This is a genomic window from Pseudomonas sp. GL-B-19 (genome assembly GCF_019956415.1).
Lineage (GTDB): Bacteria > Pseudomonadota > Gammaproteobacteria > Pseudomonadales > Pseudomonadaceae > Aquipseudomonas.
The window spans coordinates 115,069-159,383 of sequence record NZ_JAHBDK010000011.1 but is presented as its reverse complement, the minus strand read 5'-3'; the positions used below and the strand labels follow the sequence as shown (position 1 = coordinate 159,383).

General features: G+C 59.3%; 42 protein-coding genes (1 of these 42 running past the window's edge). 17 read left to right on the top strand and 25 right to left on the bottom strand.

Annotated features, from left to right (window positions below; all coding sequences use genetic code 11):
- Both KGB06_RS01640 and KGB06_RS01635 read right to left on the bottom strand, forming a co-directional pair.
- Positions 1-1,492, bottom strand: a 1,492-nt coding sequence (locus KGB06_RS01640; protein WP_223511438.1) for an ATP-binding protein, incomplete at its 3' end; no start/stop codon positions are given.
- The gene (locus tag KGB06_RS01635; protein WP_223511437.1) at positions 1,489-2,211 is read right to left on the bottom strand and encodes a response regulator; all 723 of its coding nucleotides are present in this window, start codon (positions 2,209-2,211) and stop codon (positions 1,489-1,491) included. The genes KGB06_RS01635 and KGB06_RS01640, both read right to left, overlap by 4 nt.
- 733 nt (positions 2,212-2,944) lie before the next feature.
- Between KGB06_RS01635 and KGB06_RS01630 the strand changes: the two genes are divergently transcribed.
- Positions 2,945-5,839 carry a ribonucleoside-diphosphate reductase subunit alpha gene (locus KGB06_RS01630; RefSeq protein WP_223511436.1) on the top strand — a complete coding sequence of 965 codons (2,895 nt, stop codon included), beginning with the start codon at positions 2,945-2,947 and terminating at the stop codon, positions 5,837-5,839.
- 416 nt (positions 5,840-6,255) lie between these two features.
- On the opposite strand, the gene KGB06_RS01625 is transcribed toward KGB06_RS01630, so the two are convergent.
- Entirely contained in the window at positions 6,256-7,194 is a 939-nt protein-coding gene (locus KGB06_RS01625) for an aspartyl/asparaginyl beta-hydroxylase domain-containing protein (RefSeq protein ID WP_223511435.1), read from the bottom strand.
- Between the two features lie 216 nt (positions 7,195-7,410).
- A complete protein-coding gene (cysK, locus tag KGB06_RS01620; RefSeq protein WP_223511434.1) occupies positions 7,411-8,385 on the bottom strand; it encodes a cysteine synthase A in 975 nt (324 codons plus the stop codon).
- Positions 8,386-8,514: 129 nt separating this feature from the next.
- On the opposite strand from cysK, the gene KGB06_RS01615 reads away from it, so the two are divergent.
- Positions 8,515-9,591 (top strand): DUF748 domain-containing protein, encoded by a 1,077-nt coding sequence (locus KGB06_RS01615; protein WP_223511433.1) that lies wholly within the window; start codon positions 8,515-8,517, stop codon positions 9,589-9,591.
- On the opposite strand, the gene KGB06_RS01610 is transcribed toward KGB06_RS01615, so the two are convergent.
- Entirely contained in the window at positions 9,588-10,091 is a 504-nt protein-coding gene (locus KGB06_RS01610) for a DUF2442 domain-containing protein (RefSeq protein ID WP_223511432.1), read from the bottom strand. The genes KGB06_RS01615 and KGB06_RS01610 overlap by 4 nt on opposite strands.
- Positions 10,079-10,309, bottom strand: a complete 231-nt coding sequence (locus KGB06_RS01605) for a DUF4160 domain-containing protein (RefSeq protein WP_223511430.1) — start codon at positions 10,307-10,309, stop codon at positions 10,079-10,081. Before KGB06_RS01605 ends, KGB06_RS01610 begins: the two co-directional genes overlap by 13 nt.
- 202 nt (positions 10,310-10,511) lie before the next feature.
- Between KGB06_RS01605 and KGB06_RS01600 the strand changes: the two genes are divergently transcribed.
- Entirely contained in the window at positions 10,512-11,357 is an 846-nt protein-coding gene (locus KGB06_RS01600) for an AAA family ATPase (RefSeq protein ID WP_008153159.1), read from the top strand.
- A 12-nt stretch (positions 11,358-11,369) separates the two neighbouring features.
- Positions 11,370-12,548, top strand: coding sequence for a vWA domain-containing protein (locus KGB06_RS01595; protein ID WP_007946791.1), 1,179 nt, complete (start codon positions 11,370-11,372; stop codon positions 12,546-12,548).
- 120 nt (positions 12,549-12,668) lie between these two features.
- Here the strand turns inward: KGB06_RS01595 and KGB06_RS01590 are convergent, their stop codons facing one another.
- The 4 genes from KGB06_RS01590 to KGB06_RS01575 are packed head-to-tail and all read right to left on the bottom strand — an operon-like array spanning position 12,669 to position 16,376.
- Positions 12,669-13,595 carry a biotin-dependent carboxyltransferase family protein gene (locus KGB06_RS01590; RefSeq protein ID WP_223511428.1) on the bottom strand — a complete coding sequence of 309 codons (927 nt, stop codon included), beginning with the start codon at positions 13,593-13,595 and terminating at the stop codon, positions 12,669-12,671.
- On the bottom strand, positions 13,592-14,296 hold the full coding sequence (locus KGB06_RS01585; RefSeq protein ID WP_223511427.1) for a 5-oxoprolinase subunit B family protein: 705 nt from the start codon (positions 14,294-14,296) through the stop codon (positions 13,592-13,594). The genes KGB06_RS01590 and KGB06_RS01585 overlap by 4 nt, the downstream gene beginning before the upstream one ends.
- A complete protein-coding gene (locus KGB06_RS01580) occupies positions 14,293-15,045 on the bottom strand; it encodes a 5-oxoprolinase subunit PxpA (RefSeq protein ID WP_223511426.1) in 753 nt (250 codons plus the stop codon). The genes KGB06_RS01585 and KGB06_RS01580 overlap by 4 nt, the downstream gene beginning before the upstream one ends.
- 44 nt (positions 15,046-15,089) lie before the next feature.
- A complete protein-coding gene (locus tag KGB06_RS01575) occupies positions 15,090-16,376 on the bottom strand; it encodes an MFS transporter (protein WP_223511425.1) in 1,287 nt (428 codons plus the stop codon).
- 148 nt (positions 16,377-16,524) lie between these two features.
- On the opposite strand from KGB06_RS01575, the gene KGB06_RS01570 reads away from it, so the two are divergent.
- The 4 genes from KGB06_RS01570 (at position 16,525) to KGB06_RS01555 (ending at position 22,815) form a co-directional block, all read left to right on the top strand.
- Positions 16,525-17,454, top strand: a complete 930-nt coding sequence (locus KGB06_RS01570) for a LysR family transcriptional regulator (RefSeq protein WP_223511424.1) — start codon at positions 16,525-16,527, stop codon at positions 17,452-17,454.
- Between the two features lie 111 nt (positions 17,455-17,565).
- Positions 17,566-19,488, top strand: a complete 1,923-nt coding sequence (locus KGB06_RS01565) for an IucA/IucC family protein (protein ID WP_223511423.1) — start codon at positions 17,566-17,568, stop codon at positions 19,486-19,488.
- Positions 19,478-20,707, top strand: coding sequence for an MFS transporter (locus KGB06_RS01560; protein ID WP_223511422.1), 1,230 nt, complete (start codon positions 19,478-19,480; stop codon positions 20,705-20,707). Before KGB06_RS01565 ends, KGB06_RS01560 begins: the two co-directional genes overlap by 11 nt.
- Entirely contained in the window at positions 20,704-22,815 is a 2,112-nt protein-coding gene (locus KGB06_RS01555) for a TonB-dependent receptor (protein ID WP_223511420.1), read from the top strand. The genes KGB06_RS01560 and KGB06_RS01555 overlap by 4 nt, the downstream gene beginning before the upstream one ends.
- Positions 22,816-22,893: 78 nt before the next feature.
- On the opposite strand, the gene KGB06_RS01550 is transcribed toward KGB06_RS01555, so the two are convergent.
- From KGB06_RS01550 to KGB06_RS01540, 3 genes are read right to left on the bottom strand one after another with little or no spacing between them, the layout of a single operon-like run.
- A complete protein-coding gene (locus tag KGB06_RS01550) occupies positions 22,894-23,436 on the bottom strand; it encodes a DUF2937 family protein (protein WP_223511419.1) in 543 nt (180 codons plus the stop codon).
- A 14-nt stretch (positions 23,437-23,450) separates the two neighbouring features.
- Entirely contained in the window at positions 23,451-24,227 is a 777-nt protein-coding gene (locus KGB06_RS01545; RefSeq protein WP_223511418.1) for a class II glutamine amidotransferase, read from the bottom strand.
- Between the two features lie 33 nt (positions 24,228-24,260).
- Positions 24,261-24,758 (bottom strand): MFS transporter, encoded by a 498-nt coding sequence (locus tag KGB06_RS01540; RefSeq protein ID WP_223511417.1) that lies wholly within the window; start codon positions 24,756-24,758, stop codon positions 24,261-24,263.
- Positions 24,759-25,004: 246 nt separating this feature from the next.
- Between KGB06_RS01540 and KGB06_RS01535 the strand changes: the two genes are divergently transcribed.
- Complete coding sequence (locus KGB06_RS01535; protein ID WP_223511416.1) at positions 25,005-27,059, top strand: S9 family peptidase; 2,055 nt, start codon at positions 25,005-25,007, stop codon at positions 27,057-27,059.
- Positions 27,060-27,282: 223 nt separating this feature from the next.
- Complete coding sequence (locus tag KGB06_RS01530; protein ID WP_223511415.1) at positions 27,283-27,756, top strand: cyclic nucleotide-binding domain-containing protein; 474 nt, start codon at positions 27,283-27,285, stop codon at positions 27,754-27,756.
- Here the strand turns inward: KGB06_RS01530 and KGB06_RS01525 are convergent.
- The gene (locus KGB06_RS01525; RefSeq protein WP_007944005.1) at positions 27,753-28,043 is read right to left on the bottom strand and encodes a hypothetical protein; all 291 of its coding nucleotides are present in this window, start codon (positions 28,041-28,043) and stop codon (positions 27,753-27,755) included. The genes KGB06_RS01530 and KGB06_RS01525 overlap by 4 nt on opposite strands.
- Before the next feature lie 95 nt (positions 28,044-28,138).
- On the opposite strand from KGB06_RS01525, the gene KGB06_RS01520 reads away from it, so the two are divergent.
- The 4 genes from KGB06_RS01520 (at position 28,139) to KGB06_RS01505 (ending at position 30,376) form a co-directional block, all read left to right on the top strand.
- Positions 28,139-28,825 (top strand): spermidine synthase, encoded by a 687-nt coding sequence (locus KGB06_RS01520; RefSeq protein ID WP_007898703.1) that lies wholly within the window; start codon positions 28,139-28,141, stop codon positions 28,823-28,825.
- Between the two features lie 49 nt (positions 28,826-28,874).
- A complete protein-coding gene (locus KGB06_RS01515; protein WP_007898702.1) occupies positions 28,875-29,246 on the top strand; it encodes a YajD family HNH nuclease in 372 nt (123 codons plus the stop codon).
- A 191-nt stretch (positions 29,247-29,437) separates the two neighbouring features.
- Positions 29,438-29,908, top strand: a complete 471-nt coding sequence (locus KGB06_RS01510; protein WP_008153126.1) for an RNA methyltransferase — start codon at positions 29,438-29,440, stop codon at positions 29,906-29,908.
- Between the two features lie 90 nt (positions 29,909-29,998).
- Positions 29,999-30,376: a DUF2892 domain-containing protein gene (locus KGB06_RS01505; protein WP_223511414.1), complete on the top strand. Its 378-nt coding sequence runs from the start codon at positions 29,999-30,001 to the stop codon at positions 30,374-30,376.
- 111 nt (positions 30,377-30,487) lie between these two features.
- Here KGB06_RS01505 and KGB06_RS01500 read toward each other — a convergent pair whose 3' ends face one another.
- Both KGB06_RS01500 and KGB06_RS01495 read right to left on the bottom strand, forming a co-directional pair.
- Positions 30,488-31,717 carry a hypothetical protein gene (locus KGB06_RS01500; protein WP_223511413.1) on the bottom strand — a complete coding sequence of 410 codons (1,230 nt, stop codon included), beginning with the start codon at positions 31,715-31,717 and terminating at the stop codon, positions 30,488-30,490.
- 34 nt (positions 31,718-31,751) lie between these two features.
- Positions 31,752-32,201 carry a YcgN family cysteine cluster protein gene (locus KGB06_RS01495; protein WP_007944020.1) on the bottom strand — a complete coding sequence of 150 codons (450 nt, stop codon included), beginning with the start codon at positions 32,199-32,201 and terminating at the stop codon, positions 31,752-31,754.
- 167 nt (positions 32,202-32,368) lie between these two features.
- Here KGB06_RS01495 and KGB06_RS01490 point away from each other — a divergent pair, with 167 nt between their 5' ends.
- The gene (locus KGB06_RS01490; protein WP_223511412.1) at positions 32,369-32,962 is read left to right on the top strand and encodes a nitroreductase family protein; all 594 of its coding nucleotides are present in this window, start codon (positions 32,369-32,371) and stop codon (positions 32,960-32,962) included.
- 143 nt (positions 32,963-33,105) lie between these two features.
- Here the strand turns inward: KGB06_RS01490 and KGB06_RS01485 are convergent, their stop codons facing one another.
- From KGB06_RS01485 to KGB06_RS01460, 6 genes are all read right to left on the bottom strand, one after another.
- A complete protein-coding gene (locus KGB06_RS01485) occupies positions 33,106-34,038 on the bottom strand; it encodes a D-2-hydroxyacid dehydrogenase (protein WP_223511410.1) in 933 nt (310 codons plus the stop codon).
- Between the two features lie 121 nt (positions 34,039-34,159).
- Positions 34,160-34,453, bottom strand: a complete 294-nt coding sequence (locus KGB06_RS01480; protein ID WP_007898694.1) for a YcgL domain-containing protein — start codon at positions 34,451-34,453, stop codon at positions 34,160-34,162.
- The gene (gene rnd / locus KGB06_RS01475) at positions 34,450-35,583 is read right to left on the bottom strand and encodes a ribonuclease D (protein WP_223511408.1); all 1,134 of its coding nucleotides are present in this window, start codon (positions 35,581-35,583) and stop codon (positions 34,450-34,452) included. The genes KGB06_RS01480 and rnd overlap by 4 nt, the downstream gene beginning before the upstream one ends.
- A 123-nt stretch (positions 35,584-35,706) precedes the next feature.
- Positions 35,707-36,369 carry a class I SAM-dependent methyltransferase gene (locus KGB06_RS01470; RefSeq protein WP_223511406.1) on the bottom strand — a complete coding sequence of 221 codons (663 nt, stop codon included), beginning with the start codon at positions 36,367-36,369 and terminating at the stop codon, positions 35,707-35,709.
- A 70-nt stretch (positions 36,370-36,439) separates the two neighbouring features.
- Positions 36,440-38,089 carry a phosphoethanolamine transferase gene (locus KGB06_RS01465; RefSeq protein ID WP_223511405.1) on the bottom strand — a complete coding sequence of 550 codons (1,650 nt, stop codon included), beginning with the start codon at positions 38,087-38,089 and terminating at the stop codon, positions 36,440-36,442.
- A 179-nt stretch (positions 38,090-38,268) separates the two neighbouring features.
- A complete protein-coding gene (locus KGB06_RS01460; protein ID WP_223511404.1) occupies positions 38,269-39,651 on the bottom strand; it encodes a glutamine synthetase family protein in 1,383 nt (460 codons plus the stop codon).
- 517 nt (positions 39,652-40,168) lie between these two features.
- Between KGB06_RS01460 and KGB06_RS01455 the strand changes: the two genes are divergently transcribed.
- Together KGB06_RS01455 and KGB06_RS01450 are read left to right on the top strand one after the other, a co-directional pair.
- The gene (locus KGB06_RS01455; protein ID WP_223511403.1) at positions 40,169-41,353 is read left to right on the top strand and encodes a cyanate transporter; all 1,185 of its coding nucleotides are present in this window, start codon (positions 40,169-40,171) and stop codon (positions 41,351-41,353) included.
- 109 nt (positions 41,354-41,462) lie between these two features.
- Complete coding sequence (locus KGB06_RS01450; protein ID WP_223511402.1) at positions 41,463-42,398, top strand: LysR family transcriptional regulator; 936 nt, start codon at positions 41,463-41,465, stop codon at positions 42,396-42,398.
- 3 nt (positions 42,399-42,401) lie between these two features.
- Here KGB06_RS01450 and KGB06_RS01445 read toward each other — a convergent pair whose 3' ends face one another.
- The 3 genes from KGB06_RS01445 to KGB06_RS01435 form a co-directional block, all read right to left on the bottom strand.
- Complete coding sequence (locus tag KGB06_RS01445) at positions 42,402-42,767, bottom strand: 5-carboxymethyl-2-hydroxymuconate Delta-isomerase (RefSeq protein ID WP_223511401.1); 366 nt, start codon at positions 42,765-42,767, stop codon at positions 42,402-42,404.
- A gap of 57 nt (positions 42,768-42,824) precedes the next feature.
- Entirely contained in the window at positions 42,825-43,751 is a 927-nt protein-coding gene (locus tag KGB06_RS01440; RefSeq protein ID WP_223511400.1) for a LysR substrate-binding domain-containing protein, read from the bottom strand.
- A 72-nt stretch (positions 43,752-43,823) separates the two neighbouring features.
- Positions 43,824-44,315: the final stretch of a DUF6311 domain-containing protein gene (locus tag KGB06_RS01435; protein WP_223511399.1), read on the bottom strand. Its footprint extends 1,635 nt past the window's final position; only the last 492 of its 2,127 coding nucleotides appear in the window; its start codon lies off the right edge, out of view; the stop codon is at positions 43,824-43,826.

Below are 44,315 nucleotides of genomic sequence, written 5' to 3'. Positions count from 1 at the left end.
GCCCCAACCCATGCCCGCCCGAAGCGCGGGTACGGCTGTCATCCAGGCGCAGGAACGGCGTGAAAATTCGTTCCCAGGCCAACTCCGGCACACCCGGCCCGTCATCCTCGACGTCCACCCGGCAGCGCTGCTGCCCCACCTGATAACTGACGGTCACCCGCGACGAGGCGTGGCGCATGGCGTTGCTGACCAGGTTCTGAAGGGCCCGATGCAAGTAACGCGGTTCGGCCTCGACCCAGGCGTCATCGCAATCAGCGGCCGACAAACACAAGCCGCGCTGCACCGTGACCTCGGCGCGCAATGGCGCCAGTTCCTCGATGACTTGATTGACCAGTGCGTCCAGATCGATCCGTTGGAAATTCAGCGCCGGCGAGCCCTGCTCCAGACGCGCATAGGTCAGCATCTCGTCGACCAGTTTGTCGAGGTCCTCGATGTCGTGGTCCATGCCCTCGCGGTATTTCTCCAGCTGCTGCGGCGTGGTGGCCGAGCCGATCATCTCCAGGCCGAAACGCAGGCGCGCCACCGGCGTGCGCAACTCGTGAGACACGGCGCGCACCAGTTCACGCTGGATCGCCAGCAATTGTTGCAAGTGCTCGGCCATGCCGTTGAACGCCGCGGCCAGTCGCCCCACCGAGTCGGCGCCGCGCGCCGGTACGCGGGTTTCCAGGCTGCCTTGGGCAATCCGCGTGGCGGCCGCTTCCAGACCGCGCAAACGGCGCTCCAGTTGCCGCACCAATAGGTAGACGATCAGACCGATCAGGCTCAAACCGAGGGCGGCGATCAACACCAGCCATTCGGGCGGATATGGATTCATCTGGTACAGCGGGCCGATCTCCAGCACCCACGGCGTACCGACCATGCCGGCAAACACCCGGATCGAGTCGCCGCCCTTGCCCAGCGCCATCACCGTATCACCCTCGGACACCCGACGGCTCTGGTCTTCGTCCATGTCCGCCTGCTCGACCTTGACCAGGCGCAAGTCGAAACCAAAGCTTTTCTCTTCTTTCAACAGCGCCAGCCGCTGGGGCTGCTCGGCCACCGGGTAGCGCACCAGTTCATCGGCCAGCAGATAAATAGTGGCGCGGGCCAGTTGCTCGCTGATCTGCTGCACCTCACCCGTCAGCACAAGCTGTTCCTTGTCGCTGACCAGCCGATAGACTTTCGCCGCGTGCGGGCCGGTCTGTTCCACCAGCGCCTGACCGCGCAGGACGCGGGTGCGCTGGGTGAGGTCGAGGTCGGTCTGGGCAAACGTGGTCAGCGCCAATGGAATCCCGAGCAAGCGCTCCCAAACCAGCAAGGCGCGATGACGCTCGGTTTCGTTCATCGGATTGAGGTTGTCGGCCATCAACGAAAACGTACCGTGCGCCAGGCGCTCGCGGTATTGCTCGCCGCGCACCTCGTTGAGCAAGTGCAACGCCAGCACGCCCAGCACCGCGACCAAAATCAGCGCCGCACACATGCCGCCATAAATGCGCAGGAAGATCGAATTCACAGCGACGGGTCTACGCAAGCTTCAGGAACAAACAGATAACCTTTGCTGCGGATGGTTTTGATCAGCCGCGGGTGCTCCGGGTCATCGCCGATTTTCGGGCGGATGCGCGAAATGCGCACATCAATGGACCGGTCCTGACCGTCGTACCCGATGCCGCGCAATGCGGTGAAAATCTCTTCACGGGACAGGATGCGCCCGGCGTTGGCCACCAGCAGCCAGAGCAGGTCGAACTCGGCGCTGGTCAGCTCAATGCCGTTGTCATGCAGCCAGGCTTCACGCAACGCGTTGTCCACCACCAACGGACCAAACTGCAAGCGCCGCTGTTTTCCCGGGAGGGCCTCCGGTGCTTCGCTGCGACGCAACAGGGCCTGAATGCGCGCCAGCAACAGGCGCGGGCGCACCGGTTTGCACACGTAGTCGTCGGCACCGAGGTCCAGGCCGAGGATCTGGTCGGTGTCGTCAGTGCGGGCGGTAAGCATCAGGATCGGGCCGTCATACTTGTCGCGAACCTTGCGGCAAATGCTCAAGCCGTCTTCGCCGGGCAGCATCAGGTCGAGGATCACCAGGTCCGGTTTCTCCTTGATGATGCGAGCCGCCGCCAGCGCCCCATTGCCCTCGATCGAGACGCGCAGGCCATTGGCTTCCAGGTAGTCGCGGGTCAGTTCGGCCAGACGCTGGTCGTCCTCCACAATCAATACCTGCCAGGCTTCTTGCTCCACGGTGACCTCTGCTTGCCAACTACACTAATAAGGAAGGATCCGCCCGTCTTTTTGTAATGATTGGGAGGATAAGAATGCGTAACCATGAGGCGATTGTATAAACGCCGCCCGTCGAGAACACAAGCCGGCAAATGCGTTCGGACATGTCGGTTTTTTGTGGTAGGGTTCGCGCCCTTAAAAATCCGGACGGCAGTTTTCAATCCTTGAAAATCGATGAAAAATGCCTCGGTCCCGCTAGGTCGCGGCCTACACGCCGGTTCCACCTTTCACACACAATTTACACACAGGTTTATCCACAGGCAGTACGTTGCAACACCTCCAAAAACGCACTATCTTGTACCCCGGCGCTAAAAAAACCCTACATGTAGGGTTTTAGCTTAAAAGCCCAACCACATTTCAGACCAGAAACTCAAGCGCTTTATTGCCTGTTTATGGTTGAACACAGCGTGATTTTACAAGACCAAACCGCACTGGCGGATGGCACCGTTTTTTCAGGCCCGAACAGCCAAAACGGTACGGGTGTTGCAGTCAGTACTGGCACCCCGAAAGGAATCCGGTTTCGAGCCCAGGCTCGCAACCAAAAAACTTCGGCAAGGACGCGGCCTCATTAGCCTTTTTCCTACTGTCCCGAAGTTGTTATGCCCGACGCCCGTCGGTTGTAGTGCTTTTGGACAGAACGGTGGGCACCGTGACGGTGCCCAAACAAACATAGAGAATGTGGAGACAACCCCCCATGCAAACCGACACAACTCGCGAGAACCCGCAGGGCACCTTGCCGCAGGCCGCTGATTCGACTTCGGATCTGTCCGCCACCGCGCCTGGTCAGCTGCGCGTGATCAAGCGTAACGGCACTGTCGTTCCTTACACCGACGACAAAATCACCGTCGCGATCACCAAAGCGTTTCTCGCAGTTGAGGGCGGCACCGCTGCCGCCTCGTCGCGAATCCATGACACCGTTGCCCGCCTGACCGAACAAGTCACCGCGACCTTCAAGCGTCGCATGCCATCAGGCGGCACTATCCACATCGAAGAAATCCAGGACCAGGTTGAACTGGCCCTGATGCGTGCCGGCGAGCAGAAAGTAGCCCGCGACTACGTGATCTACCGTGACGGCCGTTCGAAACAACGCGCCGCCCACGCTCCGGCCGAAGAAGCCGTCAACGCTCACCCATCGATCCGCATCACCCGCGCCGATGGCAGCTTTGCACCTCTGGATATGGGCCGCCTGAACACCATCGTCACCGAAGCGTGCGAAGGCCTGGAAGAAGTCGACGGCGACCTGATCCAGCGCGAAACCCTGAAAAACCTGTACGACGGCGTGGCCCTGACCGACGTCAACACCGCCCTGGTGATGACTGCCCGTACGTTGGTTGAGCGTGAGCCGAACTACTCGTTCGTCACCGCCCGCCTGCTGATGGACACCCTGCGTGCCGAAGGCCTGAGCTTCCTGAACGTTGCCGAAAGCGCGACCCACCACGAGATGGTCGACCTGTACGCCAAGGCGCTGCCTGCGTACATCGCCAAGGGTATCGAATTCGAATTGCTGAACCCGGTCCTGGCTACTTTTGACCTGGAAAAACTCGGCAAGGCGATCAACCACGAGCGCGATCAGCAGTTCACGTACCTGGGCCTGCAAACCCTGTACGACCGTTACTTCATCCACAAGGACGGTATCCGCTTCGAACTGCCGCAAATCTTCTTCATGCGCGTGGCCATGGGCCTGGCGATCGAAGAGAAGCAGAAAGAAGACCGTGCCATCGAGTTCTACAACCTGTTGTCGTCCTTCGACTACATGTCCTCGACTCCAACCCTGTTCAACGCCGGTACTCTGCGTCCACAGCTGTCGAGCTGCTACCTGACCACCGTGCCGGATGACCTGTCGGGCATTTACCACGCGATCCACGACAACGCCATGTTGTCGAAATTCGCCGGTGGCCTGGGCAACGACTGGACGCCGGTTCGGGCGCTCGGTTCGTACATCAAGGGCACCAACGGTAAATCCCAGGGTGTTGTACCGTTCCTCAAAGTAGTGAACGACACCGCCGTCGCCGTTAACCAGGGTGGCAAGCGCAAAGGCGCTGTGTGTGCCTACCTGGAAACCTGGCACATGGACATCGAGGAGTTCATCGAACTCCGTAAGAACACCGGTGATGACCGTCGTCGTACCCACGACATGAACACCGCCAACTGGATCCCTGACCTGTTCATGAAGCGTGTCTTCGATGACGGCAAGTGGACCCTGTTCTCGCCATCCGAAGTGCCGGACCTGCACGACCTGACCGGTAAAGCCTTCGAAGAGCGTTACGAGTACTACGAAGCCCTGACCGAATACCCAGGCAAGGTCAAACTGTTCAAAACCATCCAGGCCAAAGACCTGTGGCGCAAAATGCTGTCCATGCTGTTTGAAACCGGCCACCCATGGCTGACCTTCAAAGACCCGTGCAACCTGCGCAGCCCGCAGCAGCACGTCGGCGTGGTTCACAGTTCGAACCTGTGCACCGAGATCACCTTGAACACCAACAAGGACGAGATCGCCGTTTGCAACCTGGGCTCGATCAACCTGCCGAACCACATCGTCAACGGCAAGCTGGACACCGCCAAGCTGGAACGCACCGTGAACACCGCCGTTCGCATGCTCGATAACGTGATCGACATCAACTACTACTCGGTGCCGCAAGCGAAGAACTCCAACTTCAAGCACCGTCCGGTCGGTCTGGGCATCATGGGCTTCCAGGACGCTTTGTACCTGCAGCACATTCCTTACGGTTCCGACGCGGCCGTCGACTTCGCCGACAAGTCGATGGAAGCGGTCAGCTACTACGCGATCCAGGCTTCCTGCGATCTGGCCGACGAGCGCGGCGCTTACGAGACATTCCAGGGTTCGCTGTGGTCCAAAGGCATTCTGCCGCTGGATTCGCAACAGATCCTGATCGAGCAACGTGGCCAGAAGTACATCGACGTTGACCTGAACGAATCCCTGGACTGGGCACCGGTTCGCGCCCGTGTTCAGAAAGGCATTCGTAACTCCAACATCATGGCCATCGCACCGACCGCGACCATCGCCAACATCACTGGCGTCTCGCAGTCGATCGAACCGACCTACCAGAACCTCTACGTGAAATCGAACCTGTCGGGCGAATTCACCGTGATCAACCCGTACCTGGTTCGCGACCTGAAAGCTCGCGGTCTGTGGGACTCGGTCATGATCAACGACCTGAAGTACTACGACGGTTCGGTGCAGCAAATCGAACGCATCCCGCAAGAACTCAAAGAGCTCTACGCGACTGCTTTCGAAGTGGACACCAAGTGGATCGTTGACGCGGCAAGCCGTCGCCAGAAGTGGATCGACCAGGCTCAGTCGCTGAACCTGTACATCGCTGGAGCATCGGGCAAGAAGCTGGACGTGACCTACCGCATGGCCTGGTACCGTGGTCTGAAAACCACTTACTACCTCCGTGCCCTGGCCGCGACCAGCACCGAGAAGTCGACCATCAACACCGGCAAGCTGAACGCTGTTTCCAGCGGCGGCAACCACGGTGAAGATTCGGTCCTGGCAGCACCTGCCGGCCCTGCTCCAGTGCCAAAGGCGTGCGCCATCGACGAGCCGGATTGCGAAGCTTGCCAATAAGCTGAGCCGGTGGGCGCTGAAAGGCGCTTACTCAAAAACCCCCGATCAGTCCTCTGGATTGATCGGGGGTTTTCTTTTGCCTGATCCTGTAGGAGCAAAGCTTGCTCGCGATGAGCGGTGACGCGGTATTCCTGAAAATCGTGCCATCCCTATCGCGAGCAAGCTTTGCTCCTACAGGATCTATGTTGTTTTTGGCAATTGTGGATCAGTAGCTGTTGATGCCCATCCGACACGTAATCTCGAACGCCTGGCGAATCGGGCCGTTGCGCTTGAGCGCACTGACTGCCAGTCAGCGGCGTCTTTTACAAATACTTGTCACGGGCACCGAAGCCGAAGAACCTGGCCTGCTCGCCGGGCGCCCTTGAAACGCACAAAAAACCGCTCATAAGGAGCGGTTTCTGGTTTCACGACCAACATCAACCGAACAACCAATACCCCAACAACGCCAGCACCCCCGCCGCCACCACCGGCCGCATCACGCGGTAGGCCTTGGGATGACGACGCTTCCACTGCTTAACCACCCCGCTGACTTTGTCGCTGGAGTTCTTGCTCCAGGCGTACGCCCGGTTAATCCCGCCGACGCGTTCATCATCAAGGTTTTGAGGAGCGGTGGCGCGCCCGAGAAAACCGCTGATCCCCCGGTTGATACAGGTCATGACGCGGCTGCTCAATGGGCGCTCGATGTCACAAAACAGGATCACCCGGGTCTTCTCGGTTTCGTTTTTGACCCAGTGCACATAGGTTTCATCGAACATCACGTCTTCGCCATCGCGCCAGGCGTACACCTGGCCGTCAACAAAGATGCGGCAATCATCAGAGTTGGGGGTCGACAGCCCCAAGTGATAACGAAGAGAACCGGCAAACGGATCACGATGCGGATTGAGGTGGCTGCCACCTGGGAGCAGCGCGAACATCGCCCCTTTGACGTTGGGAATGCTGCTTACCAGCGCCACGGTCTTCGGGCACAGGGCTTCTGCCGAAGGCAGCGGCTTGTCGTACCACTTGAGGTAAAAGCGCTTCCAGCCCTTTTTGAAAAACGAACCGAAACCGGCGTCGTTGTTCCTCTCGGCAGCGCGGATATACCCCTCGTCGAACAAGTGCATGGCTTCGTCGCGGATGACTTCCCAGTTGTCCTTGAGCACGTCCAGTTCCGGAAACTTGCTGCGGTCCAGATAGGGTTTGGACGGCACACTGGAGAACAGGTACATCAAGGCGTTGTAGGGAGCGAACAACGCCGAATGATTGACGAATTGCCGTAAAACCGGCAATCGTGCCTGGCCACGCAAATGGACATAGAGCGTGCTGCCGAGAAACAGCAGCAACACCGACGCTTTCGCGGCAATGGAAAAGCTCATCTACGACTCCTTGAAAATAGACTTATCGCTCAACGCCCTTTACCCGGCGTGGCGCCCGGCCATCATAAACATTCCCTGATCCCGGGAAAAACCGCCTGAAGCAACATTCAGTAATAAATGCGCAACAAGCAATTCTTAGCATTAGGAAGCTGAACGAGGACTGACCTTAATCAATCCCGCCAACTCATCAATGGACGCTTAGCCCCCAAAGTGCGCTTATTGCTGATTCTCCTGTTCGGTAAACAGATCGCTGAACAGCATGCTCGAAAGATAGCGTTCGCCAGAGTCCGGCAGGATTACCACGATGGTCTTGCCTTGCATTTCCGGGGTTTCCGCCAGGCGAACAGCAACAGCCATGGCCGCGCCACACGAAATACCGCTCAAAATCCCTTCTTCCTGCATCAAGCGCAAGGCCATGGCCTTGGACTCCTCGTCGGTGACCAACTCAACCCGATCAACCATCGACAGGTCCAGATTCTTAGGCACAAAACCGGCACCGATGCCCTGAATCTTGTGCGGGCTCGGCTTGATCTCTTCGCCGGCGATGGCCTGGGTAATCACCGGAGAAGCCGCAGGCTCAACGGCCACCGAGATAATCGGTTTGCCCTGAGTATTCTTGATGTATCGCGAAACACCGGTAATGGTTCCACCCGTTCCGACCCCTGCCACCAACACATCGACCGCACCGTCGGTATCGTTCCAGATTTCCGGACCGGTGGTTTTTTCGTGGATGGCCGGGTTGGCCGGGTTGTCGAACTGGGCAGGCATGAAATATTTGGCTGGATCGCTGGCAACGATGTCGCCGGCTTTCTCAATCGCGCCCTTCATGCCCTTGGCCGGCTCGGTCAGCACCAGTTCCGCGCCCAGCGCCTTGAGTACTTTGCGTCGTTCGATACTCATGGATGCCGGCATGGTCAGCATCAACTTGTAGCCACGGGCAGCGGCGACAAACGCCAGGCCGATGCCGGTATTGCCCGAGGTCGGTTCGACGATGGTCATGCCAGGCTTGAGTTTGCCGCTGCTTTCGGCGTCCCAGATCATGTTTGCGCCGATCCGGCACTTGACTGAATAACCGGGGTTGCGCCCTTCGATCTTGGCCAGGATGGTCACGCCGCGCGGGGCAATGCGGTTGATCTGCACCAAGGGCGTATTGCCGATGGAGTGGGCGTTGTCAGCGAAGATACGGCTCATGTCCGGGTCCTTAACTACAGCATGGAATTAGCGCATCAAGGTAAGCCTCTTGCCCCTAGGCGTCCAGTCAGGTCGAACGTCCGGTGGTCAGCGCAGTCAATCGCTTTACAACGCCAGAGATTTACCACCATGAAACGTCGATACAGTTGGCCCCTGTGGACGCTCGCCGGCCTCGTTGTGCTGCTGATTACCCTGCACATCGCCCTGCCCTATATGGTGCGCGACTACCTGAACGACAAACTGGCGGACATGGGCGAATACCGTGGCCAGATCACCGACGTAGACCTGGCCCTGTGGCGCGGGGCTTACAAAATCAACGGACTGAAAATCGTCAAGGTCGACGGCAAGGTCCCGGTGCCCTTCGTCAACGCACCGCTCATCGACCTCTCCGTCAGTTGGCATTCGCTCTGGCATGACCATGCAGTGGTCGCCCAAGTGCAGTTCTTCAACCCCGAGGTGAACTTCGTCGACGGTGGCGCCAATAAGCAAAATTCGCAAACCGGTCAAGGCACCGACTGGCGCGCGCAACTGGGCAAATTGTTACCCGTCACCCTGGACGAAGTGCGGATCCACGACGGCAAACTCAGTTTTCGCAACTTCAATTCCAAGCCTCCCGTGAATATGAACGCCACTCAGGTCAATGCCAACATTTACAACCTGACCAATGTGGTCGACAAACAAGGCAAGCGTGACGCTCGCTTCGAAGGCAAGGCCCTGCTGCTCGGACACGCACCTCTGGAAACCACCGCGACGTTCGATCCACTTAGCAATTTCGAAGACTTTGAGTTTCGTCTGCGCGCCGAAGGCATCGAACTCAAGCGCATGAACGATTTCGCCTCGGCCTATGGCAAGTTCGACTTCAACGCGGGTCATGGCGATGTGGTCATTGAAGCGCAAGCCAAAAAAGCCCAATTGACCGGTTACATCAAACCGTTGCTCATAGACGTCGACGTGTTCAACTGGCAGCAAGACGTTGAAAACAAGGACAAAGGGATTTTCCGATCGATCTGGGAGGCCATCGTCGGAGGCTCTGAAACCGTTCTGAAAAACCAGGGCAAAAACCAGTTCGCGACCCGAGTGGAACTGAAAGGCAACGTGCATCGCCAGGATATCAGTGCGTTCCAGGCGTTTTTGCAGATTTTGCGCAATGGTTTCATCCAGGCGTTCAACGCCCAGTATGAGCGTCCGAAGCCAGAGGCTGGTTAGGGTTTGCGTGTGACGGTATAGCGACCGGTTTCTTCAGCTGCCCGTGCAGACGTCGATTGCTGTTGAAGGAAATCCCAGCCCAGGCAGGCTAATGCCAATGAACGCGGCACCACTTCACGACCACTGCTGTAGCGCGTGATACTGCGGGCGCTGACCCCAAGCGCCTCAGCCGCCTGATTGAGTGACAAGCCGGTGCGAGCGCGCCACTCAATGAACGTACGAGTGTTTTCGTCGGATGCGTTTTGTGCGAGTGCATCCAGATACAGGGTGTCTGCCCCGATTTGAATGTCCAGCTCAGGCCACTCGACGCTCCAGCCATCATCGCCTAGAGACGCACCGTCGAACGCGCCCGGCGCCAGCACTGGCTGCAATCCTGGATAGGCGTGCAGGTCACGGCTCAAATCGAGTGTTAACTGCTGACCATCGATAAAAGTCAGCGCCAGACGGTTATCCGGCAACGTCTGAACGGCTGACAGCCGTGGTCGTTTCATGGGTAACATCGTTTCCAATCCTCCAACAATTGCACTTGGTGGGCCCTGACCCATTCCAGCGCTTCCTTGATAATCAACGGCGGCGCCTTACCGACCATCACTTCGACGGTTTCCAGGCTGAGCATCACATCCAGCCCGCCACCTGTAAGTTGGACATGGGGTGGCGGATGATCCTTCTCGCGCAACTGAATGCGGTAGGTATCGCGAAATCGATATTTAGTAGACATGCTCCGCAAGCTATCGCCAAAATGGCGATAGCTCAATACTGGCCAGCAGCCGAGACTGAGTCAAGATGTGACGCCCCATTCAGAGACTGAATAAGCCGTCTGCGTTCACAGTCGACCGGGCAGCGCGGTATAGTCGGGCATCACCATTATTGCGCCCCGCCCTGCCTCATTCAGGTCGGCGTTACCGTTCGAGGATTAGCAGATGAAGTTCGAAGGCACCCAGGCCTACGTCGCCACCGATGACCTGAAGCTGGCGGTCAACGCCGCCATTACCCTGGAGCGTCCACTGCTGGTCAAGGGCGAGCCGGGCACGGGCAAAACCATGCTGGCAGAGCAACTGGCCGAGTCCTTCGGGGCCAAGTTGATCACCTGGCACATCAAATCCACCACCAAGGCGCATCAGGGCCTGTACGAGTACGACGCGGTCAGCCGTCTGCGCGACTCGCAACTGGGCACAGAGAAGGTCCACGACGTTCGCAACTACCTGAAAAAGGGCAAGCTCTGGGAAGCCTTTGAATCCGAAGAGCGGGTGATTCTGCTGATCGACGAGATCGACAAGGCGGACATCGAGTTCCCGAACGACTTGCTGCAAGAACTCGACAAGATGGAGTTCTACGTTTACGAGATCGACGAGACTATCAAGGCCAAGAAGCGCCCGATCATCATCATTACCTCCAACAACGAGAAAGAACTGCCGGACGCCTTCCTGCGCCGCTGCTTCTTCCACTACATCGCCTTCCCGGATCGCACCACGATGCAGAGGATCGTCGATGTGCACTACCCAAACATTAAGAAGGATCTGGTCAGCGAAGCGCTGGACGTGTTCTTCGACGTGCGCAAAGTGCCGGGCCTGAAGAAGAAGCCATCGACCTCCGAACTGGTGGACTGGCTCAAGCTGCTGATGGCCGACAACATTGGCGAAGCGGTACTGCGCGAACGCGATCCGACCAAAGCCATTCCGCCGCTCGCCGGTGCGCTGGTGAAGAACGAACAGGACGTGCAGTTGCTTGAGCGCCTTGCGTTCATGAGCCGTCGCGGCACCCGCTAAGAGGCTGATGCCATGCTGCTCAACCTGTTCAATGAAATGCGCGCCGCCAAGGTGCCGGTCTCGGTGCGTGAGCTGCTGGACCTGATCAACGCACTGAAACAGCGCGTGACCTTTGCCGACATGGACGAGTTCTATTATTTGTCCCGGGCGATTCTGGTGAAGGACGAAAAGCATTTTGACAAGTTTGACCGGGCGTTTGGGGCCTACTTCAACGGCCTGGAAAAACTCGACGATCACCTTCAGGCACTGATTCCCGAAGACTGGCTGCGCAAGGAGTTCGAACGCTCCCTGACTGACGAAGAACGGGCGGCGATTCAGTCCCTTGGCGGCCTGGACAAACTGATCGAAGAGTTCAAGAAGCGCCTCGAAGAACAGAAAGAACGCCATGCCGGTGGCAACAAGTGGATCGGCACTGGCGGCACCAGTCCGTTCGGCTCCGGCGGCTTTAACCCGGAAGGTATTCGGGTCGGCGATGCCGGAAAACGTCAGGGTAAAGCGGTCAAGGTCTGGGATCAGCGCGAGTACAAAAACCTCGACGATTCGGTGGAACTGGGCACGCGCAACATCAAGGTCGCCCTGCGCCGCTTACGAAAATTTGCCCGTCAGGGTGCCGCGGAAGAGCTGGACATCGACGGCACCATCGACCACACCGCCAAAGATGCCGGGTTGCTGAACATCCAGATGCGGCCGGAGCGGCGCAACACCGTCAAGTTGTTGCTGTTGTTCGACATCGGCGGCTCGATGGACGCGCACGTGAAGATTTGCGAGGAGCTGTTTTCGGCCTGCAAGACCGAGTTCAAGCACCTGGAGTACTTCTACTTCCACAACTTCATCTATGAATCGGTGTGGAAGAACAACATGCGTCGCACCTCCGAACGCACATCAACCCAGGACCTGCTGCACAAGTACGGCGCCGACTACAAAGTGATCTTCATCGGTGACGCCGCCATGGCGCCTTATGAAATCACCCAGGCGGGCGGCAGCGTCGAGCACTGGAACGAAGAAGCCGGGTATGTGTGGATGCAACGGTTCAGGGAGAAGTACAAGAAACTCATCTGGATTAACCCGTATCCGAAAGATACGTGGGGCTATACATCGTCGACCAATATTGTGCGGGACTTGATTGATGATCAGATGTATCCGCTGACCCTTCGGGGGTTGGAGGAAGGGATGCGGTTTCTTTCCAAGTAATCTTGGAAGCCCTTCAGGCCGCCATCGCTGGCAAGCCAGGCTCCTACAGGGATTGAGGTGGTTCACAAAGTATGTGGACCACCTCAATCCCTGTAGGAGCCTGGCTTGCCAGCGAAGCTTTTAGCTTTTCAGGAATCGATGTAGATATTCGATTTGCTCTCGATGCGCCACATCCTGCACCACCGGCCGCAACCGCACCTTCGTCCCCGGCAAGCACTGCGCCAGCCGCGCCAGGGCCAGCGGCGTCAACGCCCCCAGTCGCGGATAACCGCCAATGGTCTGCCGATCATTGAGCAACACGATCGGCTGCCCGTCCGGCGGCACCTGCACCGCGCCGAGCGGGATGCCTTCGGAGATCATCGGCTTTCCCTGGTATTGCAACGCCGTGCCCAACAGGCGAATGCCCATCCGGTCGGCGCGGCTGTCGAGGGTCCACACACTGTTGAACGCGTCGAACAGACTCTGCCCGCCGAACTCGCCGATCTGTGCGCCCAACACCAGATCCAGCGGCGAATTGTCGGTGAAGTCCGGTCGATGCTCCGCCGGCAACTCCCGCAGCAGGAGCAACGCACTCCCGGCATAACTCAGCTGCGCACCGTTGACCAACGCACGACCCCGGCCATCCAGGCCGCCCAGTTCCTCACGGACCACGGTCGAACGGCTGCCCAAGACGCTTGGGGCCTCAAACCCACCCGGTGCCGCGAGATAAGCCCGAGCCCCTAGCTTCGGCTGTGTGAACTGCAATCGCTGACCTTTATGCAGCCTGAAACTGCGCCATGGCGCCAGTGCCTCGCCTTCGACTTGAGCCACCAGATCCGCCCCGGCCAACGCCAGCACGCAATCCTCTTCGGCCACCACCGTGAACCCGCCGAGGGTGATTTCAATCACCGGAGCATTCAGGTCATTGCCCAGCAACCAGTTGGCCCAGGACATTGAACGCCAATCCAGCCCGCCTCCCTGCGTCACGCCCAGATGCCGCACGCCAAAGCGGCCGGCGTCCTGCAACAAACACAGTGGTGTACTCGCTTCTATTGATAGACGGCTCATGCCTGCGCCTCCAACGGCGTGTCGTCACCGCCCAGATTGATGAACTCGGCATGGCCGATGGCTTCAAAGCGCACTGTGTCGCCTGGCTGCATGAGGCTATAGCCGTCACGTTCACGGTCGAACAGTTTGGCCGGGGTGCGGCCGATCAGGTTCCAGCCGCCGGGGGATACCACCGGATAGGCGGCGGTCTGGCGCTCGGCGATGCCGACACTGCCAGCCGCGACTTTTTTGCGTGGGGTGTTCAGGCGTGGCGCGGCGAGCACTTCTTCCACCAACCCCATGAAGGCGAAACCCGGCGCGAAACCCAAGGCAAACACCTGATACTCGCGCCCGCTGTGACGGCGGATCACCTCCTCCATCGCCAGCCCGCTGCGTTGTGACAACAGGCTCAGCTCCGGACCGACGCTCAAGTCATACCAGACCGGCAGCACATGACATTTACCGCCGGTGCGGGTGTTGGGCGACAGGTCGATCAGCGCTTCGGCGATCAATTCCCGAGCCTGAGCCGGGCTTAGCGCGGTCAAATCATAATGCACCATCAACGTCGTGTAAGACGGCACCAGATCGATGAGATGCCCGCCGAACGCAGCTCGCAGGTTTTCGCTGGCCGCCAGCATCCACGGCATATTGGCCTCACTGATCTCATCAAAAAGACGCACCATCAGGCAATCCAGCGCCACCACCTCTACGCGCAGCTTCATGGTGCGCTCTGCTGATCAAGGGCTTCGCGAATCCGTCGCACAGCAGCAACCGAACTGGCGTTGTCGCCGTGCACGCAAAGGGTGTTGGCCTGCAAGTGCAATGCGCTGCTGTCGCTGGCGCTGAGAGGCTCGCCACGGGCGATGGTCAGCGCCTGCTCAATGACTTTCTCAGGATCATGATGCACTGCACCCGGCAGTTGTCGCGAAACCAGCATGCCCGCGCTGTCGTAAGCGCGGTCGGCGAAGGCTTCGAACCACAAGGTCACGCCATATTCATCACCCAGTAGCTGCGCGGCGCTGTTGTCGCGGGTCGCCATCAACATCAGCGGCAACGTTCGGTCATAAGCCGCCACGGCCTGAAGCACAGCACGCAACTGTGCCGGGTTGGCCATCATGTCGTTGTACATCGCGCCGTGGGGTTTGACGTAGCTGACACGCCCACCCTGAGCCCGACAAATTCCGTCGAGAGCACCGATCTGGTAATGCAGAATGTCCTGGAGTTCCTGAGCGGTATACGTCATGGAGCGACGGCCGAAACCGACCAGATCCTGATAGGCCGGGTGCGCGCCGATCTGCACGCCGTTGCTCAGCGCCAGGCTGACGGTCTTGCGCATGATGCTCGGGTCGCCGGCATGGAAGCCGCAGGCGATGTTGGCGCAATCAATGAAGGGCATGACTTCGGCATCCAGACCCATGGTCCAGCTGCCGAAACTCTCGCCGATGTCACAGTTCAATAGCAGGCGGCTCAAGGAGAACACTCCTGTAGGTTCTATTCTTTTTAGAGGCAGGCAGATTACTGCGCATCCAGTTGTTTGCCACGGGTTTCCGGCAGGCTCAACGCCGCGAGGATCACCACCCCGTAGGACACCGCCGCAAATGCCCCGATGCCGACGCTCAGTGGCACCTTCTGGCTAAGCAAACCGATCAACAGCGGAAACAATGCCGCCAGCGCCCGACCGATGTTGTAGCAAAACCCCTGGCCCGAACCGCGAATCCGTGTCGGAAACAACTCAGTCAAAAACGCGCCCATGCCGCTGAAGATCCCCGAGGCGAAGAAGCCCAGCGGGAAACCCAGCCACAACATCACGCCGTTGCTGACCGACAATTGGGTGTAGAGCAACACGATGGTGAACGAGCCGACCGCGAACAGGATGAAGTTCTTCTTGCGCCCGAGAATGTCAGTCAAATACGCACTGATGACATATCCAACGTAGGAACCGACGATCACCATCGCCAGATAACCGCCCGTGCCGAGTACGCTCAAACCCCGCTCGTTCTTCAGAAACGTCGGCAACCATGAGGTGATCGCGTAGTAACCACCCAGGGCGCCGGTGGTCAGCACCGAAGCGCGAATCGTGGTGAAGAGGATGCCGGGGGCAAAAATCTCGTAGAACTTCGCAGGATTGCTCGGTTCCTGTTTGGCCTTGGCTTCGCGGTAGATCTCCGGATCCTTGACCAGACGACGAACGAAGATCACAAAAATCGCCGGTACGATGCCGAGGAGGAACAGCGCACGCCAGGCATCCTCCGGCGGCAACAACGAAAACAGCAGCGCATACAGAATTGCCGTCAGCCCCCATCCCAGCGCCCAGCCCGATTGCACCATGCCCACCGCTTTACCACGGTCCTTGGCGCGAATCACTTCGCCCATCAGCACCGCGCCGGCGGTCCATTCACCGCCGAAACCGAAGCCCATCAGGGTGCGGCTGATCAGCAGTTGTTCGTAGTTTTGCGCGAAGCCGCAGAGGAAGGTGAAGAAGGCGAACCACAGCACCGTCAGTTGCAAGGTGCGCACGCGACCGATGCGGTCGGAGAGAATCCCCGCCACCCAACCACCGATGGCCGAAGCAATCAGGGTACTGGTGTGAATCAGTCCGGCTTCACCGGTGGTAATGCCCCACATCGCAATCAGGGTCGGCACCACGAAGCTGAGCATCTGGGTGTCCATGCCGTCCAGGCCATAGCCGATCTTGCAGCTCCAGAAGGTGCGGCGTTCCTGCTGATTGATGTTGCGGTACCAGTCGAAAGGCCCCGGGCGAGCCGTGGTTTTAGGGATATCGAGCGTGTCGGGCGCACTCATGGCAAATCTCCGCGCTAGTTTTTATTGGTATTGTTCTGAGCCCCGACGACGCCTATCGTGGGAACCGGATGTGCCGATTTTTGGGCGCCCGGCCCTGCTGCGTCCAACTAATAAAAACCGGGCTTAGGCATAAGAAAAAGTTGATCCCATGAATTTGAAGTTTCTCGAAACCTTTGTCTGGGTCGCCCGACTCAAGAGCTTTCGCCTGACCGCCGACAAGCTCTTCACCACCCAGGCCTCGATTTCCAGCCGCATCGCTGTGCTCGAAAGTGAGCTGGGGGTGAAGCTGTTTTTGCGCGATTCACGCGGCGTCAGCCTGACGCCCGAAGGCCTGAAAGTGCTCGATTATGCCGAGCAGATGATGGACACCATGCAGGCGCTCAAACAGTCGATCGAGACCCGTTCGAGCAAGGTCGGGCGGGTGCGGATTGGCGTCATGGACACAGTCATCCACACCTGGCTCAGCCCTCTGGTGGCGCAGATGACGGATCTCTATCCGTTGGTGGAAATCGAACTGGTGGCCGATACCTCGCTCAACCTCTGCGATCAGCTGCAAAAAGGCTTTCTCGATCTGATCCTGCAAACCGACCTGATGCGCCAGGAAAGCGTGCGCAGCCTTGAACTGGCCAGTCATCCCATGGGCTGGATCGCGGCGAGTAATTCCCTCTACAACCGCGAGTATTCGGGCATCGCCGATCTGGCGCGCGAGCGGATCATTACCTATTCGAAAAACTCCCATCCGCATCAAGAGGTGCTCGCCCTGATGCAGGCCCATGGCGTGATGACGCCACGCCTGAACTGCGTGAACTCGGTGTCGGCGATTACCCGATTGTTGCGCGATGGTTTCGGCATTGGTGCGCTGCCACCGGTGCTGGTGGCCGAGGAACTGGCGCGCGGTGAGCTGACTCTGCTGGCCATCGATCAACGGCCGCCCAACCTGCAAGTGGTGGTGTCATGGCGGGTCGGCGTGGAGTGGGTCGAAGAAATCGTGGCGTTGTGTCAAAACGTCGTGGAGCGCTATGCGCAGAAAGTGGGCGAGCACTACATCGTTTTGAGCAAACCCTTGGCCAGAATCTGAAGGATATTTCCCATATTGTAAATATGAACCACTATCATTTGCATTAATTTTTCAAAACGGTATTCTCTGCGCGCTTTCAGCTAATCAACTGTCCAGAAGGAGTCGGACTAGATGCGCGCCTACACGCAAAAACAGCAGCAATTGCTCGCTCACTGGAGCGAAGCCCTTGGCACTCAGGCTTTCCAGTCCCACCGCATCACTCTCGACCATTTGAGCAATGCGCTGGAGCCCGCCGCCCAGCGCTGCTTCCAACGCCTGATCCAGGCGCTGTTTCGTGAAGATCTGATCAACCCCGACGCTTGCGAATACGACGACAATAACCGTTGCTGGCTACCGCTCGGCGATGGCACGCACCTGTGCTTCGAGCACTTGTCTGGCACCAGGATGAACAGCTGGGACGTGCGCGGCAGCATCGTCCTGCACACCCCCGACAGACTGCCCCACAAAATTCAGCTGCCCAGCGAATTGCTCGCTCACCTCAGCACTCAGCTCAATCCGCCAGCCTCTCCTCAAGTACTGGAGCGTCTGGCCCGGGAACTGGATGACAGCTTCAGCAACGACACCCTGTGCCTGGCGTTTCATCATGGATGGACTGAGCGCCTGAGAGAGCAGATCGACACCGAGTACGACGACAACCTGCTCGCCTGGCTCAAAGCCGACCCCAGTCATCAGAACCCTACGTCACTGCTCGAACAGTGGGGCACTCTCGGCCATCCATGGCACCCGAACTACAAGACCAAACTGGGTTTGAGCGCCGCTCAGGTCATCGCTTTCTCGCCGGAATTCGAAGCGAGTTTTCCGATTGTGCTGTGCGCCCTGCACCGCCAGTACGCACACGTCGAAGCGCTGGCGGGGACCGCCGATTACTGGGATTGGTGGCAAGGTCACTTCCCACAGGCCGCCGAACAATTGCAGCGCCATTTGCAGCAACTGGGCCTGGAGGTAAAGGACTACCTCCCGCTCCCGTCGCACCCATGGCAAGCCCATGAAGAACTGCCGGATTCGTTCGCCAATGAGATCGCCGACAACCTGCTGATCGTCACTGACATCGTCGCTTTTACCGGCCACCCGACCATGTCCTTCCGCACGGTCCTGCCGGACGCCAGCCGCGTTGCGCCGATGGTCAAACTGCCGGTGGCTTTGCGCCTGACCAGTGTGCAGCGCACGGTGTCGCCGCGCTCGGCCCGGATGGGGCCGCGCATCAGCCAACTGATATTGAAAATCCTCGATCAGGAGCCGCAGATTCAGCGTCTGCTGAACATCGTTCCGGAGCGCGTCGGCGTGCACTACGCGCCGCAACCGGCCGATGACGAACGCTCCCGGCATGCAGCCGTGCTGTATCGCGATAACCCGCTTACCCTGCTGCAAGAAGGCGAGTTGGCGGTGCCGGTCGGCAGTCTGTTCGCCGTCAACGAATTCGAACAACCGTTGCTGCGTGATTGGGTAAGACTGGCTCAGGGCCGTGATGACAGCGAGGCCATGTTGGCGTTCTTCGATAATTACCTGTCGATTGCGGTACCGAGTCTGTTGGGCATTTACCTGATGTATGGCGTGGCGTTCGAAGCGCACCAGCAAAACAGTTTCATGGTGATGGGCGCTGACGGGCAGCTGAATCGGCTGTTATTGCGTGACTTTGGCGACGTGCGTATCGATCGCAAAACCCTGCACGCCAAGGGCCTGGACATCCAGTTGCACGATCCGAAAATGACCCTGTATGACGAGTCCGGTTTTGTCCGCGACAAACTCCTGCACACCACGTTCATGTGCCACCTCGGCGAGCTGACGTTGCTCTGTGCCCGCCACTGGAATGTGCCGGAAAATATCCTTTGGGAGCGATTGGCAGCGCACGTTGCGCAGTGTTTCGAGACCTTGCGCGAGCGCGTTGAACCGGCACGCTGGGAAAGTGAACGCCAAGCCTTGCTGGAACAGGATTGGCCTGCCAAATCGTTCATGCGCATGCGCTTGCTCGACAGTCATGCCGACATCGTCGGACGCCTGAGTAACCCTCTACGACCCATCACCCATGCTCGCTGACGGTCGCGCCTTGCGACTGCTGATCGTTATCCAGTTTGTCTCCATGGGTGCCATGGAAATGAGCGGCCCGTTCTGGCCCCTGCAGATCCAGCATTTGCTCGGGCCGGAGGGCGCCGGCTACACCGCGCTGTTATCGGCGATGGTCTATGCCGGTCCAATGCTGGCCGCCATGCTCCTGACGCCCATGTGGGGCCGGTTGGGTGATCGCACCGGACACAAACCGATGATTGTTCGGGCGTTGCTGGCACTCGCGCTGTGCCAAGGGTTGGCGGCCATCACCCTCGACCCGTGGCTGCTGGTGGGTATTCGCGTGATGCAAGGCGCGTTGGCCGGGTTTCTCGCCGCCGCGCAAGCCTATGCCTTGGCCTGTTGCGACAGTTCCAGACGGGGTCACACCCTGGCCCGCCTGCAATCGGCGACTGCCGTCGGCTCGTTGATCGGCCCGATACTGGGCGGCTGGCTCATGGACATCTCGGGATTTGCCCTGCTTTGTTATGGCGCGACGTCGATTTGCCTGCTGTGCGCCTTGGGGAGTTTTTTCCTGCCGGCCGACAAGGCTCGCGCCTCAAAGAAAAAACCTGTTGAACCCGTGGCACTGCCCAAAGGCTGGCTCAGTGGAATCCTGTTCGTGATCGTGCTGATTCAGGCCGCGAAGATGATGCCGCAACCGTTCTACGCACTGTACGTCGCGGACATTCTGCACGCCCCGAGCTGGCTGATCGGCGCCACCTACGCGGCGAGCGCCGCGACCCTGGCCATTTCCGCACCGCTGTGGGGACGCCTGTTCGACCGCTGGCAGCCGGCCTACACCTTACGCGTCATCGAAGGCGTGGCCTGGCTGTGTGCCCTGACGCTGGCGGCCACGGCATTGGCCAACGAATGGCTGGGATTTCTCGTCAGTCGACTCGTCTGGGGCATCTGGCAAGGCGCCCTGCTGCCGGTGGCTTATGCACTGATCGCCAACACCGTATCCGCCAACCAACAAGGCTTTGCGCTCGGCCTCGGCAACAGCGCGGCCAAGGCTGGCGCTCTGCTCGGTGCCGTTCTCGGCGGCGTCGGCATGGGGCTGGTCGGATTGGCCAATAGTTTCTGGCTGGTGGCGCTGACCTACGCCGTAGCCGCCATAGGGATCCGCTGTGTGCGATCACTCAACGCCACAACTGACCGCTCAACCTTGTCTGCCCACACTAATCACAACTCAAAAAAGTCCTCATCATGACCCGAATCAAACTCCCCCTGCTGATCCCGTTGCTCGGGACCTTCAGCGCCCAGTCCTGGGCCGAGGATACCGAGCAGCAGCCCGGCACTTTGAATATGCAAGCCACCGTCGTCTCCGCTACTCGCAGCGAAGCGACCATCGCCTCGATTCCAGGTTCGGTCCTGGTGATCGACGAACAGCAGATCCGTGAGCAGAGCGGCGCAGGTCGCCGGATCTCCGACATTCTCGGGCAATTGGTCCCCGGCCTTGCACCGTCCAGCGGCGGGATGAGCAACTTCGGCCAGACCCTGCGCGGGCGCAACATGCTGGTATTGATCGACGGCGTATCGCAGAACGCCACACGCGACAACTTCCGCCAGCTCAACAGCGTCACCCCGGCCAGCGTCGAACGCATCGAAGTGGTCTCCGGCGCCAGCAGCATCTATGGCGCCGGTGCTTCAGGCGGCATCATCAATATCATCACCAAGCGCAATCAGGGTCAGGACATTGCCTACAGCAGCAAACTGGGCCTGACCAGCGGCAACAACCTCAATAGCAAAGGCTTCGCCTATGAAGCTTTTCAGAGCGCGACCGGGCGCAAGGATGCCCTGGACTGGTACGTCTCCGCCGACCTGATCCAGCGTAACGATATGTACGACGGCAACGGCAACCGCATCCCTCAGGACACCTCTCAGGGCAGCAGCATGGACACCGAAACCTATGACTTGCAAGGTCGTTTCGGTTACGAACTGGATGCTGACAAAAAACTCAGCCTGTCGCTGCAGGACTACAAGGATCAGCAGGACACGGGTTACACCAAAGACTCGAAAAACCTGCAGCAAGCCGTGGCAGTCAAGGGATTGAAACTGGATGAGCAACCCTATACCCACAACCAGGCAGTCAACCTCAACTACACCGACGCGGACTTCTACGGTCAAGGCCTGCAATTGGAAAGTTACTGGCGCCGCGCCGATGCACTATTCTTCCCGGACCTGTCACGGGGCAAGGCCGGGATCTCCGACAACAACAGCGTGCAGGATGTCTACGGCCTGCGCGCAGCCATCGACACGCCGCTGCCGGCCATCGGCAGTGCCACGGGCAACCTGGTTTGGGGCACCGACTATGATAATGAGCGCTCCCGCCAACGAGGTGATCAATACACGCTCAATGGTCTGACCTATACCAAGACCGGCACCACCTACGAGCTGGGCCCGGACATCGAAACCACTACCAAATCGCTGTTCGGGCAGATGTCATGGGACATCGGTGACTGGACCGTACGTGGCGGTGTACGCCGTGAATGGATCGAAAGCGACGTTTCCGACAGCATCGCTTATGGTGAGATCGTCCAGACCGGCGTACGCGCAACGCTGCCCGGCGACACCCTCAAATACGATGACACACTGTACAACCTGGGCGCGGTCTACCACCTGAGTGATAGTCAGGACGTATTCGCCAATTTCAGCCAGGGGTTTTCGCTGCCGGATATCCAGCGCTTCATGCGTGACGTCAGCAGCACCTTCGACATCCAGAGCCTCAACGCCCAGGCCATCAAGGTCAACAGTTACGAGGTGGGCTGGCGTGGTGACTGGGACCGGTGGCAGGCCGACGTCACTGTGTATGAAAACACCTCGGACGTGACCCAGTTCTACGATGCCAATGATCGCGTATTACGCCTGATCAACCAGAAAGAGCGCGTTCGCGGCATTGAAAACAACCTGAACTACCGCGTGACCGATCAATGGTCGGTGGGTGGAACTTACGCCTGGGCCAAAGGCGAGACCGAGCAGAACGGCAAGTGGATCGATCTGCCGGCCACGCGCATCTCACCGGCCAAGACCACGCTGTTCGTCGGCTATATCGAAGAGGATTACAACCTGCGCCTGCAAGGCATGCATTTGTCCAGTTATGACGCCGCCGCCAAGGACAACAACGGACGCGACATCGACGGTTATACGCTGGTGGACCTGCTCGGTTCCGTGCAACTGCCGGTCGGTCGTCTTGAAGGCGGGGTGTTTAATCTGACGAATCGTACGTACGTAAACCTGTTCACCCAGGCCAACGCCAGAATGCCGTTCGCCAACGCCGAAGGCCGCACGCTGAGCATGAGCTACTCGGTCGACTGGTAAAAGCAGGAGCCGGCTTGCCAGCGATGCGATCTGCCAGACATACGTGTCGCGGCAATCGCCGGCAAACCGGCTACAGGGTTACAGGCCGCGCACATCCCGGTCTTCAATCGGCCGGCTCTGGCGCAGGCGTTTGCCGCCCAGCACCACCCAGTCGATCAAGCGGAACAGGCATTCGATGCCGAACGACAGCAGCATCGCGCCGCTCATGCCCCAGATCATCGCTTCCGGCGTCAGCAGGATCTGGTAGCTGTAGCCATTCCAGGTTTCCTTGCGGATGTCCGGGTCGGCCGCCAGCACCACTTGCAGAAAGCGGATGTACCACGGACCTTGCATGGCCTGGAATTGCTTGTCCAACGCCAGTTGACGGGTCAGCAGGTTGCTCAGGCTGTCGGCATCACTGCGAAAGATCGGGTCGTCGCTGGCGCGGTAATGTGCAACCAGCGCCTGCATGTCGCCCTTGAAGAACTGGTTGGCTGTGCCCTGGAAACCGCTCAAACCGGTCTGCGCCTCGATCAGGTGCGCCTCGACACGCTTGGCGTAATCACTGATAAACCCCGGCACCTGGACACCGATCAACAGGCCCGCCGCAAATAACACCAGCCGTAGATAACTGAGCAACATCGGGGGGGAGATCCTTATTCGGTCTTGCCTTGACTGACGCATTCGCCGCGTCGCCAGAGGCTCCATTGGCCCGGTTCGTAGCGGGTCCAGGTTTCGTTTTCAGTCAGGGGTTCGGTGGCAATCACCGTCACCACGTCGTTGGGCGTGGTTTCGGCCTGGAAGTCGACGATCACATCGACATCCTTCAAGCGCGCAGGACCGAAAGGTGCCCGACGGGTGATCTGGGCCAATTTGGTCGAGCAATAGCAGAACAGCCAGTCACCGTCGCTGAGCAGGCAGTTGAATACGCCTTTGCTACGGTATTCGGCGCAGGCCGCCACCAGGTCTGGCAGAAGCTTTTCAACCTCGACCGGTTCCGGGAACGCCGCACGCACGCGGTTGAGCAAATCGCAGAACGCCGCCTCGCTGTCGGTATCACCGACGGGACGGTAGAAACTGGCGGTCGGATGAAAGTCCGCGAGCTGGCCGTTGTGGGCGAAACACCAGTTGCGCCCCCACAGTTCGCGCACGAACGGGTGCGTATTGGACAGGCAGACCTTGCCGACATTGGCCTGGCGGATGTGCCCGATCACCACTTCACTTTTGATTGGATAGCGCTGCACCAGGTTCGCGACTTCAGACTCGGAGCTGGCGGCCGGGTCCTGAAACAATCGAAGACCGCGACCTTCATAGAACGCGATCCCCCAGCCATCACGGTGCGGGCCGGTACGACCGCCGCGCTGCATCAGCCCGGTGAAGCTGAACACGATGTCGGTCGGCACATTGGCGCTCATGCCCAATAACTCACACATGTTCGGACTCTCGATGAAAAGGCAGGGGCAAGGTTACAAACGCGGCTCGACTCGCAATCGCTGAGGATTGCTCGGAACCGGCGGGCGGCCGTAACGATCATCGCCGGCACCGCCGAAGGGATGATCGTCTTCAGGGTGTTCGGCTTTGGCCGCAGCCTTGGCGGCGGCCGCTTGTTCCTTGCGAGCATTGGAGGCGCGCTCGATGGGGATGCGGATCGCCACCATGACCAGATAAAGACCAAAGGCGATCATGCCGTACATGAGCAGATCGGAAATCGCCCGCCACGCGTTGTTGCCGACCTTGAACAACAGGTCGAGCGCCGTGATGGCGATGGCCGGCGCGACTTTATCCTTCACCGGATCGATGATCGTCGGGCTGAACAGCAACACAGCCACCAGCAGCCGCAGCGGCTCGCGCAGCCAGCGCCACATCCAGCGGGTCAAGCGCATCCATACCAACAGGCAGCCTAAAGCGGCAAAGGCGTAGAGGCCCCAAGCGATCAGATAGTCGTTCTCGGTCATGGTGTCCATGGCAAGGCAGGCAAAGAGGCGCTTATAGTAACGACTTTTCGCACATCAGGCTTGTCCCAATACCAGCCGGTCAAGACACAGAACCTGTGGGAGCGAGCCTGCTCGCGATGAGGTCAGTGCATTCAACATCAATGTTGTCTGGCAGTCCGCCATCGCGAGCAGGCTCGCTCCCACAGGATCTGCAGAGACCTCCAGACTTGCATGCTGCCTGCGTAGCCCTATTTCGTACATTGTCGAGAGCCATCCATGCCTTTATCCGCCAACGTTTCCACCGCCCCGATTGCCCACAAGGCCGAAGGCGATGACCCGTATGCCTGGCTGCAGGAGCGCGACACCGACGCGGTGCTCGACTACCTCAAGGCTGAAAACAGCTATCAAGAGGCGCAAACCGCCGATCAGGCAGGCCTGCGCGAGACCCTGTACGAAGAGATCAAGGGCCGGATTCTCGAAACGGACTTGTCGCTGCCCTCCCCTTGGGGTCCGTACCTGTATTACACGCGGATCACCGCCGGTGACGAATACGCCCGGCACTACCGCTGCCCGCGCCCGGCCGATGACAGCCTGCAACTCGACGAAAGCCAGGAACAGCTGCTGCTGGACCCTAATGAATTGGCCAACGGCGGCTTCTTTTCCCTGGGGGCGTTCAGTATCAGCCCCGATCACCAGCGCCTGGCCTACAGCATCGACGCCAGCGGCGACGAGGTATACACGCTGTTCGTAAAGGAATTGTCCGACGGTCGCGTCAGCGAACTGGAGTTCCAGGACTGCGACGGCAGCATGACCTGGGCCAATGACAGCCTGACGCTGTTTTTCGGCGAGCTGGACGACACCCATCGCCCGCACAAACTATTCCGTTACCGACTGGACGGCACGGCCGCCGAAGAAGTGTTCCATGAGCCGGACGGACGATTCTTCCTGCATTGCTACCGCTCAAGCTCCGAACTGCAACTGCTGCTGTCCCTTGGCAGCAAGACCACCAGTGAAGTCTGGGTGCTTGACGCCTCACAGCCGCACCAGGCCTTCACTTGCCTGGCGCCACGGGTTGAGGACCATGAGTACGACGTCGACCACGGCGCCCTCGATGGCCAATGGACCTGGTTCATTCGCACCAACCGCGACGGCATCAACTTTGCGCTGTACCGCGCCGTCGACACCGGCGTGGCGCCCACCGAAGCCGACTGGCAAAACCTGATCCCCCACAGCGACACCGTGATGATCGAGGGCATGAGCCTGAACACCGGTGCCATGACCCTGAGCCTGCGCAAAGGTGGCTTGCCGATCATCGAAGTCCACCCAAAAGGCCTGACGCCTTTTCGGGTGCAATTGCCGGATGCGGCCTACAGCCTGCACGTCCAGAACAGCCTGGAGTTCGTCAGCGACAGGATCCGCCTGCGCTACGAAGCCCTGAACCGTCCGGCGCAAATTCGCCAGCTTGAACTGGACAGCGGCGAGCAGAAAGTACTCAAGGAAACCCCGGTGCTCGGCCCGTTCGACGCCGATGCCTACGTCAGCCAGCGCCTGTGGGCTACCGCACCGGACGGTACACAGGTGCCGATCAGCCTGGTGGTCAAACGCGAACATCTGGGCCAACCCGTGCCCTTGTACCTTTACGGTTATGGCGCCTATGGCGAAAGCCTCGACCCGTGGTTCTCCCACGCCCGCCTGAGCCTGCTGGATCGCGGCATGGCCTTCGCCATCGCGCACGTGCGCGGCGGCGGCGAGTTGGGCGAGGCCTGGTATCGGGCTGGCAAGCAGGAACACAAGCACAACACGTTCAGCGACTTTATTGCCTGTGCTGAACATTTGATTGCCAATGGCTTCACCACCGCACCACAACTGGCGATCAGCGGCGGCAGTGCCGGTGGTTTGCTGATTGGCGCGGTGCTCAATCAGCGGCCGGAGTTGTTCGGCGCGGCGATTGCCGAAGTGCCGTTCGTCGACGTGCTCAACACTATGCTCGACCCTGACCTGCCCCTGACCGTCACGGAATACGACGAATGGGGCAATCCGCAAGAGCCGGACGTTTATGATCGGATCAAGGCCTACGCCCCGTACGAAAACGTCACCGCGCAAGCCTATCCGGCGACCCTGGTGATCGCCGGCTACAACGACAGCCGTGTGCAGTACTGGGAAGCAGCAAAGTGGGTAGCGAAATTGCGCGCGACCAAAACCGACAGCCATCCTCTGCTGCTCAAGACTGAATTGGGCGCCGGACATGGCGGGATGAGCGGTCGTTATCAGGGATTGCGTGACGTAGCGCTCGAATACGCATTTTTGTTCAAGGTTTTGGGGATTGCCTGAGGAACTTGGCGCGGGGTGCCGGTCTTAAGACCAGACACCTGGCCCGAGGCAACACACATTCCTGTAGGAGCCGGGCTTGCCCGCGATTGCGGTGTCACAGCCAATATTGATGTTGAATGTGATGGCCTCATCGCGGGCAAGTCGAATCGTCGCACCGCCGGCTCCTACAGGGGATTTGTGGTGACTTCAAATTCGACCCAGCAACAGACACAAGAATAACGACATGTCAGAACCGACCTTACTGAACAACGAAATTCGCGACTGGCTGATGGACTGCGGCCTGTTCGATCAATTGCTGCCCGCCGATTTTGCGGCGGCCTCGGGCTATTTCAGCATCAGCACCGTGGCGCAGGGCGAGCAGATTTTCCATGAGGGCGATGCCGGCAGCTTCATGTGCATCATTCACACCGGACAGGTAGCTGTGCAAAAAACCAATGGTGACGGGCAACTCGTGACCATGGCCACGTTGCGCAGCGGTCGCTCGTTCGGCGAGATGGCGGTGCTGGACGGTGAACGGCGTTCAGCCAGTTGCGTGGCCGCGAGCAACTGTCAGTTGCTGAACCTGGGCAAGGACTCGCTGGAAAAGATGATCAACGACGCGCCAAAAGTCGCCGCCAAGATCATCCGCGCCCTCGCTGTCTCTCTCTCCAAACGCTTGCGCATGGCCGACGGGCAACTGCTTTCGCAGCAGGTTTAACCGCCCGGCGATTTGACTTTCGTCGGGTTTTGCTCGATCCCCGGCACAGGCTGGTCCTTGGTCGGCGGGCTCGGCATTTCAATCGGTACCAACGGCGGACCGCTACTGCCGGGGCCAGTTTTTGGCAAGGAGGGCGCGGTGATTTGCGGGTACGGCGTCGGCGTCGCGGTGCCTGGCGAACCGGGCATGGGGGCGGGGCTGACGGGGATCGTTTGCAGCGTTTGCGCCTGCACTGCAGTAATCGAGAGCGCGGCCAGAGCAATGGCCGTTAGAATAGTGCGCTTCATCAATGGCTCCGTTGGCCTTGTTGTCCCTTTCAGGCTACTCCCAACTGCGTCCGTTTGCCCTCCCAGTTTATGCAAGACTTTCTCAAGAGAGCCCCATGAAACGTTTCGTCCTGCTCGACACCACGCCCATTCCTGAAAACGGCGGTGCCCTGTGCCTGTTCGAATACGGTGAGGATTTCGTCATCAAGATCCAGGGTGGCGACGGCGGACAACTGATGAACACCCGCATGCACGGCTCCGAAGATGCCCTGGCCGAGATCCCCTGCCGCAAAGTGGCGGGTCGCCCGAATTCGCGTGTGCTGATCGGCGGCCTGGGCATGGGCTTCACCCTCGCCTCGGCGCTCAAGCATTTGGGCAAGACCGCAGAAGTGGTGGTCGCAGAGTTGGTGCCGGGCGTGGTGGAATGGAACCGTGGGCCGCTGGGCGAGAAAGCCGGCAACCCGTTGCTCGACCCGCGCACCGTGATTCGCATGGAAGACGTGGCCAAGGTGTTGCAAGCCGAGCCGCAAGGGTTCGACGCGATCATGCTCGACGTCGACAACGGCCCCGAAGGCCTGACCCAGAAAGCCAACAGCTGGCTCTACTCCGCCGGTGGCCTGAGTGCCTGCGCCAAGGCCCTGCGCCCCAAGGGCGTGTTGGCGGTGTGGTCGGCGAGCGCTGACAGGCAGTTTTCCGACAAATTGAAAAAGGCCGGTTTCAAGGCCGAGGAAGTGCAAGTTTTCGCCCACGGCAACAAGGGCACACGCCACACCATCTGGATTGCCGAGAAGCTCAAGGGCTGAGCTAAACTTCGCTTAATACCGTCATTAGTCTTTTTACAAAGGTGAACCCATGAGTTCGTCCACCCCGACCAATACTTCGAAGCTGGACCGCATCCTCGCCGACAACCAGCGCGACAAGGAAATGGGCTACCGCGACAAGGCCCTGAAGATGTATCCGCACGTGTGCGGCCGTTGCGCCCGTGAATTCTCCGGCAAGCGCCTGAGCGAACTGACCGTGCACCACCGCGACCACAACCACGACAACAACCCGCAGGATGGCTCCAACTGGGAACTGTTGTGCCTGTACTGCCACGACAATGAACACTCGCGGTATACCGATCAGCAGTATTTCGATGAAGGCTCGCTTAGCACGCCGAAAATCGCCAAGGCGACGCACAACCCGTTTGCGGCGTTGGCGGGATTGATGAAGAAGGAAGACTGAAGATCTTCAGTGTTAATTCCGGCCCCTTCGCGAGCAGGCTCGCTCCCACATTGATCTTGTGAAACACACAGGTCCAAAGTGGGAGCGAGCCTGCTCGCGAAGGCGATCGCCCAGACACCACCAATCTCAAACGAACACCCCTCCCCCAATCCCCGTATAATCGCCGTTTTTTCCCCGAAGGCACCCCGCTCGTGGCAGACAAACGGTACAGCTGCATTGGTTTGTATAACCCCAAATCACCGGAAAACGTCGGTTCGGTCATGCGCGCCGCCGGCTGCTATGGCGTGGCGTCCGTGTTCTATACCGGCAAGCGTTATGAACGCGCCGCCGACTTCGTCACCGACACCAAGCGCGTCCACTACGACATCCCGCTGATCGGTATCGACGACCTGAAAAAAATCCTGCCACTGGGCTGCGTGCCGGTTGCCGTGGAACTGGTCGAAGGCGCCCGCTCCCTGCCCGAATACACTCACCCGGATCGTGCGCTCTACATCTTCGGCCCGGAAGACGGCTCGCTGGATAAAGAGATTCGCGACTGGTGCGAAGACGTGGTCTACATCCCGACCACCGGTTGCATGAACCTGGCGGCCACCGTCAACGTCGTGCTTTACGACCGCATGTCCAAAGGGCTCAACACCCGTTCCGGGGCGAAATTTCGCTGATTCAACGTACATTCGATGGAACAAGCCGCCGGCTTCGGCAGTCAGCTTAACTATCCACGACGACGCAGCCTTCCTGCCAGGAGAAAGATCATGAGCGAACTCAAACGCGTAGAGCGCATCGAATCCACCCCGCTTCAGTCCCCTTCCGAGCAGAACGTTCACGGTTGGGAACGCGCCGGTTCCGTGGCCGGTGGCATCGTGATGATGGGCAAGGGCCTGCGTCGCGGCGGTATTTTCGGCTTGATTCAAGTGGCGATCGGCGGCGTGGCACTGGCTCGCGGGATTACCGGGCACAGCTCGGTCAAAAGCATGATCGAGAAAAGCCGCCAGGACATGGACAATGTACGGGCGAAGATTGAACGGGCCGGGGAAGAGTTGAGCAAGTTGAAGGCGAATGCCGAGGCGGCGACTAAAACCGCTACGGTGACGGGGAATGATTCGTTGAAGTCGCCCAAAGCCGGGGTTTGATCCGGAAGATGCTGTGAGGCTTAGGGCCTCATCGCGAGCAGGCTCACTCCCACAGTTGATTTGCGGTGTACACAAAATCCTGTAGGAGCGAGCCTGCTCGCGATGGCAGTATCACTGGAGTAACTCAGTATTGAGTACCTTGGAAGGCTCGCCGATGACGCTCTCGGCCAGTTGAACAAACTCCTTGGTATCCACACTCTCCAGATGCATCGCCCCGCGCACTACATCATCCAGCGAACGCTTGTTGCGTGTCTTCAGGCGTATCTCGCGGTCCAGTTCCTGTAACAACACCACCGCTTTCGACACCTGCGCCGGGTTGATCTGTTCGCCACGCAGGGTCGTGACCTTCTGGCTGTCCTTGATCAGCTTGCCGTGCAGGCTTTCATACCGCTCATCGCTCATGCCGCCGGCACGGCGCACCAGTTCGATGGCGTAATACTCGGCAAAACCTTCAGTGATCCAATCGCTGCGCTGTTTATCGTTGATCCGCCCGAACACCTGCACCAACTCACGCACCAGCGCACTGCTGCCGCTTTCGCTGACCAGCGGCAGACGCGTGTTCAGGTAGATCGATTCATGCGCGGCAAGGCTACCGCGCCACATCGGGTCGTTGGCGCCGACAATCAGCAATTTGCCTGGATGACGCGGGAACACGGCCTGCACTTGCGGCCAGACAAAGGTCAACAGGGTCAGCACGTCCATGCGGCGCATGCCCTGACCCTGTGGCGAAGCGACGGTGACTTCGGTTTCTCCCAGCCGCGTGCGACGACTGCCGAGGTGGCCCGCGAGCATCCAGCCGGTGGGCCGGTCGAACAGTCGGGACACATTATCGATGCGGAATTTGTTCTTGCCGATCCGCGGCCAGGCGGTTTCGACGCTTTTCCAACCGCTGGGCAACTCGAACTCAAGGCGCGAAACCAGCTCGATACCATCCTGTTGATCGAGTTTGGCTGGCGGCACCAGATCGTCACCGCGCATCAGCGCCCAACCGGGCGTCATGCGCGTGTCGAAACTGCCGCTCTTGCGCCCATGGCTGATGCGTACGCGGTAGGTCAGGCTCGCCTTGTCGGCGGCGGGATGCCAGACCCCACGTGCCACTTTGCCCGGTGTGAGTTGCCATTGGCCGTCGGCCTTGAAGTCGCTATAGCGGCTGCCGTCGCCCAGGTCAAAATCCAGGCTGCGCACCGCCGAACCCTGCGCCAGCGTCAGGCGCACCTCAGCTTGATCACTTTGTGGCAACAGGCGCACGTGGTAATCCAGATCGACTTTCTTCGCCGCCCACACGGACGAACTCAGGGCCAGTAGCCCAACTGCCAACGCCAGCCGCAATCCCACAGCCATACACACTCCTTCGTGAAGCTGAATCTGTCAGCCATTAACCCGCGCGGAATATCAGGTGATCTTCCCAATCATCTTCAGGCACGCTGCCTTCGGCGAGCATGCGCCCGGATTGCGAAATACGCTCGTGGTGCACCGCATCGCGATCACCACACACCAAATGGTGCCAGAGCGGCAGGTCCTTGCCTTCACTGACCAGGCGATAGCCGCAGGTCGGTGGCAGCCATTTAAACTCGTCAGCCTTGCCCGGCGTGAGCTGGATGCAGTCCGGGACGAAGTCACGCCGGTTGGGGTAATCGGTGCACTGGCAGGTTTTCAGGTCGAGCAGTTTGCAGGCAATTCGCGTGTAATAGACGCTGTTGTCGTCTTCATCTTCGAGCTTTTGCAGGCAGCACAGGCCACAGCCGTCGCACAACGACTCCCATTCCTCTTGATCCAATTGATCGAGGGTTTTGCGTATCCAGAACGGTTCGACTTTGGCGGCCATGGCTCAAGCATCAACATCAGGTGGTGAAAAGGCCGCCAGTCTAGTGCCAAGGCCCTTGTGGGCCAAGCATTGGCGACTGCCGGTATAAACAGGCTTGTCAGTTTTTGCGCCGCCCAGTAGGGTTTCGCGTCGCTCCCTCACTTTCAAACGTAGCAAGGAATCTCTTGATGAGTGCTAATCCACGCGTTGCCGACTACGCCATCCACCCGCAGTTCACCGATCGCTGGTCACCCCGCGCGTTCACCGGCGAGACCATCCCGGAAGAAACCCTGCTGAGCTTCTTCGAAGCCGCCCGCTGGGCACCGTCGGCCTACAATTCGCAGCCTTGGCGGTTTCTCTATGCGCGTCGCGACACGCCAAACTGGGAGCGTTACCTGGGCCTGCTGAACGAATTCAACCGCGGCTGGGCACAACACGCCTCGGCGCTGGTGATCGTGATCTCGAAAACCACCTTCGCCGTGCCGGGCGCGACCGAAGAAACCCCGGCCCTGTGGCACACCTTTGACACCGGCTCGGCGTGGGGTCACTTGGCGTTGCAAGCGAGCATCAGCGGCTGGCACACCCATGGCATGGCCGGTTTCGATCAGGAACTGACCCGCAAGGAGCTGAACATTCCTGAAGGTTATGCGCTGCACGCGGCCATTGCGGTGGGCAAACTGGGCGACAAGGCATCGCTGGCGGATTACCTGCAAGCGCGTGAAGAGCCAAGCCCGCGTCGTCCGTTGAGCGAGTTGGCCGCCGAGGGCGACTTCACCCTCTAATCAACACTGAAGATCTACTGTAGGAGCCGAGCTTGCTCGCGAAGAGGCCGGCACTTTCAACATCCATGTTGACTATGACACCGCCATCGCGAGCAAGCTCGGCTCCTACAGGTTTTTGCATAAAATTCGAGCGAGGGGTGGGTTTAATAACCGCGATCGAAATCCACTTCCCCGCGCAACGCTTCACCCGCCTGATACGCCCGCAAATTCTCGACAAACAGGTTCACCATCATCGATGGCGACGTCGGCGCCGAGCTGTGGCCGGTCAGCAACAAGCCCCAGGCGGTCCAGAACGGATGACGTTGCGGCAGCGGCTCCTGACGGCAGACATCGATCACCGCGCCCGCCAGATGCCCTTCTTTCAAGGCTTCCACCAGATCCGCATCGACCACCGCAACACCGCGACCGACGTTGATGAACAACCCGGTCGGTTTGAACTGCTTGAACAGCGCCGCGTCGTACAGGTCGTGGGTATTGGGGGTGTTGGGCAGCAGATTGACCACGTAATCGACTTCCCCGACCAAACGCGGCAAATCCGTCAACGCACCGACTTCAACAAACGGCGCCTGCTCGCGGGCTTCGCTGGCGATGCCGTACAACTCGACGCCAAACGGCACCAGGAACTGCGCCACCGTCTGCCCGATGTCACCCGTGCCGACGATCAATACCTTGCGCCCCGCCAGGCTCTGGCCATGGCGGCTGTCCCATTTGCGCTCGACCTGGCTGACCAGCCGCGCCAATACTTCGCGCTCGTGGCCAAGCATGTAGGTCAGCACGTATTCGGCCATGACCTGACCGAAAATGCCAACCGCGCGGGTCAGGCGATAGTGACGTGGCAAACCGTCGGCCAGCAGTGGCGTGATGCCCGCCCAGGTCGATTGCAGCCATTGCGGCTCGTGGCCCTGACGCAACAAAGTGGCTAGCAGATCCGGCTGCCCCAGCCAGACCGGGCAATCAGCCGCCAGACGAGCCAGTTCAGCGGAGTCTCCACTGGTGAGCACTTCCAGCTCAGGCGCCGCCTGACGCAACAATTGTGCATACACCGGGTGGTCGTGTTCGGCAATCAGAACGCGCATGTTTCAAACCTTTCAAAAACCGTGCAGACGGCCGCGCACGGAGCATCGCTCTCTCGTCACGGCCATCGCCAAAAATCATTCCAGTGTTTCACACAGACTCTGAACAGAGCCTGTCTGCGGGTCACATCGGATCGTTGCGGCGCAGCAATTCTTCCGGCAAGTGTTCGATGTACTCGTCTTCGGCCGGCGGCATTTGCAGGTGGTAGCCCTGCTTTTCAAGGTTTTCCAGGACCACTGTGATGTCTTCCCGTGACAGCTTGCGCTCGGGCGTCAACACCAGATCGAACGCGTGGTGCGGTTTGCCGAAGGCCGCCATCAGTGATTCCGGGACACGCTCCAGTGCATCGCTTTTGAGCACATAGAGGTACATCTCGTTTTTCTTCAGGCTTCGGTAGATCGAGCAAATACGTTTCAAGGCTGTTCTCCGGCGGTGGCCAGGCTGTCGAGCAGTGCCTGGCCCATCAATTCGCGGCGCCAGCCACGCAACGAATCAGGCAATTGGTAAGGACCATTGGGGAAGCCGCTCTTGAGCAGCGCTTCCAGGGTTTTCTTGCGCAGCATCAGTTCCGGCGCGATGTTCAAGCGCTCGGCTTCGGCCTGGCCGATAGCGCGCAACTGTTTGACCAGCACGGCGGCATCCACCGGCAACGGCTCCGGCACGGCGGGCGGCCATTGATCGGGCGACACACTGCCAGAGCGCTTGATCAGATCAAGCAGAAATTCGCCATCCTGACGCACGGTACGCGGGTGCATGTCTTCAATTTTCGCCAGCGCGCCGAGGTTGTCCGGCTGAGTCCGCGCCAGCGGCCACAGGGAATGCTCACGGACGATGCGGTTGCGCGGCAAATCACGGGCACGGGCTTCGCGCTCACGCCAGGCGCACAGCTCCCGCAACACGGCGAGTTGGGCGCGGGACAGCTTCCAGGCCAGTTTGGCTTCGCGGTAGACCTCGTACGGGTCGACCTCGCGGCGCAGGTTGGCCACCAACTCGGCGCCGTCTTCCAGAACCCAGGCGTACTTGTCGTCAGAAAGCTTCGGGCGAAGCTGTACGAAAACTTCCGCCAGGTGCAAAGCATCTTCAGCGGCGTAACTGATCTGAGTATCGGAAAGCGGACGTTGCAGCCAGTCGGAACGGGTTTCGCCTTTGGGCAAGTCGATGCCGAGCACCTCTTGCACCAATCGCGAGTAGCCCATGGAGAAACCCAGGTTCAGGTAAGCGGCCGCCAGTTGCGTGTCGAACAGCGGCTCCGGCAGGCTGCCGGTCAGGCGCAACAGGACCTCAAGGTCTTCGCTGCAGGCATGGACGACTTTGACCACGGCCGGATTTTCCAGCAACGCGGCCAAGGGTTGCCAGTTGTCGATGGTCAGTGGGTCTATCAGGTAAGCGCGTACGCCATCGCCGATCTGCAGCAGACCGGCGATCGGGTAAAAGGTGTCGACCCGCATGAATTCGGTGTCGAGGGCAACGAATGGCAGCTGCTGCCACTCGGCGCAAAACTGACCGAGGCTATCGTTGTCGCGAATCCAGTGAATATCGATGGCCACACGGCTCTCCCTTGAAGAATGGCGCGCAGTATATATCGCCGCCAGCGATTTCCGCGCATCCACTGAACAAGAGCTTTAGCGAAAAGACCTGCCCGACATCAAGAAATGTCTGACAAGCGGAGACTAACTGGTCTTACTCAGCACATAGACCCGCATCCACGCGCAGCCCGGCAGGAAACCCTGATGGCTCAGCACTTGGAAACCTGCCTGCCTGAACTCAGCTTCAACCTCGACCTTGCTGACCGGCTGTGGGGCCTGAGAGGCCTCCGTCTCTAGTCGGCGCGGCTTGAAATAGCCGTCGACCCGCACCGCCACAATCACGGTGTCGCGACTGACCCGGTGGAACTCCTGAAGCATGGCCAATCGATGCTCGGGGCAACTGATGTGCTGAAACAGTCGCATGCAAAAAATGCAGTCCACTGCATTGGCGGACAAGCCAAGGTTGAAGGCGGAGCTCTGAAAGGTCTTGATTCGCTTGAGCAGGCTCTGTGGATGGTGAGTCTGCGCATGGTTAAGCATGTCCTGGGACGGGTCCGACGCGAGGATCACGCGGTTGGCGTGCTCGGCCAGCACCGGCCAGAAGCGCCCGACGCCGCACGCCACATCAAGGATCAACCCCGGCTCGCCGGCCACCTTGAGCGCATTGCGCACCAGGTTTTGCTCGCGCCAGAACGCCAGACGCCCGGTCAGGTTTCGCGGTTGCGGCTGACGGCAGACGCGGGCGTGTTCCTGATCGTAGCGCCGGGCGAACTCAAGCTCGATGGCGGATGTGGGTTGCGCAGACATGTGCAATGACTCTTGGTGGTGACTCTACCGGCCGCTGGCTAGCGGCCTGCGCGTAAAAGGGTTGAAACCTTCAATCTTTGGCCAACACGCCGTCGATAGCCGCACCACGACAACCGGCGAACATGTCCAGGTCCTGGTTGTAGACCTTGCTGCTGACTTCCAGCAGACCCAGCATCGAATGGAACAGGTTGTCCTGGCTCAATGGCTTGTCGCGAGTCAGTTGCAGGCATTGGGTGTCCACCGAGAACGACTTCTGATAGCTGTCGGAGAACCACGCCAACATCGCCACGTGCTTCTGTTGTTCGGGCGCCAACATGTAAGGCGTGCCATGCAGGAACAGGTTGTATTCACCCAGCGACTCGCCGTGGTCGGACAGGTACAGCATCGCGGTGTCGACTTTTTCCTGGTTCTTGCGCAACAGATCGATCAGGCTCGACAGCACATGGTCGGTATACACCAGCGTATTGTCGTAACCATTAACGATACTTTCGCGACTGCAGTTGTTCAGGGCGTTACTTTCACAAACTGGCGTGAACCGTTCGAATTCTTTCGGGTAGCGCTTGAAGTATTCAGGGCCATGGCTACCCATTTGATGCAAGACCAACACGGTGTCTTTATCGAGTGTGTCGATAAAGTGTTGTAAACCTTTTAGCAGGATTTCATCGCGGCATTCGCTGTTGGCGCACAGTATCGGGTCTTTCAAGTTGCTCACATCGTCAAGGGTGACGCGGTCGCACGTGCCTTTGCAGCCCGACTGATTGTCACGCCAGATCACGTCCAGACCGGCACGCTTAAGCACATCCAGCAGGCCTTCTTCATTCTTTGCCTTGCTGGCGTTGTAGTTCTTGCGGCCCATGTTAGAGAACATGCACGGCACGGACACGGCGGTTTCCGTGCCGCATGAATGCACATCGGTGAACGCGATCAGGCCGGCTTCTTTACTCAGCTTCGGGGTGGTGTCGCGGTCGTACCCCAGGATGCCGAAGTTCTCGGCCCGGGCGCTCTCGCCAACTACCAATACCGTCAGGGATTTGCGGCCATGAGCTTGCCAGACCGGATTTTTCTGCGCGTCTTCGCCGATTTTGACAAAGGGTTGACGGGCGGAAACCACTTGTTCACGCAAATAGCCGGCCGAGGCGCCGATGTAGTTGCTCGGCACAACCATCAGGCGCAACTCGTGGTGATTGCGAAACAATGAGGACAAGCCCTGATAGTTAATCAGGGCAACACCGCCGATGACGGCAGCCGAGGCAACACTCACTAACACCTTACTTAATAACTCATGGTGCCAGCGGCGATAATTAATCGGCGTTTTCCATAACAACCACGACGGCAATACGCCCAAAAACAGGATATAAGCCAACAACTTTAACGAGAGTAAGTCGCGTACTTCTGTCGCATTGGTTTGCGCAAAGTTACGTAACATACCGGTGTCAATCAGCGCACCGTATTGGCTCATGAAGTAGGCCACGCTGGCGCTGATCACGAAGAGCAGCGTCAGGACCGGCTTCAACACACGTTTGAAGGCCACAAAGGTCAGAAAAATGTTGAAAGCCGCCAGAATCATCGCACCGAATGCCACGCGCATGACGATGCCTTTACCGTCGGACGCGGTGATTTCAAACAGGTGCTGCCACAGCACAAAATTGAAGGCTGTTAACAAAAAGGCGCTGGCAATCAGTGTCACCCATTCCGGGCGCACGGCTTTAATCTTCAACATGGTGATCGGTTGTTCCTGAAAAGAAGTGCCTCCGGCAAATGTGAAAATTTCATTGACCGAGACAACACCAATGTTAGGCACCCATCCATCAATTTTTTGTGAAAAAGAAGCCAACGATTAGTTGGCTTATTAAACCTGCGACCAACGTCTTGACCCTTTGAGACTGGTTCAGACCTTGTTCAGGCCTGATGCAGATACCAGCGCCAATCCTGCTCACCGACCTCGCCCATGAACTGTCGGTACTCGGCGCGTTTCACCGCCAGGTAAACGCCAAGGAAAGGTTGTCCGAACGCTTCACGCGCCCAGGTCGAACCTTCCAGTGCGCGCAACGTGGTCAGCCAATCGGTCGGAAGCAATTCCGTGGCCTGGGCGTATCCATTGCCTTCCACCGGCGCACCCGGGTCGAGTTGTTCGCGGATACCGCGATGGATACCGGCCAGGATCGCCGCAGCGGCCAGGTACGGGTTGGCGTCGGCGCCACAAATACGGTGTTCGATGTGCCGGGAGAACGCCGGCCCGCCTGGCACGCGCAAGCTCACCGTGCGGTTATCCACGCCCCAGGTCGCCGCCAGGGGAGCGTAGCTGTTGGTCTGGAATCGACGGTAGGAGTTGGCATTCGGGCAGAACAACAGCAACGAATCGAGCAAGGTGCTGAGCATCCCACCGACGGCTTGCCTGAGCAGCGGTGTACCGTCCGGCGCTTCGCTGGCGAACAGGTTGTTGCCCTCCTTGTCCGCCAGGCTGACGTGCATGTGCATCCCGGTGCCCGCCAGGTCGTCGAAGGGTTTGGCCATGAAGCAGGCGGTCATCCCGTGCTTGTGGGCCACGCCCTTGACCAGCCGTTTGTAGCGCACTGCTTCGTCCATCGCCTGTAGGGCGTCGGTGCGGTGTTCGAGGGTAATTTCCACTTGGCCCGGCGCATATTCGGAAATCGCCGTACGCGCCGGAATCCCCTGCAACTTGCAGGCACTGTAGAGATCAGCCAGAAACGGCTCGATCTGCTCCAGCTCACGTAAACCGTAGACTTGCGTCGTGCGCGGCCGCCCGCCATCGACATCCCGCGCCGGTTGCGGTCGCCCCTGGCTGTCGCGCTGCTGATCCAGCAGATAAAACTCAAGCTCTGCAGCCATGACCGGGTAATAACCGTCCGCCTGCAAGCCTTCGATCACTTTCGCCAACAAGTGCCGAGGGTCGGCGATCGTCGCCGGCATGCCTTCTTTCGGATGCATGCTGACTTGCACCGCTGCCGTGGGAATCAACCGCCACGGCATGCGCGTCAGACTACCGCTGACCGGATAGGCGCGGCAGTCAATATCGCCGACATCCCAGACCAGTCCGGAGTTTTCCACGTCATCGCCATTAATGGTCAGGCCAAGAATGGTGCTCGGCAACGGCCGGCCGCTGTCGTACACCGCCAGAAGTTCATCGCGATGCAACAACTTGCCCCGGGGCACGCCGTTGTTGTCGAGGATGAACAGTTCGAACATTTCAATATCCGGGTTCTGTTCGAGAAAGGTCAGGGCTTCTTGCGGGGAGGCGAACGATGTCGTGGCGCAACTCATGGGAATTCTCTTTTTTCCGCGTCAGGCAAACGCGCAGGCGTCGCCGATGTGATCCAGCGCCGGGCGCCGGACCTGTCAGAACAATCAACGGGAAATGCAGGAATCCGGTGGGCGTGCGTGACGACAGTGCCACAGCGCCCAGAAGGCCAACTCGGAGGGAAGTGCGACGGGACAATCGCCCATAGGTAAAACCGTAGAGGACAGATGAGTGGCAGCGTCACACGGGCGGTCAGGTCTTTAAATCTGGATTTGAAGAACTTTGGTTGCGGGTTGGCTAAACAATCATCTCCCATGCACCGTCCAACCCTGTAGGAGCCGAGCTTGCTCGCGATGGCATCGTGTCAGTCACCATGAATATCGACTATCGCACCGCCATCGCGAGCAAGCTCGGCTCCTACAGGGGGGATCTGTGGTGTGGCTGAAGTATTTAATTTTTAAATAGTGCCGGGGATTATCTGATTTGCCGCCGCCAGCCATTGCGCGCCTAATCGAGGCCTTGTTTTTGAAGGCCTGTTTGATGGAAAACGTTCGCGCTACGACCCGCCCTGCCCTTTGGCTGATGTTCAGCATCATGCTCGTCGCCCTTAACCTGCGTCCATCGATGGCGGCGGTCGGGCCTTTGCTGTCGTCGATTCGCGCGGACATTGCGCTGAGTTTCAGCTTGGCCTCACTGCTGACGATGCTGCCGGTCATGGCCATGGGCTTGGCGATGTTTTTCGGCTTGCGGGTGAGCCAACGCCTCGGCGAACAGCGCACGGTGGTGCTGTCGCTGTTGATCATTGGCGTGGCCACTACGTCGCGGCTGTTTCTCGATTCAGCCGCCGAACTGATCCTCAGTGCGGTGCTGGCAGGTATCGGTATTGCGCTAATCCAGGCCCTGATGCCGGCACTGATCAAAGCCCGGTTCAGTGACAACGTCGCCATGTGCATGGGGCTCTATGTCACGTCGATCATGGGCGGCGCGGCGATTGCGGCCTCGTTTGCGCCGCTGGTCATGAACCAAACCGGCAGCTGGCGCATCGGCCTGGCGATATGGGCGGCGCTGGCCGTGGTGGCCCTGCTGTTGTGGTCTGGCCAGCGCGGTGGATCAACGGCTCGCCCGACGCAATCAGCCCGCCAGCCGAGCTTCTTTGCCAATTCCCGCGCCTGGTTACTCGCAATCTTCTTCGGTTTGGGCACCGCGTCTTACACCTGCGTATTGGCGTGGCTCGCGCCGTACTACGTGGAAAAGGGCTGGAGCGAACAACACGCCGGTTTGTTGCTTGGCTTTTTGACGGCCATGGAAGTGTTATCCGGGCTGGTAACGCCTGCCATTGCCAATCGCAGCCGTGACCGGCGTCTGGTGCTGGTGGTGTTGCTGGCACTGATCATGGCCGGTTTCTGCGGGCTGATTCTCTGCCCACAACAGCTGAGCCTGCTCTGGCCGTGCCTGCTGGGGCTCGGCATCGGCGGGCTGTTCCCGATGAGCCTGATTGTGTCGCTGGATCACCTCGACAATCCGCAACGCGCCGGCGCCCTGACGGCATTCGTGCAAGGCATCGGGTACTTGATCGCCGGCCTCTCACCGCTAATGGCAGGGATGATTCGCGATCAACTGGGCAGTTTCGAATGGGCCTGGTGGGCGCTGACCGGGGTCATGGGGTTGATGATCCTGATGGTCCTGCGCTTCAACCCGCGGCATTACAGCCAACACATCCGCTGATCGGAGTAGAAACTTCCTACAGGGCATTCTCTTGGCACCATCGTTCCGTTAGGATCTTTCGCACACGTTTGCGCACTGTCAGCGCAAGGAGCACAGCGAGACAGAACGGATGCTGAACAGTAACTTGCTTAGAAAGCTCGATATGCAGGACCTCATGGTGTTTGTCGCCGTGTACGAGCAAAGCAGCGTCACCGGTGTGTCGGAGGCGCTCTGCGTCAGCCAGTCCACGGTGAGTTACTGCCTGAAAAAGCTGCGTACCGGTTTTGACGACGAGTTGTTCATCAAAACCCGCACCGGTATGCGCCCCACCTACAAAGCCAGCACCATGTACACGCCTGTGCTGAAAATCCTCGAAAGCATCAACCTGTGCCACGCCAGCGCCCCGGCATTTGACCCGACCCTGCACGCAGTGACCTTCAATATTTGCGCGCCGGAGTATTTCGAGCAGCTGATTTTGCCGCGTCTGCTCAAGCGCTTCGATTTCGCCGACCTGCCGGTGATGGTCAACATGTACAAGTTCGAAACCGACATCCCGGCCGACGAGTTGCGCGATGGCCGTCTCGACCTGGCGATCTGTTTCGGCCCGAATTTCCATCGCAGCCACACCGACTTCAAATCCCGGCTGTTACTGGAAGATGACTTGGTTTGCGTGTTCGACAAACGCGCCACGCCGCTGGAGCCGCGGTTAAGCCTGCAAGCCTTTGTGCAACGCCGGCATGTGTTTCCAACCCCATGGACGTCCAGCACCAACATGGTCGACGGCTGGCTGGCGCAACAGGCGCACAAACGACAGATTGTCGCGCGTGCCAACAGCTACAGCGCGGCATTGAAGATGATCACTGGCACCGACTACATCCTGACTCTGCCCCGCCGTATCCAGCAATTGCTGGCCAACGAGGCAATCTTCAATCATTGCGAAGCCCCCAACGGCCTGCCGGGTTTCACCCTGGACATGCAGTGGAGTCAAAGCGCCGATCAGGACAGTGCCAACACCTGGCTGCGCGAGCAGGTGATCGACGTTTGCGCCGAGCAGGCAATGGCCTGAGATTCAGCCGCTGATGGCGGTCTTGGTGTAGGACTCGCGATCGATATCGAGGATTTCCACGCACAGCTGCACTTCCACCTCGGCAGGCCATTCGCACAGGTCCTGGACCACCGTCAGCAGGCTTTCGGACAGCTGCTGTTTAATCTGCGGTGAGCGACCACTCAACAATGCCAGCTTCACATGCACAAACGCCCGTTCACTCAACGCAGTACCGACCTTGAAGGTCTCGACCTTCAGTGCTCGGCTCTTGATGTCGGACTCCGCAGCAAACTGACCGGAAGCCACCAAGGCATTATTGAGTCGGATCAATGCCACGTCGGCGTTCAGCTCGGGCAGATTGGCGGTGTATTCCATGTGCAGGTGTGGCATGTGGCGGCTCCAGATAGAGGGCAGAAAGATCCTACGTATAACACAGCGCCGTCTTACTCACTGGGGCTGCGGCAATGGCGAGCGCTCACTCATGAACACTTCCAGACGCGAACGCAACCAGCGTTCGGCGGGGTCGGTATCGACATGGCTGAGCCAGACCATCGACAGGTCAAGGGTCGGGGTCTTGAACGGGAACGGTTCCTTGAACAGCAAACCGGATGCCGCCATGGCTTCGGCCGCGTAATCGGGCAAACTGGCAATCAAATCGGTGCCGGCGAGCAAGGCCGGCAACGAGCTGTATTGCGGCACGGAAAGGACGACCTGGCGCGTACGCCCTATCTCCGCCAGCCACTCATCGGCGTAACCACTGACGTTCGCGGTGTGGGAAACCAACACATGAGGGCGTGAGCAATATTCATCGAGCGTCAGCGGTGTGTCGGACGCATCGGCGCGCAGGATGCTCGGCATGATGTGCCGCAACAACTTGCGCTTGGCGTTGGCCGGCAGGCCACGGGTCTGGCTGATGCCCACGGTGATGTCGCCGGCCGCCAGCAAATCGGGAATGCGCCAGTAATCGACATGCTGAACCACAAACACCACCTTCGGGGCTTCTTGGCGCAAGGCGCGCAGGAGCGGCGGGAGCAGTCCGAACTCGACGTCATCCGACAGCCCGATGCGAAACGTCATGGTGCTGCTGGCCGGGTCGAAATCGTGGGTCAGGCTTAATGCCATCGACAGCGAATCCAGCGCTGGCGACAGGTATTGAATCAACTCCTCGGCGCGGGCTGTCGGCTCCATGCGGTGGCCGACGCGGATGAACAGTGGATCGTTGAACATCGTCCGCAAGCGGTTGAGCGCGGAGCTGATGGTCGGTTGACCGAGAAACAGCTTCTCCGCCACCCGCGTCACGTTGCGCTCAAGCATCAACGATTCGAACACCACCATCAGGTTGATGTCCGCCTTGCGCAGTTCATTACGATTCATTCCTTGCCCCCGGTCCCCAACACTTGAGGCAGTGTAGAAAGGCCCGAAGGAGGCGTCTATGTCCAGCGGACATCAATTGACGGTCAAGGATTTCAATCCGAAGGCAAGCGGTCGAACGTCCGGCCCCATCCCGAACTGTTTCGGGCTGACGGCATCGGCGAACTGCAATTGCACAATCAACACCCCCTGACTCGACACCCGTCGCTGCATCTCGGCCGTAAGGGCCACATCGATGATGTTGCCATCAGCCTGTTCAAGCCGGGTATTCACGGCCGGTACGCCATTGATGTTGATGACGACACTTTGCCGCGCATGCCCCGGCGGCAGGAACGCCGTGGCTTCCAGACGTAAGGAATGCACGGACGTCGGGACGCGGAACATCACTTCGGCGTCGGGACTTTTCGACCAGGTGCCCCAGAGTTCTGGCTCGGACCATCCATTGGCGAGCAATGCCCCGCCCTTGCCGCCGTAATTGAACAGCGTCTTTTGTCCGGGCTCGACGGAGGGCACAAGATCCAGCGGGTTGATTTGCGAGGCCAGCTGCAAACACGTGCTGCATTGTTT

Excerpts from the sequence above, each read along its gene's own strand:
- KGB06_RS01630 (WP_223511436.1), top strand. The coding sequence starts at position 2,945 with ATGCAAACCGACACAACTCGCGAGAACCCGCAGGGCACCTTGCCGCAG.
- KGB06_RS01625 (WP_223511435.1), bottom strand. The coding sequence starts at position 7,194 with ATGAGCTTTTCCATTGCCGCGAAAGCGTCGGTGTTGCTGCTGTTTCTC.
- cysK (WP_223511434.1), bottom strand. The coding sequence starts at position 8,385 with ATGAGCCGTATCTTCGCTGACAACGCCCACTCCATCGGCAATACGCCC.
- KGB06_RS01615 (WP_223511433.1), top strand. The coding sequence starts at position 8,515 with ATGAAACGTCGATACAGTTGGCCCCTGTGGACGCTCGCCGGCCTCGTT.
- KGB06_RS01610 (WP_223511432.1), bottom strand. The coding sequence starts at position 10,091 with ATGTTACCCATGAAACGACCACGGCTGTCAGCCGTTCAGACGTTGCCG.
- KGB06_RS01605 (WP_223511430.1), bottom strand. The coding sequence starts at position 10,309 with ATGTCTACTAAATATCGATTTCGCGATACCTACCGCATTCAGTTGCGC.
- KGB06_RS01600 (WP_008153159.1), top strand. The coding sequence starts at position 10,512 with ATGAAGTTCGAAGGCACCCAGGCCTACGTCGCCACCGATGACCTGAAG.
- KGB06_RS01595 (WP_007946791.1), top strand. The coding sequence starts at position 11,370 with ATGCTGCTCAACCTGTTCAATGAAATGCGCGCCGCCAAGGTGCCGGTC.
- KGB06_RS01590 (WP_223511428.1), bottom strand. The coding sequence starts at position 13,595 with ATGAGCCGTCTATCAATAGAAGCGAGTACACCACTGTGTTTGTTGCAG.
- KGB06_RS01585 (WP_223511427.1), bottom strand. The coding sequence starts at position 14,296 with ATGAAGCTGCGCGTAGAGGTGGTGGCGCTGGATTGCCTGATGGTGCGT.
- KGB06_RS01575 (WP_223511425.1), bottom strand. The coding sequence starts at position 16,376 with ATGAGTGCGCCCGACACGCTCGATATCCCTAAAACCACGGCTCGCCCG.
- KGB06_RS01570 (WP_223511424.1), top strand. The coding sequence starts at position 16,525 with ATGAATTTGAAGTTTCTCGAAACCTTTGTCTGGGTCGCCCGACTCAAG.
- KGB06_RS01565 (WP_223511423.1), top strand. The coding sequence starts at position 17,566 with ATGCGCGCCTACACGCAAAAACAGCAGCAATTGCTCGCTCACTGGAGC.
- KGB06_RS01560 (WP_223511422.1), top strand. The coding sequence starts at position 19,478 with ATGCTCGCTGACGGTCGCGCCTTGCGACTGCTGATCGTTATCCAGTTT.
- KGB06_RS01555 (WP_223511420.1), top strand. The coding sequence starts at position 20,704 with ATGACCCGAATCAAACTCCCCCTGCTGATCCCGTTGCTCGGGACCTTC.
- KGB06_RS01550 (WP_223511419.1), bottom strand. The coding sequence starts at position 23,436 with ATGTTGCTCAGTTATCTACGGCTGGTGTTATTTGCGGCGGGCCTGTTG.
- KGB06_RS01545 (WP_223511418.1), bottom strand. The coding sequence starts at position 24,227 with ATGTGTGAGTTATTGGGCATGAGCGCCAATGTGCCGACCGACATCGTG.
- KGB06_RS01540 (WP_223511417.1), bottom strand. The coding sequence starts at position 24,758 with ATGGACACCATGACCGAGAACGACTATCTGATCGCTTGGGGCCTCTAC.
- KGB06_RS01535 (WP_223511416.1), top strand. The coding sequence starts at position 25,005 with ATGCCTTTATCCGCCAACGTTTCCACCGCCCCGATTGCCCACAAGGCC.
- KGB06_RS01530 (WP_223511415.1), top strand. The coding sequence starts at position 27,283 with ATGTCAGAACCGACCTTACTGAACAACGAAATTCGCGACTGGCTGATG.
- KGB06_RS01525 (WP_007944005.1), bottom strand. The coding sequence starts at position 28,043 with ATGAAGCGCACTATTCTAACGGCCATTGCTCTGGCCGCGCTCTCGATT.
- KGB06_RS01520 (WP_007898703.1), top strand. The coding sequence starts at position 28,139 with ATGAAACGTTTCGTCCTGCTCGACACCACGCCCATTCCTGAAAACGGC.
- KGB06_RS01515 (WP_007898702.1), top strand. The coding sequence starts at position 28,875 with ATGAGTTCGTCCACCCCGACCAATACTTCGAAGCTGGACCGCATCCTC.
- KGB06_RS01505 (WP_223511414.1), top strand. The coding sequence starts at position 29,999 with ATGAGCGAACTCAAACGCGTAGAGCGCATCGAATCCACCCCGCTTCAG.
- KGB06_RS01500 (WP_223511413.1), bottom strand. The coding sequence starts at position 31,717 with ATGGCTGTGGGATTGCGGCTGGCGTTGGCAGTTGGGCTACTGGCCCTG.
- KGB06_RS01495 (WP_007944020.1), bottom strand. The coding sequence starts at position 32,201 with ATGGCCGCCAAAGTCGAACCGTTCTGGATACGCAAAACCCTCGATCAA.
- KGB06_RS01490 (WP_223511412.1), top strand. The coding sequence starts at position 32,369 with ATGAGTGCTAATCCACGCGTTGCCGACTACGCCATCCACCCGCAGTTC.
- KGB06_RS01485 (WP_223511410.1), bottom strand. The coding sequence starts at position 34,038 with ATGCGCGTTCTGATTGCCGAACACGACCACCCGGTGTATGCACAATTG.
- KGB06_RS01470 (WP_223511406.1), bottom strand. The coding sequence starts at position 36,369 with ATGTCTGCGCAACCCACATCCGCCATCGAGCTTGAGTTCGCCCGGCGC.
- KGB06_RS01465 (WP_223511405.1), bottom strand. The coding sequence starts at position 38,089 with ATGTTGAAGATTAAAGCCGTGCGCCCGGAATGGGTGACACTGATTGCC.
- KGB06_RS01460 (WP_223511404.1), bottom strand. The coding sequence starts at position 39,651 with ATGAGTTGCGCCACGACATCGTTCGCCTCCCCGCAAGAAGCCCTGACC.
- KGB06_RS01455 (WP_223511403.1), top strand. The coding sequence starts at position 40,169 with ATGGAAAACGTTCGCGCTACGACCCGCCCTGCCCTTTGGCTGATGTTC.
- KGB06_RS01450 (WP_223511402.1), top strand. The coding sequence starts at position 41,463 with ATGCTGAACAGTAACTTGCTTAGAAAGCTCGATATGCAGGACCTCATG.
- KGB06_RS01445 (WP_223511401.1), bottom strand. The coding sequence starts at position 42,767 with ATGCCACACCTGCACATGGAATACACCGCCAATCTGCCCGAGCTGAAC.
- KGB06_RS01440 (WP_223511400.1), bottom strand. The coding sequence starts at position 43,751 with ATGAATCGTAATGAACTGCGCAAGGCGGACATCAACCTGATGGTGGTG.